A 57,671-nucleotide genomic window follows, 5' to 3' on the forward strand; every position below is an offset into this window, starting at 1 on the left:
TCTGATTTTGTAAGCAAACCTTATGATCTTGAAGATATTTTAACATCCATCAATCGAGCTCTCGGAAGGTAAATTAAAAGCTTAAAGTGAACTGATGAGCCGATCTCATCTTGGGCAAAATACCAAGTGAGATCGGTTTTTTGTTTAGAATCAAAGTTTAGTTTTGAAAATGATCTCAGAAAAATTAGGAATATCAAATGTTATCGGCTCAATTGAGATCTGTGGTATACCTGAGAAAAGAACGATCGTCTCAGCTTTTATAGTATTTTGATTCTCATCAGCTGTTGTAGCTGTTATAACTGCGTAACCAGGCCCAAGGATTGGATGAACAGGCCTTGGTTCAGCTGAAATCAAATTAACACTTCCCTGTCCCCTATCATCTGTTAAAACCGAACCCTCAATTATTCCACCCGTGGTTGTAAAATAAACAGCCGTGCCGGGCTTTACGGGATTTCCATATTTATCTCCAACATATGCAGTTATTTTATTTGTAAGACCAAAAATGTTATATCCCGGAAAGTTTAATTTTTCAGGTGCGATACTAAAATGCGCTGAGTCAGGCAGTCCTCCATGAATTACTATCACGACAGGAAGAGATCTTATAACTTTCGTTCCAATGAAAGACTCAGCAACAATTTGAACGACACCAGCTTTCGTCCCACTTACAATGTTAACAGTTACTCTACCCTTACTATCCGTCCTCGCCTTTGGCGGATATACAAATTCCCCACCGCCTGGACCCGAGCCTATTTTGAAATTAACCTCGACGGAATGCGCTAAATCAACCGGTTTACCACTTGAATCTTGAACTTCAAAAACCATTTGTGCTGTTTCAACGGAACCACTACCTTTGACACCTATATTTTTAGAGCTTTGTGATACAAGAACTATGCTCGCCGGCTCACCGCTTGTTGGTACCTCAGATACAACTCGCTGTAACATGAAAGCTGGAACTTCAACAACTCGTCCTGGAACAACCAAAACATTGATAGTATCCGGATCGTAGCCCTCTTTAAATGCCACCAATTGAACTTCTATTTCACTCTCAATTTCAAATTGAAACTCATATTTACCCAATGAATCAGTATAAGCTATTAATGTCGGCGTTATCCCAAGAACTCGTACAACTGCATTTTGTAAAGGGGCATTTGTTGCCGACTCAAGCACTTGCCCTTTTAATGTAACGGTCTTCAATTGCTTTTCCGCCTCTGGTTCCACTGCTTTTTTGCAGCCAACCATAATTAATGAAAGTAAAGCAATAAAAATAAAAACTTTTTTCAACATTTAAATTCAAAATTTATTTTTTTAGCTGTTTCTTATAATTCTCAAGAGCTTTCAAAAATTTCTCTCTACCTTCTTTTAAAGTTGGTACTTCTCCAACCTTTAAGCTCATTTCCTTTAACCTTTCAGCAAGGCTTGGTAAAATCTCGGCTTTCAAAAGTATTATCAATTCCTTTTTTGCCACAGTTTTAACATCAAACCCAAACAGATACCTTAAACCAAAAAACCACCATGGCAAATCTTTCAAAAGCGGAACCCCTTCACGAGTCGTTCTTTCTTCATTTATGTAAAGACCTCCGATTATGGTTTCTTCTCCATCAAGAAGTAAAATCTTAGTTTGGGCTGACGATTTATTTATTGTTATCTGCGGAGCTACACCCGCCACATTGCTTCTTTCAATGTTAAGTTCAAGCGAAATAAAGTAAATTGTATCAAACTTTATAACTTCAGGTTTAACTCTAATTATTGAACCAGTTGATATGAACTGCGTGATTGCATTTCCAGCGAAATCCCTTACAGTAGTTGAAACGTCGCTCCCAACCTGAATTTGGCCCTGCTCTCCAGATCTGACTACAATTCTGGGGTTAGCAACGACCTCACCTATTTGTTGTGATTCAAGCGTTTTAAAAACAGCCACTAGACTTCCAAAGTCAAGATCCGGAGTGACATCAATCGTAAATAAACCCGTTTTACCCTCACCTGCTGACATAGTCACACCAACATTTACTCCCTTCCCACGGAAGAAATCCCAGCTAAAACCGTATTGCTTTAACTTAGCTGCGTCAGCCTCAAAAAATACAGCCGAAATCATAACCTCACGGGTCTCAAACTGAACCTTTGCTTTTTCTTCTTCCGTTGGAGCAGTTGGGGTTGGTATCCCCGTTACCTCAGTAAGGGGGACAATCTTTATATAATCAGCGTATTCCTCATACCAAAGCTTATTTACCCTTAAAATTAACTCAAGAGCATCAAGCCAATGCATCCTATCAATGTCAACCCCAATCGGTATTGTCCTTGCCTCTGGGTCAATTATAACCTTACCAAGAAACTTTTTACTTATGTCATTAAAAATTTGAAGAGCTTGATTAAATGGCATCGTCCTTGACATTGAAACTATCTCCTCGGGAGCAACATAAGCTCTTCTCAACTCTCGGGGGCGACCTCCGATTTGTGAAAGAGCCAAACCTGTTAAAAGTTCAAAAAGAAGTAAAAAAACAAAAATCTTTAGTTTCATATCACCTCTCTATTATTTTTGTTGCTCAAACCTGAGTTTCAACACAAACTTTTCCACTATGCCTGCTTTGTTAAGCGTAAATTCAACTTGATTTTTATCAATATCAATTTTCGTCACATAACCAAGGTAAACTTCATCCCCCTCTCTTAAAACATGAATCTTTCCGGTGTGATCAGCAATAAATGCCCTCCCGGGTATCACTGCTTTCAAATCAGCTCTTTCAACTTCAAGTAAACCCCTTGTATTAGGTGGCAGTTCTCTGTAAATATACGGTGCAAAGGGATTTTTGACTTCCTCAACAACTACATCCCCAAGAGTTCTTTTTATTGGGGGCAAATCTTTAACCTCAGCATAAAGGGCGTGAACTTCCATCTGAAACGGAACCACAATTTTAAATCTTTTCGTCTCCTCATCCCTTGTTTCAACGCCACGAAGATCAAGCCGTGCAATCCTGTAAATCTGTGGACCTCGCTCAAGATACCAAATGAATTTATAAATATTTTCAAATGAGGCTTCACCCTTTATATTGTAAATATTGTACGCATACTTCTGCGCCTTTTTACTGCCCATATATAGCATATCAAATTTAACAAAGCCAGCATAATTTAAAATTGAATTCAGATATGAATAAGTCATCGCGGGTGTGACATCCGGAACTATCTGTTTATCAAGCTGTGCTAATTTTTCCTGCTCTTCTTTAATCTGCTTTTGCAAATTGTAAAGTTCAACCTGCAATCCAGCAAGAGTATTTATCTGTTGTTCAGTGTTTCGAATTTCAGCCTTAGCTTCATTTATCTTTTTCGGATAAGAATAAACAATAAAATACGCTCCAACCGCAATAATTATAACAAGAAATGCAAGGAGTATGAGTGTATTTCTAGTTTTATATGGCAATTTTCACCTCAAACTTTTATTTTTTAATCTCCTTGCTTTGTTCAGGCACTACAGATGCTTTTATTTCAAATTGATAAACTGTTCTTCCCCTTATTTCCTGCACCTGAACTTGCATTAATGTTGCATTTCCAAGGGCGTTTGAAAATCTTGGAATCCTGTTCCTATAAAGCGAATAACCCCTAATTGTGACCGTCTTCGGATCAGATGCCCCTATATCAGTGATCCAAATCCTTCCAACCCTTTGAGCTTCCATTGCAATCTTGTTCAAGAACTTACTCCATATATCGGTATTAACTCGCATTGAATCGAGAACCCCAAAGGTTGCTTTATAATAAGCTAACTTTTGCCTTGCGAAATCCACTTGCTGCTGCAATGTCTGAAGCTCTGCAAGTTCAGATTTTTTCCTTTGAAGCTCGGTTCGAGTTTCCAAAAGCGTTCGATTAAGTTGTGCTATTTTTGTTGTCACTTGAAAAGTAAGAATAGGAATTAAAAGTAAAAATAACCACCCAAGAATTCCAAGTTTAAAAACCTTCTGTCCTTCCCTGATTTCAAACGGGGTTAAATCAATCGCATAAAGTTCTTTATTTTTTATCTCAAGTGCTCTCCAAGCTGAACCAATCGCAACCGCGACTCTGGGTAAATTTTCCAAAAGTAAAGGATCTGAACCATTCGGAGATAAATTGGGCAATTTTATATACTCAATTTTAACATCCTCTGGAAACATTTGCTCTAGAACTTCTTTAACGCCAGCAGATTGCGCCTCGCCAGCAAGAATTATATTGTTTATCAACGGTAACCCAAGATTATCTTGCTCAAGTATTAACCTGCTATAAATTGTGTTTGCAATATTGTATGAATCAATTCCTTCACCAATAAGAGGCGATATGTGATAAAGTTCGTCACCCTTCATAAAAATTAATCTGCTAAATTCATGCCCAATGTAAACTATAACAGTAATTGAATTTGGTGGGAATTTATAGTTTAACTTGACAAGGTTCGCAAGGGATATCTCGGGACTTTCAATAAACGAGATTTTAGGAATTCTTCCTCCAATTGATTTCTTAATGTTATCAAGCAGATCAAGCAAAACAATTCTTAAATCTCGAACAATCGCAAGGACAGAGCCATCGGGAAATTCAATGTAATTTACCGCATCTGGTTTAAAGGGTTCACCAGATCTCCCCTTTGATATCTCCTCAATTATCTTCGCTTTAAGTTTATCCTTCTTCAAGCCCCAATTTGATTCAAAAGCTGCATAATAGACATAGGGTTCAGGGACTGAAATGCCGAGCTTATATTTTCGTTTTGGATATTTACTCAAAACCCCAATAAGAATTGATGCGTTGTCCCCTTGACCCGTTTCAGTTAAAAGTAAATCTGGGGTTGATGCTTCCGATGTTATATCTATCGGCGTTAACTCAGAGATAGATCTCGGCTCAATTTGTTCAACTATTCGCGCTCCGGCTGACGCTGTTTCCAACTTTGAGGCAAGATTAACTATCTGGGCATCAACAAATCTCACCTTTTTCCCCGATTTCGCAAGACAAGCAACTTGCAAAGATAAACCGTCAACAAAAATCCCAACAGCAAGTTTTCCTGAAAACTTTTTGTCTCTCGCCATTTTAATTTAATGTTAATTTTTTAAGCTGCCTGCAAAAGTTGCTGCATTCTTCGTTTATTATTTGCAAAATTCATGGCCGTTTCAAGTGAAATTTTCCGCTCAAGATAAAGCCGTCTTAAATCCTGCTCCATCGTAATCATACCGTATTCAGCTCCTTCTGCTATCATTTGGTAAATCTCACCAGTGTTGTTATTCTTTATCGCAGCCCTTATTGATGGCGTCATGACCATAACCTCTTTAGCAAGAACTCTCTTCCCGTCCAGGCTCGGAACAAGTTTCTGTGAAATTACACACCTTAAAATATCAGCCAACCTGTTTCTTACCCTCTCCTGTTCGATCGGTGGGACCTCCCCAATTATTCTATCAATGCTTTCAACAGCCGAAGATGTGTGAAGCGTCGATAGAACTTTATGTCCACTGTCAGCAACCTCAAGCGCAGCCATTATCGTATCTGGATCCCTCATCTCACCAATTATAATTATGTCCGGGTCCTGACGCAATGCTTCTATTGTTCCCTGCTTAAAAGACATCGTATCCCTTCCAACTTCCCTATGCCGAATTATACAACGCTTTGACTCGTGAACATACTCAATGGGGGATGCAATTATAATTATATGCGCATCAACCGTTCTATTGTTAAGATCAACTATCGCATCGAGCGTTGTGCTTTTTCCTGACCCTGTTATCCCTGTGACGAGAATTAAACCCTCCTTGGTATATTGCAAACTTAACATTCTTGTCACATTTGGATGGAAACCATAACTTTCATACGGTCTTATCTGGGTATTGATCGCTCTCATATTCAAAGCAAGATCATCTAAATCAAAATAAGCATCTGCACGATAGCGATATATGACACCATTTTCATCTTTAAGCGTATACGAAAAATCAAGGTTCCTATTTTCATAAAGATATTCTCTTTGTCTTTCCATCAACAAACTTTGAATTAAAATGTTAAATTCATCCAATTCATAAACCCCAAACTCCGGGATTGGCTTCTTCACACCATGAATTCTAAGCCAAACCATTTTTTTCGAACCCCATCCTCCAAGATCTATATCCGAGGCTTCAACCTCTCTCATTCTAATGAGAAACATATTGATCAAATTTCTCAAAAGAAGCTTTTGTTCCTCGGGCATTTTCTTTATTATTTCATTGCCAATATACATTTGCTTCTCGATACTAAAAAGCGTAACCGGAATTTTCTTTGCAAGCGAACTCAACAATTCTTTTGCTTCCTTCACTAACTGCGGATTTACAGGCATAAAATAAAATCAAAATTTTGTTTTTACTATTCCCACCATGAAACCAACCTTAACTGTCTTATGCCGGGAAAGCTCACAAGAGGATAATATGGCGGTGCTTTATCTCTGAAGCGGGGATCATATCTGTATCTCTTATTAAATCCATTTTGAATTATTCCACTACCACCTGAAAACTGTCCCACCGGTCCTCTTTCTTCCTGAACTATACCTCCAGTTAAATAAATTGTCCCTGATGGTGGTCTTTTATCCCAGTTTTCAGCAATGAAACTTTTATCATTTGAACCCCCATCATAAGCCATAATAGCAGCTTGAATAACTACATCATTTTGATTCGGGTCGCTATCAGCTATGATAACATTTTTATAAGAGACAAGCCCAAGAAAATCATCAGAGTTTGGATTTACATTTGGATCATCAGCATATTTTAAATCATCCCAAATTCTTATGTTTCCATCAGCAAGGATGGTAAGTTGACCGTTCAATGTACCTTCAACAACAACTTCATTTTTAACCCAAATAACACCAGTTGAACTTAAGCTTGAAATATTAGCTACTGTATCAGGCGGTGACAACTGAGGAACTCGGCGTTGCCTTAAGTATTGTCCACTCCCTATTGTCTCAACCGTCCACCCAACTATATCTCTTTTCACAACTTTACCATTGGACAGGAATTTAAGATAAACTGGGTTATTAAAAACTCCTCCACCGTTTACTGCAGCTGTCTTAGTTCTCGTCATATCAACCGGTATTTCAGCCTGTATTCCAACTTCCCATCCACCATAAAACTTTGCTTTGTTTCTATTTGAAGTTGGCTGCGGGTTGATCCCAGCATAAGCAGTAACTTTATCATAAAACACGGGCGAGCCATATGTGTGCAAAACTCCATTTGTATGAACAGGACCCCAAACGGTATCACCGGTTATCCAGTAAACTGGCGCACCATTGTAAAATTCGGTTCCAGTAAGCCAAAAATATCTTGAAGCAGGTGTATTAGGACCGCTCGAATATATAAAGTAAGCAAAAGCAGAATCTTCTATTTTATAAGGTTTTTTATATCTGGCATAATAAGTATCAACAAAAGCATAACCCCATGCTTTAACGCTTAACCTTACAAGCGAATCTGGAACAACTGGATATATGCGAACAGTTGCAGTGCAATTATTCATTACGACATTGAAAGTTGCATTAGTTAATGTATCTTTCCAAACTTTACTTGCACCAATATTCATTGCACTTACAGCCGTTTCATGAACAAGCGTCTTTGAATAGTAATAGTTAAAACTGTCCGTTGCCGAAATCACAGCCCGAGTTAAGCGAAGCTGATAAACTGAAAATATCGAAATAAAGCCTATTAATATCAACAAAGATGTTTTACCAAACATAATCTTTTTATCTTCTTAGATTTTTAGATACTAATCTCGTCTGTCTCCAGAAAGAAGTCCTCAACAACCGCCTTAATTCTCTTTTTCTAAACTCCTGATCTTGAATACTTGAAACTTCCTTTTTGACAAGTTCAGGTGATAAAACAACCCTTGGGTTAAACATAGTAAGAGTTACCTCAACCATTTTTGTAGCAATTAATTCCATTCCCGGATCAACTGGATTTCCTATTTGATCAAGGTACCTAAAAACTCGTGCATTCCCTATTCTACCTACATCTGTCATGCGAACACCTTCACCCGTGATTTTCAAAATCCTCGTAACTTTATACATCCGCAAAATTGTGTCCCCGTAATCAATAGTTTCTGCAAGCGATATTACATATTCAATTGTATCTGGTACATTATCTTTATGGGGTATTACATGATCAAAATAGTCAAACTCACGATTTAAGTGCGCTATAAACTTAATATGACCTGGTTCAGCTTTAAAAAGAATTTGAGAGCCCTCCGGAATACCATAACCCATTTTTCTCAGGTCATATTCAATTACTCCAGATGTATTTGCAAGATTTATTTGAGTGATGGCATCTGAATTATAATTAAGAAATTCACGCGTTCCAGTATCAGTGACAGTTATAGTAATAAGTAGAATAGCTCCTCCTATAATTGTAGCCATTATGTAGTCAAGCAGTGAACTCATCAAAATTAGCTAAATTTAATTATAAAACCAGTAACTATAAACGAAACTTATTTTAATCGTATCTCTAACTTTGCCAGATGCTGTCTCCTTGTAAATTAAAGGTGGGTCATATATATCCGATATAAATACCGTCATCCTTTTATGAAATGTCTTATACGAAACTGGAATAACCCTGTTACCCGAGAGATCAACATACTCAACCTTAAAACTAACTTTATATATAACGCTGCTTCTCCCTGTGTCAATTTTGGATATACTATTATAATCATCAAAATCATCTATCTCCATGGCGCCAACCATTGTTGTATCATCTGGGTCAAGCCCAAGCGTTGAAGAGAAAGTATTTGGATCAGTTTTAGCGGTGTTGTTCGTATCAGCAACCGCTTCATCAAAATAATATTGTGATGCTTGTTCAATATAAGATGTAGCAATGGAGAGCGCTTCAAGTCTATATCTATTTTGAGCAAGTGAAACATCGTGACTTGAGAGACCACGATTTACATTTAAGACAGCAAGCGAGAGAAGCGCCAACGCTAAAATAGTTATGAGTGTTTGTCCAGTCGTCATAAAACTTTTTCCATTTTGTTAATCTTCGGTTGTGGCATGTGCAACCTCTTCAAGCGTTGTAAGCCCTTGTTTTATCCTCTCTCTCCCAGCTGCTCTCAAAGTTAGCATTCCATCCTTTATAGCCTGCTCCCTTATTGCTTCCTCGTCAATATCTTTCCCAGTTTTGAAAATTAATCTGCGAATTTCTCTCGTGAAATAAAGCGCTTCATGTATGGCGATCCTTCCCTTATATCCACCATGGCATTGATCACATCCGACCGCTTCGTAGAAAACAGTATTTTTAATTTCTTCCTCCGTAAATCCCAAACTCAAAGGAATCGCCGGGTCAAGATCCTCTATTGGACGCTTACATTTATCACACAACTTACGGATCAATCTTTGTGCGATTATAATGTTTATCGCATATGCGATAAGAAATGTCTCAATTCCCATTTTATATAATCTCGATATGGCACTTGGGGCATCATTTGTATGCAGGGTTGAAAATGTTAAGTGGCCTGTATTTGCAAGTTTAATTGCTATCTCCGCTGTTTCCTTATCTCTTATCTCACCAACCATAACAACATCCGGATCATGACGCAAAATCGCCCTCAATGCTTGTTCAAAATTCATCTTCGGACCAATCTTCAACTGCCTCGCTCCTGGAATTATATACTCAACTGGATCTTCAACTGTCAAGACGTTTATCTCCGGCTTTATAATATAATGTAAAGCAGCCATCAATGTTGTTGATTTACCGCTTCCCGTAGGACCCGTAACAATAACCATCCCTTGTGGTTTTGAAATCGCTTTAATGAAGAATTCTTTTGCCTTACCTTGGAAACCAAGTTTATCGAGATCAGTTATAACCTTTCTATCATCAAGGACACGAATGACAATGCTCTCAAACTTATATTGAAATTCCCTCCCAACTATTGGAAGGATCGAAACCCTATATCTTATCATATGCCCATCAACTTTTCTCTGGATAAATCCATCTTGTGCCATCTCCCGCTCGAATCTATCAACATTCTTTGACCTATCTTTTACAACTGCTGCAATTGCTTCAGGTCTTATACCCTCCTGAACATGCCAAAGTCTGAGCTTTCCATCTATTCTAAAGTGAATTTCAGTTGTCCTTGAATCCCTAGGAATTATGTGAATATCGCTCGCCCCTTTTCTCACCGCTTCAACCAACATTCCCTCGACAAGATTAACCAACATACTCTTGTTTATCTCCGCTTCAAGTGCAGCTTCATCAAGTGTTTCCTCTTCAAGTTCCTCCTCAGTTATTTCAAGTTTTGATTCCTCAAGAACTTTTAAAAACTCATTTTCAGGAGGAAAAACTTTATCAAAAAGATTTTGCATATCCTTCAACCTCACATAGCACACCTCATATCTCTTCGCACCAAGCGCCCTTGCAATTAAAGGGATAGCTCTACTCGTGGGATCAGCTGAAATTAAAATAAGTTTATCAGGCCTTTGCTCATCATATTTCAAAGGTAAAATCTTCTCCGATCGCATCTGTTCTTTAAGTGCTTGAGGAAGCGGCTCAACAAGTTTCTTTATAAAATCAATTCTATTCTTGTCAATGTTCTCATCCGCAAGATAAATCTCCCTGAACCCATAAAGATTCGCAACTTCTTTAAATACACTGTCGTGATCAATCCCAAAATCAGACACAAGTATCTGCGCCAAGCTTCGCCTTGTCTTTGAATCCTCTTGTTCTTTAATCTTTAAAGCTCTGTCAAGTGTTTCATAATCTACCACACCCTTTTTCAAAAGCGTATATCCCAATTTATCCGTAATATCCACTCCAACAGTCATTTCGTATCACCTCAAAGTTTTAAAAAATTTGAAATGGAAGTATAATCGTATATGGCGTCTTAGGTTTAACCATTGCCGTCTCAGACGATACAAGTGTAAGAAGTGTCATCACAATCATTATTATCATCGCAATCATAAGCTGAATAAAGTCAACGGCATTCTTAAGTTTATAAACTGTTTCCTTTTCGTAATAATTTGCGATTTGAAGTGCTGTTTGCTTAACTGTTCCAGTTTCAGCACCAGAGTGAAACCTTGCAAGTGCTGTCTTTGTGAAAACCCCCGTCGCTTCAAATGCTTCCGTAAGCCCCTTACCTTGACTTAACATCATCGGAATGGCTATAGTTTTTATCTGATGCTCCATATACTTATTCCCGCACGCCTCTGCTGCCAAGCGAATTGCATCAATGTTCTCCCCCGAACCCGTATATAAAGCATAAAAAACCCTACAAAAAATTTCAATGGTTGTCTTGTGAATCAATGGTCCAAGAACAGGAAGTTTTATAATATATTTGTCGCGCAAAAATTGACCCTTTGGAGTTCTAATAAAGTAAATAAAAGCAACCGAAATTAAAACTGAGCCAAGGAGTATGAAACTTATATTCTCAGTTAAGAAATAACTCAACTTCAAAGTTGCTGCTGTCATCGGCGGAAGTTCAGTTCCAAGCTTGAGAAAAAGTTCAGCAGTCTCAGGAAAAATATAAGCAACATAAAACACAACAGCGATAAACAAAACAATTAATGTAAAAACAGGCATTATCAAAGCACTTTTAAGATTTTTCTTAAATTCAGCATTTCTTTCAAGAAATTTAGCCGTGCTCTCGTAAATATCAGCCATATTTCCACTCTTTGACGCAAGCCCAAGCATTCGAGCTGTAAATTTACCAAGCACTCTCTCCTGCTTTACAAACGCCTCTTCACTATCTTTACCCTGGCGTAAATCATTATTTATTTCACGCAACGCCTCTCTTAAAGTTGGATGTTGAACATCATTTATCAAAAGCTGAAGAATCTCATTATAAGGAAGCTTTTCCCTTAACAAATCAGCGCTGACGCGAACAAATGTTACAATTTCCGTATCTGGCGGTTTAAACTTAAAATCCAAAACTTTGGGTTGTATGCTTACAACCTTATAACCAAGCTTTTCAAGCGCCTGTCTTACCTCTTCTTTCGTAAATGCTTTCTGTTCACCTGTTATAGGCTTTTCACTATCACGCTGAACTTTGTAAATAAAAGTCTTACGCTTTTGAATTTTAGTTACCTTAATCTTCCTTTGATCAGCTAAAGCTTTAATCTTTTTCTTCGCCTCGGAAAGATTATCAGCGGTGATAACACCCTGGATAGGACGCCCCGTTAATGTTAACCCTTCAAAACGATAATCAGGCAACCTGAACCACCTCCCAAAAAATAAATTAAAAAATCAACGGGGATGCACCAAGGCATCCCCGTATGGATAAATTAATTATTGAGGTTGAAAATCTGGTAATTTCCCATAACCCTTAGTATCATCGTCCGTCTGAATACTAGTTGCAGTACCCTGATAAATTCTGCTTTTATCAGCATCTACACAATCAACCGCCGCGACAAATCTTCCATCCGGAAGTTTTTCTTTACCAAGCGCATGAATAACAATTTTCTGATCACCCGTCAAAATTTCAACTCTATAACTTCCATTCGCATTACCGGTATCAAGCGGGCTTAGAGCGAAGTTAGCGAAGCTATTTCCACCACCTCCGAGCTCAACCGGTGTTCTGTAATATCTTTGCGCCTTTGCTGCGAGATTAGAAAGATCGGTTGAGATAGCACTTCTGTTGGCGTCAACTGCGCTGCTCTTGAACATTGAAATACCAACAGCAATTGCAATTCCAACTATGATGACGCCAAGGACGATGAGTAAAAGTTGCTGCTGACCCATATTAATTACCTCCCGAATTTAATTTTAGTTTTTAATTTTATTTTAAAGCACAAGATACTTAAAAGAACGACCTCTCTAACCCAAAGATAACCTTATATTTTGTAAAAGTCAAGTCTTTTCGTCTACACTTATAATAGAATACAAACTTTTGTGCCACAAATCACAATTTCAAAATTGATTAAAAATCAAAGCAAATAACACTGCCAATTTGCCTTTTTCTACACACCCTTGAAATTTTTACAAATACTCTCTGCTACACTTCATTACACTAAAACGGCTTAAACACAGCAAGAAAAACAATCACGATAAACACACCAAGATTCACATATGCATAAGTCTCAATCGCCTTATTTATCTTTAAGAGCTCCTCGGATGGAATTGCCTTGGATTCTAAAATACTTTCCCGTTTTGAAATATATTTCACCCCAACAAAAATTCCAGATATAACAAACCACAAGAACAAAATCAGTTTAACAATTAACCATCTTGGAGCGCCACCAATTGATATCCAGTTGTAAATTCCAGTAATTATAGCCAAAATTCCACCGACACGAGCAAGCCTTGAAAAATTTAATGATAATTTATGCAAACTAAAACTATTCTCTTTTCTCAGTGCTGACTCAACCACTGGAAAACCAAAAGCAGAAACTGCTATGAGCATAGCTGATAAGATGTGAAAGAAAAGCGAAATTTTCAGGGCAAGATACATAAGATTTAAGCCTAATTATATTTTTAGCCTGGTTAATCTTTCAACGACGCGATGTATATTTCAACATCGCGAATCTTTGCGAAATTTGGATAATCTTTTTTTATCCTCTCGTATAATCTAAGTGCTTTTTCTCTTTCGCCAGCAAGTTTATAATTTCTTGCAGCATTATAAAGATATTCGGGAACAAGTATATTTTCCCTGAACCTTTGTGCTGCCTTTTCGAAATACTCTCCAGCCTTTTTATATTCCCCCTTTATCTCATAGATAGACGCAATCCCAGCAAGTGAAGCCGAGAACAAAAGTTTATCATTTCCATCGTACTTTTTGAAATACTTTAAAGCGTTATCGTAATCACCAAGCATAAAATATGCACTTGCAAGATAATAAGTTGCTATTTCTCCAGCATCCGTTCCACCGTAATTTTCGACAATATACTTCAATCCCTGTATATTCCGCTGTGGAATCCCATCAATTGCAGTTTTATAATCACCGTTGTCATAATAGCCTATAATTTTTGAAAGGAGTGCTTCTGCTCTCTCATTTTCAGCCTTAACATTGTTTCTGTAAATAATTATCCCAGCAACTATAATAATTACACCAGTTAAGATATAGCTTAAAATTTTTTTGTTTTTCTCAACGAACTCACGAGCTTTATAATATGTCAACACAAGTTTATCCTCTTTTAACTCTTGCTTTTTCAATTTCTTTCGTGGTTTTAGCATGATGATATGTCTTTGTGTTTTTGTAAATTTATTTAAATATGCAAAATTTTAAGAGATAAATCAAAATTCTCTCATCGAGCTTTTATTACGCCATCAGAATAAATTGGTAAAATTGGTATCGAATCAACAGAAGAAGCAATTTTTAAATCCTCCTCAAAGCCAAGGCTAATTAAAAATTTACCATGTTCACTTTCTCCTAACATTTTCAATAAGTTCTTTTTGTATGTCTTGTAAAGTTTTAACGCAGCAATTGCTGAATCGCTCAAGTTAAGGTTCTTTTTCGATTTGCCCTTTGTAAGCAAAAAGGTTATCATCCCACCACACACTGCATCTTCGATGCAAAAACGGTTTAGTTTGCCCGAACAGAGAATCAAAACATCGTTGCCATTTTCACTGGCAAACTTTACAGCTTCAGATATATTCACAAATCCAACTATTAGCGAATATTTGGCATATTTTGTTTTTGTTATCGCAATTGAGCCATTTGTGCTCGCGTAAATCAAAGTTTTACCTTTAACTTTTTCTTCGGTGTATTCAAGTGGAGAGTTGCCAAGATGAAAGCCATCAATTATTTCCCCACCTCTTTCCCCACATAAAAGAAACGAACCTTCTTCAAGCGTTGATGCATACTTAACTGCACTTTCAACGGATGCTGCTGGAATTATAACCCTTGCCCCATTTTTTAATGCGGTTGCAATTGTTGTAGAGGCTCTCAAAACATCGACCACCAAGACAGTTTTATTTTGCAGGCTTAACTCATCTTGAACTTGCAAGGGTGTGAAAAATACATCTATATTCATCCCGAAGCCAAATTTTGTTTTACCTTGCTCTATTTGGAACAAATGGAAGATTTACAATTACAGCTGTTAACTCTTTTCCACGAGCATTGACTGATATTCTTTCGCCTGGATTTGAGAATTTAATATCAACATACCCCATCCCTATCCCCTTTTCAAGAATTGGGGAAAAAGTTCCGCTCGTGACATAACCAACTTTCTCACCATCTTTAAAGATTTCATACCCATGCCTCGGTGGAATTCTTTCATCAACGACCGTAAAGCCGACGAGTTTTCTCTTGAGCCCTTCATTTTTAATGCGAAGCAAACTTTCACGACCGATGAAATCACCTTTATCTAACTTTACAATCCAGTCAAGCCCTGCTTCAAGTGGGTTTGTGGTTTGATCAATATCGTTTCCATAAAGCATATAACCCATTTCAGTTCTAAGGGTGTCCCGTGCACCAAGTCCTGCAGGACCTATGCCAAACTCTTTACCAGCTTCCATAACGGCAGTCCACACCTTTTTGCAAATCTCGGGATCTGCTTCAAAATAAAGTTCAAACCCAAGTTCACCCGTATATCCAGTCCTTGAAATTATCATATCAACCCCTGCAAGTTTTCCCTTGACGAAATGATAATATTTAATCTGGCTCAGATCAACACCCGTTAATTTCTGTAAAGTTAAAAGAGACTTTGGACCTTGGACAGCGAGCAGAGCAACTTCATCACTTATGTTTTCAAAATTGACATCACCATCAAGATGTTTTTTCATCCATTCAAAGTCCTTTTCTATGTTTGCTGCGTTTACAACAACCATATACGAATCGCCAAGATTATAAATTAAAAGGTCATCAACTATTCCACCATCTTCATAGCACATCGCTGAATATTGAGCTCTCCCTGGGGTAAGTTTTGAGACATCATTAACCGTCAATTTTTGCAGGAAACCCAATGCGTCTTTTCCGCTTACCCTAAATTCTCCCATATGAGAGACATCAAACACACCAACCGATTCGCGCACGCGTTTATGCTCGACTATTATTCCATCATATTGAATCGGCATTTCATAGCCAGCAAAAGGTGCTATTTTTGCGCCAAGTTCCAAATGAATTTCATAAAATGGGGTGCGTTTCATAACCTTTGCTCCTTTTATTTAACTTTTTCAAATTTTTTCTCAAGCTCCAACTGCGCCTTTCTCCAGTCCTCAAGAAATCTTTCAAGGCCAATATCAGTAAGCGGATGTTTTATCATTTGTTCAAGAACTTTAAATGGCATTGTGACAACATCCGCACCTATCAAACCAGCCTCAACAACATGCATCGGATGTCTAACGCTTGCGACAAGAACCTTCGTCTCAAAATTATAATTCTTGTAAATTTGAACGATCTGTTTGACCAGGTTCATTCCATCACTTGATATATCATCGAGACGACCAATGAACGGACTTATGTAATAAGCTCCAGCTTTTGCAGCAAGGATCGCTTGGGTAGGCGAAAAACAAAGTGTGACATTTGTCCTTATTCCCTCAGATTTTAAGAACTTAACAGCTTTTAAACCATCCTTTATCAAGGGAATTTTCACAACGATGTTATCAGCAAGCCTCGCAAGCTCTCTTGCTTCCTTAACCATTCCATCAAAGTCGGTTGATATAACCTCAGCGCTAACATCACCATCAACAATAGCACATATCTCCTGGATAAGCTCTTTAAAATCTCTTTTCTCCTTCGCAATCAAACTCGGATTAGTTGTGACGCCATCAAGTATCCCCCAGCTGGCGGCTTCTTTTATTTCTTCCAAATTCGCTGTGTCAAGAAAAATTTTCATTTTAAAATTCCTCTTTTTTATTTTGGTTTTCCTTTGGAATAGGAGTTGGGGCAACGCTTGTCTCAGTAAATTCTTTTCCAGTTTTAGCAGAAATGACTTTAAATTCCTCTACTGAAAGAGTTGGATCGGGCTCAACCTTAATCAAAACAAAATATTTAGCCATAAGTTTTAAAATTTTAAACTTGCCTTTTAAGCTCGATTTCACATAGCTTGCAACAGTGGGATGCAGTTTTAAAATAAGCTTTCTTTCACTTGAATCACTTGAAATTGCCTTGAACTTAGCAAACCATCTTTCAACTCTCTTAAAGATTAAATTTCTAAGGAAAATTGTTCCAGTCCCTGCACAGGTTGGGCATGGCTCGCTAAACTTCTCAAACACGCTCGGCCTTACCCTCTGCCTTGTAATTTGAATCAACCCAAACTCGGTCATTGGTAAAACAGTGACTTTTGCTCTATCTTTTTTGAACTCCTTGCGGAGTTCATCAAATAAGCGCTTTTTACTTTTTTCATCTTCCATATCAATAAAATCAACAACAATCAATCCACCTATATCTCTTAACCTTAATTGTCTCACAATCTCCCTCGCAGCATCAAGATTAATTCTTAACGAAACTTGCTCCTGATTTTGCCTTGGGGCATATCTACCTGTATTCACATCGATAACGGTCATTGCCTCTGTTTGCTCAATTAAAATATAAGCTCCACCACGAAGGTAAATTTTCCTGCCAAGCGAATTTTCGATCTCTCTATTTATTCCATATTTCTCAAAAATGTCCTCAGTTTCATCAAGTTCAATTTTATCAACTATGTCAGGTGCTGCCCATCTTGCGTATGCAACAACTTCACGGAAGAGAGATTTTGAATCGATGACAACTTTTTCAACATCTTTAGTTAAAAGGTCGCGCATCACACTTGATGTGACACTGAGATCTTTATAAAGCAAAGCTGGGGGTTTTTCATTAGGTAACATCTTTTCTATCTTTTCCCATGTTAGTATCAATTGCTCAAGCTCGCCTCGCAATGTCTTGGTATCCTTCCCCTCAGCTGCAGTTCTAACTATGACACCATATCCATTGGGAAGAAGTGCTTTGATTATATTTCTTAATCTTCGCCTTTCCCTTTGATTTAAAATTTTTCTTGATATCCCAATTTTGTTCTCCATAAAAGGCATTAAAACAAGAAATCGTCCTGGCAAAGTTATTCGTGTTGTAACACGCGCCCCCTTTCTACCGAGCGGTTCTTTTATTACCTGAACGAGAATTGGTTGTCCCTTCTTAAGAAGATGAGATTTGCTGGGTGCGTAGGTTTCAGCGGTTCCCAATCTCTGCGTTGTAGAAACTGGTTGTAATAATTTTAACTCCCCCTCTTCGGTGGATTCTTTTACCGTTTCAGTGCCAGCCTCAGCAACTTCATCAATGCTGGTATCATCCCCAAGGAGATCCGCGTACTCTTCAATAGATGTTTTATCGATATCAGCAAAGTGAAGAAACGCATCTTGCTTCTGCCCAATATCTATAAAAGCCGCTTTTATCCCAGGTAAAACTCTCGCAACCCTGCCAAGGTAAATATCACCAACCATTCTCCCCTGCTTAGGATTTTCAAAGAACAGTTCAGCGAGTTGGCCATCTTCAAGAACTGCTATACGCGTTTCTTTTTTCCGCGTGCTGATATAAATTTCCTTCCTCATGATAATAAACCCCTATTTTGTTTTCTTCTACATTATCTTCGATCGGGTCAATAATAACACCATTTTCCCAAATGAATTGACCCGTTCGTTCAATTTTTAGTTCTCTGATTTCATTTTCATTTAAACCCAAAAGAATTTTAAGAATCGAATCAACCCGTGGCATAACCCCGTTCTCATCGCGAACAATCTTTAATCTAAAACCATCATCCTCGACATAAATTCCAGCGATATATTTGCGAACATTGATAGTTTTCACCTTTCCATCTTGAGTGACTTTATCGATTAAAACTTCATCCTTGGAAAGTAAAAGTTCAACCTGAGTTTGAAGATTTTCAGAAGTGTAATAAACTTTGTACTCAAAAAGATTGATTTGTTTATCGAGCGATTTCTTTTGTTTGGGTATCCTTTTTATCGCAAGGATTCGCATCCCGTTGGGGAGATTAAAAGCAAGTCGTTCTTTAATCTCATCTGGATCGAGAAATTCTTCAAGCTCAAAATCAAGAAATTCACATAAACTTGAATAACCAATTGGAAGTGGTGCTGAAAATGAGAACTTTGGATGAGGATGAAAGCCTTGGGTATACGCAACTTTTAAATTCGCTTTTCTAAAAATACGATTGAAAAGACGAATCAAATCAAGGTGCGAGATGTATCTTAAATCCCCTTCCTTTGTATATTTCATCCTGTAGACAAAAGTTTGAACTTTAACATTACTTCTTTGATATGATTTATCAATCCAAATAGTCTCCTCACCGATGCTTAAGACTTCCCCATCCCGTGCACCCTTCACATCTTTATCAATTTGCTCTCTTATTAACATCTTTATCGTTTTAAAATCACAAGCTCCACAAGCATGGCATATATCTTCAGGTCTACAATCAGGTATCATCGCCTCTTTGTAAGCTTTTTGCCTGTCCCTCCATAAAAATTTTTTCAAAACACCCATAAAAATATGATCCCATGGGAAGACCTCATCTTTATCATATTCACGAGTGTAATCTTCAACCCTTAGCCCATTTTCATTCAATGCTTCAAGCCACAAATCAAAGTTCATTTTATCAGTCCAAGCATCAAACTTCGCACCTTTTCTCCAAGCAGAATAAATCACATCAGATATTCTTCTATCACCCCGCCCAAGAATTGTTTCAAGCGTTGTCACTCGTGGATCTCGAATGTCAAGTCTTATATTTTTACATTTATTCTTCGATCTCAAATATCTTGTTTTATCAATGAGCTCTTCGATCGAATTTTGTCTTTCCCACTGAAATGGGGTATGCGGCTTGGAGAAAACGGGGAAACGGAAACATGAACTTCCATATTATAGACTTTTTTCCTTTGGGCAATCTTCACAACATTTTCAGCAATTCTTAAAATTCCATCGAGATCCTCATAAGTTTCGGTCGGAAGTCCCATCATAAAGTAAAGTTTCACAAGGCGCCATCCATAGTCAATAGCTATTTCAACCGCTCGATAGAAATCGTCCTCGGAACTTTGTTTATTTATAACTCTACGCAACCTTTCCGTTCCAGCCTCAGGAGCAAAAGTAAGACCGCTTGCGCCACCCTCACGGGCAAATTTTGCAATCCCCTTTGTATATGTCTGCGGGCGAAGCGATGGGAAACTCGGCGAAACCTTCTTTTCAGTGATAAGTTCGTAACTTCTACTCATAAGCTCAGGCAACAGAGAATAATCAGAGGTTGAAAGCGAAACAAACGACATCTCTTCATAGCCAGTATTTTCAATCACAGTTTTCGTCTCGTTGATTAAATCGTCAACAGCTCTTTCTCGTACAGGTCTATAAATCATTCCAGCATTACAAAACCTACAACCCTGCGTGCATCCCCTCATTATCTCAAGTTGAAACCTATCATGCACAATCTCAACTAAAGGGACAACAGGTTTATCAGGGTAATATTCAGGTTTTAACTCAGGAACAACATTCCTTTTAATAGGAAGAGGGAGTTCATCAAAAAGTTTTTTAACACCTTTTAATTTCCCGTTTTCGTAAATCGGTTCATAAAACTTGGGAACATAAACACCTTGCAAAGTTTTTGCAGATTCAAATAAAATTTCATCTCTCTTTCTTCTCTCTTTTTTCATTCTATATACAATTTCAAGAAACGCAGGCAGAAGATTTTCCCCATCCCCAAGAAGAAAGACATCAATGAACGCAGACATCGGCTCCGGATTACAAGCAACTGGACCACCGGCAATAACTATGGGATCTTCTTCAGATCTATCTTTTGAAAAAATTGGTATTCCCCCAAGTTCAAGCATATTCAAAATGTTCGTATAGTGAAGCTCATATTGTAAAGTGAAACCAACGACATCAAAAAGCTTAAGAGGTCTTTTGGTCTCAAGGGAATACAGAGGAATCTTTTCCCGTCGCATTATCTCTTCGGCATCCACCCATGGGGCATAAACCCGTTCGGCACTTGCCCACGGTATCTTGTTCACAATATTGTACAAAATTTTAAACCCAATATATGACATTCCTATATCGTAAATATCGGGGAAACACAGGGCAATTTTAACCTGTGCTTCCGGCTTGACGACAATGTTAAACTCATTTCCTATATATCTTCCAGGCTTTTCAACAAATGGCAGAATCTTTCTTTCTACATCCATTTTAACTTTAAACAATCTATCCTCAAACTCCATCATATTCCTTTAAGTTTTTATTCCTGTTCCCTTACTTTACACTCAAAAATACGAAAAAATTATAAGTATTGCAAAAATTTTGTTTTTGGGTTTATTTTTCTGAATTTTGAGACAAGGAACGAAAATTTAAAGAAGGTGAAAAATGGAAAAATTTGTAATCATCGGAGGTCAAAAGCTCTCTGGGACAGTTGAGATCAGTGGAGCCAAAAACTCAGTCCTTGCTTTAATGCCAGCGACAATTCTTGCCAGCGGAACTTACAAAATTTATAACACCCCCGACCTTAGGGATGTAAAAACGATGAGCCAAGTTTTAATGGAAATGGGGGTTGATGTTAAATTTGAAAATCATGTTTTGACAATCAATACGGAAAACATATCAAAGTTTGAAGCTCCTTACGAACTTGTGAAGAAAATGAGAGCATCAATCTATGTCCTTGGTCCGCTTGTTGGAAGGTTTGGTTATGCCCGTGTTTCCCTGCCCGGCGGTTGTGCCTGGGGTCCAAGGCCTGTTGATCTGCATATCGAAGGAATTCGAAAACTTGGCGCTGAAGTTGAACTTGATGCTGGTTATATCGTCGCAAAAGCAAAACAACTAAAAGGCGCAAAAATTCATTTCGATAAACCAAGCGTCGGCGCAACGGGAAACATCATGATGGCTTCCGTGCTTGCAAAAGGGACAACAGTGATTGAAAACGCTGCAAAAGAACCCGAAATCGTCCAACTTGGTGAGTTTTTAATTTCAATGGGTGCAAGAATAAATGGTCTGGGGACAGACAAAATTGAAATCGAAGGCGTTGATGCACTTCATCCTGCGGATATTGTAACCATACCAGATAGAATTGAAGCCGGAACTTTTCTCGTTGCTGGAGCGATAACAGGCGGACGGATCAAGGTTGAAAAATGCAATCCTTCGCACTTTGAGGCGCTTCTTCTTAAACTTGAAGATGCAGGGTGCCATCTAAATATTGGAGCAGACTTTGTTGAAATTGAGGCTCCCGACGAAATTAAACCAGTTGATGTTACAACCGCCGTGTACCCCGGATTCCCAACAGATATGCAGGCACAATGGATTGCACTTATGTCGATTGCAAATGGGACATCAGTTATAACAGAGACAATTTTTTACGACAGATTCAAACATGTGCCAGAGCTTGTTCGTCTTGGGGCAGATATTGAGGTAAATGAAAATGTAGCGATTGTAAGAGGTGTCAAAAAACTTAAGGGGACGAAGGTGATGTCGACAGATTTGAGGGCAAGCGCATCGTTAATTTTGGCGGGGCTTGTCGCAGAGGGACGAACTGAGGTTCTAAGGATTTATCACATAGACAGAGGCTACGAGCATATTGAGAAAAAACTTCAGCAGCTTGGAGCCCAGATATGGAGAGAAAAAACGGATGAATTTTAAAGGAACTTTATTCAAATTTAATCCGTCATAATTTCGGAATATGAACAAACAATTTGAGACACTTGATGAAGTTGAAATCGTACAGTTGGCAAAGGACGGCGATGAAAAGGCATTTGAGTTCATAGTTAAAAAATATCAAAACAAGGTTGCGAATTTAATCTTTAAAATAATTGGCGATGCAAGTATTGTTGAAGATCTAACGCAGGAGGTGTTTTTAAGAGTGATCGAATCGCTAAAAGAATATAAATTTGGCTCTGCCCTTTATACATGGATTTACAGGATTACGGTCAACATCTGCATTGATGAAATCCGGAGAAGGCAACGTTCAAGAGCTTATTCCCTATCAGATGTATTAAGCCAGAATCCAAAAGCGGAGCCATCGCATTCACATGTGGAAAAAACAGTTGAACAAAAAGAGATGAGAGAAATAATCGAAGAAGCGATTTCAAAGCTTCCGCCTGAGTATAAAACAGCTTTAATTCTGCGTGAGTTTGAAGATTTACCCTATGAAGAAATAGCAAGGGTTCTTAAAATTAGAGTTGGCACTGTAAAATCAAGGATTTTCAGAGCAAGAAAGCTTTTAGCTGAACATTTAAAAGAATATAAGGACCTTTTAAAATGAGGCACGCAAAAATCAAAAAACTCGTTTCAGAATACATCGACGGCGAACTAAAAAATAATATCGAACTGGTCAAAGAACACATAAAAACTTGTGAAGAATGCGCACAACTTTTTAGGCTTCACTCTCTTGTCAGAGAAACTCTGAAAGAGAACACAATTGAAGTTTCGCCGTATTTATTTACAAGGATACAAGCAAAGCTTAAAGAGCGGAAATCTCAACAGCCCTTGTGGGATTATATAATTGGCTTCTCAAAAGAGCTTGCTGTCGTCTTGATTTTGATTTTTATGCTTTTGTTGGGCATTGAATTAATTTCAAGTCGATCTTCAGTTAAAATCGAAGAAGCCATTTTAAGCGAATCACCGTCAATTCAAAAGGTTATTTCATCTGGTGGAGATCTAACAAAAGATGATGTTCTTGAACTAACACTATCAAATGGGAAAAGAAAATGAGCAACAAAACCAAAGCAATAATAGTTATACTTGGATGCATTATAATAGGCTTCATCCTTGGAGTCTTAGCGGATAGATTACTTTTTCTCAAATATCATCCCAGAAAACCTGGATTGAAGGAGTATCGAAAGGAACTCATCAAAAAATTGAACTTGAATCAAACTCAACAAGTTCGGCTTGATTCAATTTTAAGTTGGTCTCAAATAGAATTTAAAAATTTAAGCAAAGAATTTCGCCCGAAATATGATTCCCTAAAAAACGCACTTCGTGATTCAATCAAATCTATTTTGAACCCAGATCAAATTGAAAAGTTTGAAAAGATGATGAAAGAAATAGAAAAAAATGGTCGGAGGTAAACAGCAATGAGACGAAAAATAACTCGCATTTTCATAATTGTAGCCGTTTTAATAGCCGCTGGACTTGCGGTGGCTTTTTATTTCAACAATAGAAAATCAGGAACGCTACCGCTCAAGACATCGAAAGTAGACACAGGAAATATTGAGGTATATGTCACAACAACTGGGACATTAAATCCTGTCACGCTTGTTCAAGTTGGGACACAGGTATCTGGAACGATTGCAAAGATATATGTTGATTTCAATGATGTTGTAAAAAAAGGTCAAATAATAGCCCAAATTGATTCTACTTTTCTTGCGGCACAGGTTAAAGACGCGGAGGCTCAAGTTGAAAGAGCAAAGGCTCAAGTAAACCAGGCGCAACGAGACTTAAATAGAATAAAAGAACTTTACGCCAAAAATCTTGTTTCCCAAGCTGATTATGATCAAGCGTTAACAAATTATGAAACTGCACTTGCGCAGTTGAAGTCAGCCGAGGCTCAGCTTGAAAGAGCCCGGGTAAACTTGAAGTATTCAACAATTTACTCACCGATAGATGGAATTGTTATTTCTAGAAATGTCGATGTCGGTCAAACCGTCGCCGCAAGTTTACAAGCCCCAACCCTTTTCACAATAGCAAACGATTTGAGAAAGATGAGAGTTGAGGCAAATGTAGATGAAGCAGATATAGGGAAAGTTAAACCGGGTCAAATCGTATATTTCACAGTTGATGCATATCCTGAAGAAACATTCACCGGAAAAGTTTCGCAAGTTCGACTTCAGCCGATAAATGTTCAAAATGTGATAAATTACACCGTGATCATAGATGTTGACAACAAGGATTTGAAATTAAAGCCAGGTATGACTGCAAATGTTAAAATTTTAATTGAAAAGCGCGAGAATGTGTTGAGACTTCCAAATCTTGCATTAAGGTTTAAACCTGATCCTGCGGATAAACGCTTTGCAAAAGCGATGGAAGAGATGCAGAAAAGAAGAGAAGAATTTATGAGACGAAGGCAACAAGAAGGTGGACCAGGATTTCCAAATCAAGCGCCACAGGGTCAAGGTGAACAAAGATTTGGTGGTTTCCCTGGTGGGGGTTCACCAGGAGGCGGAAATAGAGCAATAATCTGGATTCTTGATGAAAACAAAAATCCCAAACCAGTCTTCGTAAGAACTGGAATAACTGATGGAAACTATACTGAGGTTGTGGGTGGAAATCTTAAAGAAGGTGACGAAGTAATAACTGGCTATGTTTTCCAAACTGCGGCAGGAAATAATCCATCAACCCCACAACCATTCCAGTTCAGAGGAAGAACGCCATTTTAATTTCGGATAAAAAAGCAAATAATTTTTGGGGAAAATTGAGGTTTTTAAAATTTCGCTTTTTTGCGATCCTTTTTCTTGCCTTTAATTTGTGTTTTGTTTATATTTAAGTGCGAAAAATTAATAATTCAACATAAGGAGATAAAGAATGAAGAAAGGAATTCATCCGCCTTATAAGAAGACGGTAATTGCGTGCGTTTGTGGAAATACTTTTGAGACAAGGTCGACCGTAGGTGGAGTTATTAAAGTTGAGATTTGTTCCAATTGTCATCCTTTTTTCACCGGAAAGCAGAAGTTCGTCGACACTGCAGGAAGAGTTGAACGTTTCATGAAGCGCTATGGAAAAGATTATCAAAAGGTCAAAGGTGAGTAATCATAATTTTAACTTTAACTTTTGGAAAATTTCAAAGGGAAGGATATAAGCCTTCCCTTTTTTGTTTTTCTAGGAAAACTTTAACCTAAAAAATAAAAAATAAAACAAAAACTAAATTGGAGGAATCAAATGCTTGTAATTGTCAAGGAAGATTACGATGCAATGAGCAAAGAAGCAGCCAAAATTGTGGCTGATAGGATTCGCAGAAAACCAAATTTAGTTCTTGGTCTTGCAACTGGTAGCACACCGCTTGGACTTTACAAAGAACTTATAAGGATGCACAAGGAGGAAGGTCTTGACTTTTCAAAAGTTGTAACATTTAACCTTGATGAGTACATCGGACTTCCGCCAACCCATGATCAAAGCTATCATTATTTTATGTGGGAAAATTTCTTCAAACATATCAACATTAACCCAGCAAATGTGCATATACCACAGGGAATGTTTGGAGATCTCAAAATAAGCCCATATGAAACGGATCCAAAGGTTGAAGCTTATTGTCAATGGTATGAGGAGCAGATTAAAAAATTCGGTGGAATTGATTTGCAAATCCTTGGCATAGGTGCCAATGGGCACATCGCCTTCAATGAACCAGGTTCATCGCTTGGCTCAAGAACGAGAATTAAAACATTGACTGAAAAAACAAGGCAAGATAATTCAAGATTTTTCAAAAGCATTGACGAAGTTCCTAAGTATGCGATAACCATGGGAATTGGAACAATTATGGAAGCAAAGGAAGTCATTTTGCTGGCAAGCGGTGAAAACAAAGCAGATGCTGTAAAAGCAGCCGTTGAAGGTCCAATAACTGCTATGTGTCCAGCTTCAATGTTGCAAATGCACAGGAAAGCAATTATAATTGTTGATAAAAAAGCTGCTTCTAAACTTTCGGCAGAATTCGTCTATTATGGGTAAAAACAATTCCCCCTGGATTTTATCAATCCAGGGGTGTTCTTTAACAACAAAAACAAATTCAAATTAAAACTATGAACATCTGTATATTTGAAGATGAAAAATACAGAAAACTTTTGCCACTTGTTTATTTCAGGCCTGTTTACGAACTGCGATGTGGAATCAGTTTATTGATGGATAAAATCATACGAAGTTTCTCTAACCCAACCGTAATACTTCATGCGAGGGATTACTTAACAGATGTCTTGAAACGAAGCTATCCAAGTTTTTATGTCAATGAACTTCCAAACGCCGTAAAACAAGTCCTTTTCATCAACGGAAGAGTTTTAGCGGATCCACACTTTGCTGACAAGTTTAAATATAACGGCAAGGATGTTGCTTATGTCAAGGGTGATGATGTAGTTGCATTCTGGGCCACTGGCGAAAATATTCAAAAGTTTAAGGAAAAATTTGGTAAACCATTTTCAAAGAAAGATTTCGATGACTTCGAAAAAATTGAAGTTAATGTAAAATTAATAACTTATCCGTGGGAACTTGTAAACAACAACGGTGAACAGATAGCGGTTGACTTTAACATTTTAACAGAAGGAAAACCTAAAAAATTGGGGAAAATCTACGACGGAGTTCACCTTTTAAATGAACATTTCATTCATATTGATGAAGGGGCGAAGATAAAACCTGGTGTTGTTCTTGATGCTGAAAACGGTCCAATCTACATAGGTAAAAACGCAAAAATACTGCCAAATGCGGTAATTGAAGGACCTGCATATATTGGTGATGATAGCCTTATAAAAGTTTCAGCAAAAATTTATGAGAACACAAGTATAGGTCCTGTGTGCAAAGTTGGGGGCGAGGTTGAGGCATCGATAATTCATGCATATTCAAACAAACAGCACGAGGGATTTATAGGGCACTCATACCTTGGGACTTGGGTTAACATTGGAGCTGATACAAATAACAGTGATTTAAAGAACGATTATGGAAATGTCAAAGTTTACATTGATGGTGAATTGATTGATAGCGGTTCTATGTTTGTTGGCTTAACGATGGGTGATCATTCAAAAAGCGGAATAAATTTGATGTTCAACACCGGAACTGTTGTTGGGGTTAGCTGTAACATCTACGGAGCTGGGTTACCTCCAAAGTTTATCCCTTCATTTTCATGGGGTGGTGCTGAAGATGGATTTGTCACATATAGAATTGACAAAGCGATAGAGGTTGCTAAAAGAGTAATGGCAAGAAGAAAAGTTCAGTTTACAGAAATTGATGAGAAACTTTTTAGGAAAATTTTTGAACTGACCCAGGACGAAAGAGAAAGGAACGGGGTAAAAGACTAACTAACTTCCGCCCCCGGTATGGGGGCTTTTTTTATTTCTACCCTCATTTTGCTATATTATTAAAAACAAATTCAATCAAACTCTCACACCATGGAAATAAACATTCTTTTTATAGGCGATGTCGTCGGAGAGCCCGGTTTAAGAATAGTTGAAATGCTTCTCCCAAACTTCAAAAGGGAATATAAGATAGATTTTTGCATTGCGAATGGTGAAAATCTCGCGGATGGCAAGGGTATAACACCTGAAACGGCGCAACGACTTTTTAATGCAGGTGTTAATGTTATAACAACGGGAAATCACGTTTGGGATAAATTACAACAAGTAAAAGATTATCTTATAGCTGAGCCAAATATCTTGCGACCACTAAATTATCCGAAGGGAACTTACGGTAAAGGTTATGTCATTTATAACCTTCAAAATGGTAAAGGAAAGGTTGCTGTAGTAAATTTACAGGGTAGAATTTTTCTCTACCCCATCGATTGCCCATTTAGAACGATGGAAATGGCTCTCGCTAAAATTGCAAAGGAGACGAAAGTTATAATTGTCGATATGCATGCCGAGACAACAGCTGAAAAGATGGCTATGGGATGGTATCTTGATGGAAGGGTAAGCGCAGTAATTGGAACACATACGCACATTCCAACAATAGATGCAAGGATTTTACCAAACGGAACTGGATATATAACAGATGTTGGGATGACAGGACCTTATGACTCCGTGATTGGAATGGAAAAGCGTACATCAATTTTGAGATTTTTGTATCAAACACCGCACAAATACGAAGTTGCTCAAAATGATGTAAAATTCTCTGCGGTATTTCTCTGCGTCGATTCCAAAACTGGAAAAGCTTTGAAAATTGAAAATATCATCTATCCAGAATTCAATAGAACAATAAATGAAGGAGCACTTCAAAATGCCAGCACAAATAATCGATGGGAAGAAAATCTCTGAAGAAATTAAACAAGAAATAAAACTACAAGCTGAAGCACTTTACAACGAGACCGGAGTAATTCCGGGACTTGCCTTTATACTTGTTGGAGATAACCCAGCTTCTCAAGTTTATGTAAAAATGAAAGGAAAAGCCTGTGAAGAACTTGGTTTTTACTCCATAACCTTAAAATTGCCAGCTGAAACAACAGAAAACGAGTTAATTGAAAAAATTAACGCGTTTAATTCCGATCCAAAAATACATGGAATTCTCGTGCAGCTTCCACTTCCATCTCACATAGACGAGCAGAAAATTTTGCAAGCGATCAACCCTGTGAAAGATGTTGACGGCTTTCATCCGATAAATGTTGGCAAACTTGTAATTGGGCTTGATACCTATCCACCTTGCACGCCAGCAGGAATTCAGGAGCTCTTGAAGAGAAGTGGTATTAATCCAGCTGGAAAGCACGTTGTTATAGTTGGAAGAAGTAATATTGTTGGCAAACCTATCGCAAATATACTACTTCAAAAAAAGGAATGGGCAAACGCAACTGTAACAATATGTCATACCGGAACAAAAGATATTTCTTATTTTACGAAACAAGCTGACATTCTTATAGCTGCAATGGGAAAACCTGAATTTATAAAAGGTGATATGATCAAACCTGGAGCCATCGTAATAGATGTTGGTGTTAATCGCGTTGAAGATCCAAGTTCAGAAAAAGGTTATAAACTTGTCGGCGATGTTCATTTCGAATCGGCATATGAAGTCGCAGGAGCTATAACGCCTGTTCCAGGCGGCGTTGGTCCAATGACAATCGCCATGCTAATGAAAAACACATTAAAAGCTGCATTGGTTCAAGTTAAAGCAAAGCATTTTTCAAATTAAATTAGTTATCCCTTGGAAAAAGCATTTTTCATATCTGATGTTCACCTTGGATATGGCGGAAAGGAAATTAATCGTGCAAAAGAGATAGAGCTTGTTCGCTTTCTTGACCATGTTGGTGAAAACTCGAAAAAACTTTTCATCCTTGGTGACTTTTTTGATGTTTGGTTTGAATACAAACTTGCCATTCCGAAGGGTTTCACGCGCGTTTTAGGGAAACTTGCAGAGCTTTCAGATAACGGAGTTGAAATTTTTTATGTGCTTGGCAATCATGATTTTTGGGTTAGGGATTATTTTGAAACAGAGTTTGGGGCAAAGGTTTTCAAAGATGAGTTAGAGATCGAAATCAACGGAAAGAAATTTTACATTGTACACGGCGATGGACTTTCAAAAAATGATAAAGGTTATCAAATCTTGAGAAAAATTTTGAGAAACAAGGTAAATATCGCTCTTTTCTCCTTGATTCATCCCGACCTTGGGCTTTGGCTTGCGGGAACATCTTCAAGGAAAAGCCGAGAGCACTCGATGAACAGGGATTCGCGCAATGATGAAAAGGAAGCGATTGAATTTGCAAAGATGAAAATTGAAGAAGGTTTTGATTATGTTGTTATGGGACATCTTCATATGCCAGCGACTTTAAAAAATTGGAAATGGTTTTTATATCAATACTGGCGATTGGCTTTGGAACTTTACCTATGGCGTCTTTTCTGATGAATTTGAAATAAAAAAATGGAAGTTTACAGATGAAAAGGCTCAGAGACTACTTCAAAAGTGAAATTGACAGAGAAAGATACTTCAATGATCCTGAATATAGGAGACAAATTTTAAAAAAGTTAAAACAGAGCGAAAAAATAAGAACAATAATTTTAATTTCGTTGGCACTTTCGTTTACCGCATATCTTATTTATCTTGTCATCGGACTCCCTTCGCTTCAACAACTTGAAAATCCAACACCGGAGCTTGCTACAAAAGTTTATTCCTATGATGGTGAACTCCTTGGGCAGTTTTACATTAAGCAAAGAGCGTATACCCCTATTGATAGCATTCCCAAAAATCTAATCAACGCTTTAATTGCAACCGAAGACAGAAAATTTTACAGGCATTGGGGAATTGATTTTGATAGAGTTTTAAAAGCTATGGTTAAAAATATTTTAAGTTTTAAAATTCGCGAAGGAGCAAGCACAATAACTCAACAACTCGCGAGAAATCTTTACCTATCTCAAGAGCTTTCTCTCACAAGAAAAATCAGAGAAGCGATAACCGCAATTCAAATAGAGCGGAACTATACGAAGGAAGAAATTCTCGAGATGTATTTGAACATCGCTTACTTCGGCATGAGCGCTTATGGGGTTGAATCCGCATCTTTTGTTTACTTTGGAAAAAGTCCAAGGGAGTTAACACTTGCGGAATGTGCGCTTTTAGTTGGGATGCTAAGATCACCGGCAAGATATAATCCGTTTGAATATCCAGACAGAGCTATAAAGATCCGTGATGTTGTTCTAAAAAATATGCTCATCACTGGTTTCATAACCGAAGAAGAATATGAAAAGGCACGAAAGGAGCCGTTAAATCTAAACCGCGGTCGCGAATATATTTACTCCGGCATCGCTCCTCATTTTCTTGAATATGTCAGACTTCAACTTTTGAAAAAAGCGGAAAAATATGGATTTAACATCTACAAAGACGGACTCATTGTATATACCACACTCGATGCGAGGATGCAAAGGCACGCGATAAAAGCTGTAAAGGAACAACTTGATGAACTCCAAAAAGAATTTGATAAGGTGTGGAAATGGAACAGAGAACTTTTAAACGCGGTGCTTGATAAGGCAATAAAACAAAGTCCTAAATACCTTGAAGCAGATCCACTCGAAAAGGATAAAGTTTACCGCGAACTGCTTAACGATAAAGCATTTGTTGATTCCGTAAAAAGAGAAGCGACCCGGATTCAAGTCGGCTTCGTTGCAATTGAGCCGCAAACTGGGTATATCAAAGCAATGGTTGGAAGCTCAAACTTTGAAATTTTCAAGTATGGATTAAACCATGCAACACAAATAAAAAGACAGCCCGGTTCAGCCTTCAAACCCTTCGTTTATACAGTCGCCATTGATAACGGCTATTCACCAGCTTACCAACTTTTAAATCAACCGATCACGGTGATAATGGCAAATGGAGAAAAATGGACGCCTTCAAACTTTGATGGAACTTTCGGTGGAAAAGTTACACTAAGAGAAGCCCTTAAAATGTCAATAAATGTTGTCGCTGTAAGAGTTCTTCAAGAACTTGCTCCAATAAATCAAGTTATTGATTATGCCCACAGGATGGGAATAAAAACAGAGATTCCACCTTTTGAATCGATCGCTCTTGGCACTGCTGAGGTTGTCCCCTTAGAAATTACATCAGCCTATGGTGTATTTGCAAATGAAGGTGTTTATGTTGAGCCGGTTGGAATTTTAAGAATTGAAGATAGATTTGGAAATGTGATTGAAGAAGCAACACCCGAAAAAAGAGAAGTTATAAGCAGAGAAACTGCTTACATCATTACAAATATGCTCGAGGATGCGGTTAATTCAGGAACTGGAACGAGAGTAAGACAATTTTTCCATCTCCCATGCGCTGGCAAGACTGGAACAACACAGGATTTTGCTGACGCCTGGTTTATAGGTTATACTCCAAATCTTGTGGCTGGTGTCTGGCTTGGATTTGATGATAGAAGAATTACATTTGGCACAACATTTGGCCAAGGCGGTAGAGCAGCTGCACCGCTATGGGGTAGGTTTATGAAATATGTTTACGACGATCCCGAGATAAATATGCCAATCCTTGACTTTGAGCAACCTCCAGATGTCGTATCTGCAACAATATGTGCTGAATCTCAAAAACTTGCAACCCCCTATTGCCCTCAAAAGATAACCGACATCTTCATCAGAAAATACCTGCCCGTAAAACAATGCGATATTCATACATCTGAGCAAAAACCAAGAATCATGTTCTGACAATGAAGATAAAGATTATCAAACTTTTTCTCATCACTTTTATAATAAATTTCGCCTTCGCTCAAACTCAAGATGAATTAAATCTTTTACGACTTGCACAATCCTTTGAAAGAGCTGGGGAATATGAAAGGGCGTTAAAAATTTATGAAGAGCTTTACAACAACAATCCTACCAATAGAGTTTATCTTGAAGCAATTGTAAGACTAAACACACAGACAAAAAATTACGACCGAGCGATCAAACTTGCTCAATCATGGCTTTCTTCACACCCAGATGATATCGATATGATGGCAAGGCTTGGGGATGTTAACTTTAAAGCTGGCAACGAAAAAGAAGCAATTGAGATATGGGACAAAATTGTCAAAACTTACCGAAATAATCCCGGCATTTATAGAATGGTTGCCGATTACCTCATTCAGAACCGTTTATATGATAAAGCAATCCAATACCTTACCACAGCCCAGAAAATTGCTGGGGTACCGGAACTTTATTCATTTGAAATAGCGATGCTATACGAGTTTACGATGAGATTCGATAAAGCGGTTGAAGAATACATAAAAATTTTGAGAAGGACGCCAAGCATGATTCCAAGTGTTAAATCTAGAATGTCATCATACATAAATAGATCCGATGTTTTAAAACAAATCCTCCCCATCCTCGAATCCGAAGCGAAAGTATCAAAGTCAAACATTGGCATACTTGATCTTTACACATGGGTTTTAATGGAAGCCAAAGATTACCAAAAAGCACTTGAAATCCAAACTCAACTTGACAAGGTTACATATGCAAACGGTGAAGTGTTGCTAAATTTTGCCCGTGATCTATTTAATCAAGGAATTTATCACATAGCATTGAAAGCTTACGCATCGATAATTGAAAACTATCCAAACTCTAAAATCTTGGCCGAAGCAAAGTTTGGTGCAATTCGATCAAATGAAGAAATGTTAAGATTAAGGTTCAATACTATTGAGAATCCAGATTCTATATTTTATTCAGAATTAAGAAAAGTTGAGAGCGACTACTTGAAAATCTCAAATGAATATCCAGGGACGAAATATGAAGCTGAAGCCCTGTTTCGCTTGGGACTTATAAAACTTGATTTTTACTTTGACCTCGATCAAGCACAAAGATATTTTGAAGAGGTTGAGAAAAAATTTATGCTATCCCACGGGAAAGATGCCGTATTGAAACTCGCCGAGGTATTCACCTTAAAAGGTGATCTTGAATCAGCAAGGGAAAAATATCTTTACCTGATGAAACTCAAAAATTTCCCCGATACCCTCAGAGTAAAATTTTTACTTGCACAACTTGATTACTATGAGGGTAATTTTAACGCAGCAATAAAAACACTTGAAGAGATTTCAAAATTTACGTCCTCTGATTTTTCGAATGATGCAATTGAACTGATTTTGAAAATTCAGTCAAATCGTTTCCCCTCAGAAGAAAATCTTAAAAAGATGGCCCTTGCAGAGTTAAAGATAAAGCAAAAAAGATTTACCGAAGCGATTTCACTTCTTGAAACTATAATCTCAACATGTTCAAACTGCCCAATAACTGATGACGCAATTTTTACAGTTTCAAAAACATATGAGATGTTAAAGAAGTTTGATAAAGCAATTGAATACCTTGAAATTCTCTTGAATGGGCACCCGGAAAGCATTTACGCAGACGATGCACTTATGGAGAAAGGGAAAATTTACCAAAAACTTGGCAAGAATGAACTTGCGATTGATGCATATACGAAACTTATTTCGCAATTTCCGAATTCTATATTTGTGAATGAAGCCAGAAAAAGAATCAGAGAATTGAGAGGCGAACTGCAATGATAAAAAAATTTTTTCTTATTCTAATCATTTTTCTTTTTCAAACTTTGATCGCGCAAAACAAGATTTTGATATACATGGATTTAAAGCAGACCGATCATCTGAAAGCTTATGGCATTGCTTATTTTGCGCTAAAACACGGAGTTGACGTTGATTGGCTTTTGAATTATCGGGGTGGTTCCTTTATGATGGATTACCATGATGAGATCGCAAATGAATGCAGGGTTCGCGGAGTTGCGTTTGATGTGATTTCAAGCTCCGATGCCCTTAAAATCTACGCACAGATTCAAGATGAAAACAACAATATGGATGTTGTGCGACTTGAAAAAGCCCCAAAAATTGCTGTTTATGTTCCACCAAATTTCAGACCTTGGGATGATGCTGTCACGCTTGCACTTGAATACGCCGAAATCCCGTATGATAAAATTTGGGATGAGGAAATTTTAAATGGCAAAGTTTACGAATACGATTGGCTTCATCTTCACCATGAGGATTTCACGGGGCAATATGGAAAGTTTTACGCTTCATTTGGAAGGACGCAATGGTATATTGAAGAGCAAATGATGTATGAAAGAGAGGCAAAACGGCTTGGCTTTAAAAAGGTTTCCGAGCTTAAGAAGGCAGTTGCCCGCGGGATAAAAGAATACATCGCTTCCGGTGGTTTCGTCTTCGCCATGTGCTCTGCAACTGATGCATTTGATATAGCTTTAGCTGCTGAAAACACTGACATATGCGATGTAATGTATGATGGCGATCCCCCGGATCCAAATTGCCAAGAAAAACTTGATTTCTCAAAGACGCTCGCTTTTGAAAATTTCAAACTTGAAATGAATCCGTATAGATATGAATATTCTGACATAGACCTTCCGCCAAGTGATCCCCCACCAATACGTGATCCGTCAACTGATTACTTTACGCTCTTTGAATTCTCAGCCAAATATGACCCGGTTCCAACTATGTTAACCCAAAATCACGTTAATGTAATCCGAAACTTCTTGGGACAAACGACATCATTTAACAGAAAAGTTATAAAAAAGTCCGTTGTCATCCTTGCTGAAAAAGAAGGCACCGATGAAGTAAAATATATTCACGGTAATTACGGTCGCGGGACATTTACATTTCTTGGTGGTCATGACCCCGAAGATTATCAACACGCGGTTGGCGATCCCCCAACAGATCTTTCACTTCACAAAAATTCCCCCGGTTACAGGTTGATCCTGAACAATGTTTTGTTCCCAGCGGCGAAAAAGAAAAATTGAAAACTTAAAAACTTCAACTGGGAGCATCAAATGAGGTTAACACGAAGAGAATTCATTAAGAAAACTGGAGCGACGATAATTGGGGCAAGTTTGATCGGATTTGAAAATACACTTGAAAAAAGAAAACTTGGTAAGACAGGGCTTAATATCACAATACTTGGCTTAGGATGTGCCCAGATTGGCTCAATAAGAAGTTTCAAACAAGCTGTAAAAATTGTTGAAACAGCCATTGATTTAGGAATAAATTACATCGATACAGCAAGCACATATGGCAATAGCGAGGAAAAGGTCGGCGAGGTTATGAAGTCAAGAAGGAAAGAAGTTATACTTGCAACAAAAACGCTTCAACGAGATAAAGAATCATCTTGGCGAGAGATAAATACAAGTCTTGAAAGATTAAAAACCGACTATGTTGACATCCTTCAGATTCACTCAGTTAACACAATGTATGAGCTTGATAAAATTACATCAAAAAATGGTTCTCTTTACGCTGTTATAAGAGCAAAAGAAGAAGGGCTTTGCAAACATATCGGGATCACAGGGCATAAAAACCCTGAGGTTATAAAAGAGGCATTAAATAGATTTGACTTCGAAACAGTTCTTATCCCCCTAAGCCCGGTTGATAAACTTTTAAATGACTTTGGCGATGTAATTTTCCCGATCGCCCAAAAGAAAAACATCGGTGTAATTGCAATGAAAGTTTTAGCGGATGGCAGATATATAAAATTTGTCTCGGAAAGTTTACGCCATGTTTTCTCGCTTCCTATAAGCACTGCGATCGTCGGAATGCAAACGCTCGATGAACTAAAGCAGAATGTTGAAATAGCCAAAAATTTTGTGCCAATGAGTCTATCCGAAATGCAAAACTTTATCGAGAAAACTAAAAAGTACGCCTCAACATCAATACTTTGGTGGAAACAGGGCTAATCAGATTCGCCTTCCTGACCACTTGAAGAGAGAGCAACAATTGAATAAAACATCGAAATTCCCATCGAAAGAGCAAATAAAGCGAAGATCTTATTCATCAACGAAAGATATGTTGACACCAATGTCAACACAAAAAATATTATGATAAGACCTATGTTAAGTTTTTTAATCATTGCAGCGAAATTTTAATTTTAAAAATAAAAGAGCGGGCAAACGCCCGCCCGGTGAAAGTTTACTTAATAAGCAACATCTTCTTAACGGATGAATAGCCGCCAGCCGTTAACTTGTAGAAATAAACCCCGCTCGGCAAGTGCCCCCCGTTAAATTTAACTCTATATGAACCGCTCGAAAGATATTCATCAACAAGCTTCTCGACCACCTGACCAAGCGAATTATAGACGATCAATTTCACATTTGAAGATTTAGGCAAATCAAATTCTATAACCGTCTCTGGGTTAAATGGATTTGGATAGTTTTGTCTCAACTCAAATTTAGCGGGGGTTTCCGAGATCCTATCATAAACTTTGACAAACTTTGAGTAATCTGTATTCTGCGGGTCATAATTCGTCCAGCCAAGATCCCATCTTTGAGTTGAATCCGGACCAAAAGCACCAACCCAATTTACGGGTGTTAAATCTTGCAATCTTGGATTTGTGAAGTCAGCCATACCAATTAAAGGAGAACCCGACAATGGAATTGGTTTAGGATTAGAGTTAAATGGATCTGCAAGTTTAAGCTCACTTACAGTTGCGTATATTTTGTTTCCATATTGTGACCTCAAAAACCATCCCTTCGCATCAAAACCGGAGACATTTGTTTGCACTTGATTTGCGGATTTAATTCCAGCCAATACAACATTTCTTATTTGAAGCGTATCATTTTGAGCGTCGTTTGCAACATTTGAACCATCAAGATAAATCCCGGTTGGCCAACCTAAAAACACACTATTGTAAGTACTAAGCCTTGTCGAACGTCTTAAGTGAGCAGCTCTTCTATAATTCGGATTGTAACCGGTGAAAGTTGTATCTGGCATTGGACCAATTGAGGTCAGATTACAGAAAATTCCACTTGTTCTCGGTTGATTTGTCGAGCCAGTTCCATCGTTATCAGATTCAAATCCATTGCTACCGCTTATATCAGCTATATTTGGGTCTCTCACCGCAAGAGCAAATTGAACCTTTCCAGACCAACCAAAATCTGTATCAAAATCGTCATCAAGCCCTTTGTAAGCAACGAGATATCGTGCGTTCACATTTCCACCAAACCATTCAAATGAGTCGTCCCCTGAATAACTCACCTGAACATATTCAATCAAAGTTTTTCTCCCAACACCTCCAAGCGTTAAGCCATTGATTTCATTATCGGGTTGATATGGGATACCGGGGAATTCAATTCTAACATATCTGAAAACTCCACTGCTATCATCCGGATTGTTCCCACCGTAAATTCCATCATCTCCAAGTCCACCTTCTATGACCGCAGTTCCACCTGGAACATTGATCGGCGCTTCACCAAGAATTATCACTCCACCCCAATCACCGGCTGCCCTTTGACCAACGGGCTGCGCACTTGTGAAGACTATAGGTCTATCCTTTGTCCCATTAGCATATATTTTCCCGCCACGCTTTATGATCAAACTACCCTTCGTCTCCTTTTCGCCATAAATTATCGTTCCGGGTTCAATAGTCAATGTCGCTCCCCTCTCAACTGTGACAAATCCTCTCAAAAGATACTGCTTATCAGCGGTAAGCGTTGAATCCTGAGTAATCCTTCCCTGAAGAACCACTACATTTGCCGGCGGTTGAGCAAATGAACCAGCCCAGACCAGAATTAATTGAATCAAGGCAAAGATAAGGAATTTGATTGAACTGTTTCGAGTTTTAACTGAGCCCTTTAACTGATCTCTCATGTTTGTCTCCTGTGTTTGTTTTTGTTTGAAATAAGATGGATTAGAATTTAACATTCATGCCAAAGGATATGCTTGCAATTGTTGAGATTTTCTGATACAGATACCCACCTTGCTTTAGAACGATCGGTCTTGCGGTGATATTTTTCCCAGTTATGTTTAAATTCAAACTTTTGCTCAATCTATAACCAAGTTTGAAATCAATCTGATATCTCGCCTGTTCAACTATATCGTCGTTATATTGCGTTGCAACATCGTAGACCCTTGGTCCAGTAAGATTATAAGATAGGCTTAGGTTAAATCTTGAATGTGGCTTTTCATATACAAGTAAAATATTTGCAAGATATGGTGCTTGCCCCTGTAAACTTCTTCCCTTCCTTGCTATTGTTCCTTCTGTTCTTTCAACATCAACTTGTGATTTGCTAAAGGTCAAGTTGCCGATAAGTTTTATGCCGAATACATCTTTTACAAATTCAACCTCAAGTCCAGATACATTTGCAAACTTTGCGTTTTTAAAGGTTCTTTCAGAACCAAGGGCGCTTCCTGAAACGATGACCTTTTCAATAGGTGAATTTATGTGCTTATGAAATATCCCAACCGAAATCATATCCTCACCCAAACTGAAAAGCTCAAATCTCAAATCGTAATTAAAAACTAACGCCCGCCTCAACGATGAATCACCCCTTACGCTCGTCTGCGTGTAAAAATCAAAATAAGCAAAGGGTGAAATCTCCCTCAGTTCAGGCTTGTTAATCGTCTGGCTATACGATAACTTGATGTTCATCGTATAAGTTGGAGAGTATTTAAATTCAACGGCTGGTAAAACATCAAAGTAAGTCTTCGAAATCAAAACCTCGTTTATACCTGCGAAATCTTTCGTGTAGATATTTTGCTTAACCATTTCCACTCTAAAACCTGTGGCAAGATTGAAAATTTGAGACCTTAATCTGAATGGTATTCCAAGCGAAAGATAAGATGCCATGTTCTTATCATAAGCCCTGTACTTATTCGTTCCCGCTTTATATTCATCAAGTGAGAAACCATTTCTCTTGAAATTTTCTGGGATAAAAATTGAATCGGCGGGCAAGTAAAACATCCTCCAATCGGTTATACCATTCAAATTCACAACGACACCGATCAAACGAAACTCAAAATTACGCTTCGTCTCCCAAAAGTCAAATCCCGTTTTAACATCCATCCCAAAGAGTGGAAACTTAACGCTGGTTCTCAACTCCCTGACGTCGTCCCTCAAATTTGATGAAAGGATCCCGCCGTTTTTAAAATTTGCCTGCGGTCCAAGTATTACTGCAAACTTCGCATTTGGGTCATTCATATCTCTGCCATATACAAGCCGTCTTGTATCAGGTTCTATATTTAAAATCGAAGATATAGAACCCTGCCATTTAAGATTAACACTGCCAAAATTATTCTCCCCATAGACCTGCCCGAAATAAAGATTCCTTTGATTAAATCTTATCGCCATATGAATTTGCTCCGCCCCTTGATCGGTATATTGAAATCCCCTCATCTGTGCCGATTCATCCTCAAACATTCCAACCGCAAAGCCACGAAAACCTATCATCTGATTTAAAAATCTTGACTTAAGATCAACTAATCCCGCAAATCTCATTTCTCTCGAAACCCTACTTCCCCCAAATTCAAATCTTTTTGACCAATCTCCTTCATACTCATAAACCTCAAAGTCCCTTTTATGCGAAAAACCTTCATAAATAAGCCCAAGCGAATAGTTAAATCCATTAAAAATCAATTTTCCAGAGCTCAAAAAACTTGTTTTAAAATTCGGCAAGTTATAAAATGAATTTTTACTCCAAAGATTTTTTATGCTCCTTGCATAAACATTCCTTTCTTCAACGGGAACTTTTGTAATATCCTCAGGAAAATCGGAAGGCAAACCATTAATTTGTTTCGCCGATGTTCCAAAAAGATTTAATCTATCCATCCCATAAACAAAGAACTTCTTAAAGGTCACATCTGGAATCGTGGACACAGATAAATCGGTCGAATTTATCATTGAGTCTGAAAATTCAATCGTTTTTATATCGATGAATCCCCCTGAGAAATTCCCGGGCAAATCCGGAGAAAATGTTTTGACAACTTTTATGCTTTGAACAAGACCCGATGGGATAAGGTCAAATGTGAAAGCTTTCTTATCCGGTTCAGGGCTTGGAAGGAACGAACCGTTAAGCGTAGCTATGCTATATCTTTCCTCGACCCCACGAACATTTACAAATTTGCCCTGCTTAACAGAAACGCCGACAATTTTTGCCATAAGATCAGAAGAAGTTGACGCAGTTGTTAACTTTATCTGCTCATAACTCAGACCATCAAATATACCCATGCTCATCTGCTTAGTTGCAATGAAACTTTTCAAGGAGATATTGTCTTGCTTTACAGATCCGGTGACTTCGACTTTGCCAAGCTCGATAACATCTGGTTTCATCCTGAAATTGATTACACTTTCTTTATCAACGGCGACCACAGTATCGATCGTTTTATAGCCGACATAACTTACTTTTACTCTGACTTTTGATTTGCTCACATTGATTTTGAATGCGCCTTCAAAATCTGTAGTCGTTCCCCTGTTTAACTCCGGGATAAAAACATTGGCACCAATTAATGGTTCACCTGTCGTTGAATCAATAACCTTCCCCGAAATTTGAAATTGGGCAAGTGAAAAATTTAAAAGCAAGAAGGAAAAACACGCAACAAGCAATAAAATCTTTCTCATAGAAACACACTGAATTAATTTTTTTCACCTCTAAATTAGACCACTTGCTTAAAGCAAAAATAAAGGAAGGGTTAAGAAACGGTTAATCATCATGCGTTAAAAATCATAAAAATGGCAGGATTTTTAACTGAAACTTAACAATTCATGATTTGGGAATTAAATTTGGTCGGTTAGATATTTTATTATCGTGGGGGTTATGTCAAGAATTGATCTTATGCTCATTGCGACTTTTTCCTTCCCTTTCCCCCATATTATGGTTGGAACTTTATTTAATGTGTGGGTCTTTATTGAAAGGTCTTCAATATTTCCATGATCACTCGTTAAAATTATCAAATGCTCGTTCAAATCGGTATTAGTAAGCAACGAATCAAGAAAACGCTCAATTCTATCAATATACTTCAAAGCTAACTCAAAATCTTGATTATGCCCCGCCTCATCTGTGAATGGAAATTCATACATAACAAAATCATATTCACTGAGCAAATCAGCTATGATTTTACCTGATTCCTCAGGAGTAATGATTTTAACATCAGGATAAAATCTCTTCAAAAACTCACCAGTCAAATCGGCAGGCACCGCCTTACCATCTTGCAGTTCTTTATCGTACCATCTGAATGGAACTTGCGAAGCCATTACAGCATAAGTTGTAGCAGAAAGTTTTTCACCACGGAGCTCAAAATAATGTTTCGAATAAGCGTTTGCAAATGTTGCTTTTTTGCCAAGCTTTTTTAACTTCAAAAATATACTTTCAGAGAGAAGAACCTTCCTCAATGTAGGTGTTGGAAGCCCATTTATATGTCCTTGCATTATCTCAGCAGCGTTGACCCCTGTAAAAATAGCGGTCTGACCCGTAGCACTTTGTGGATAACCCGGAACATCTAAAGTTGCATCCGTTGGAACTATGATACCATCATATTCCGCCCTGAAATTATTTCCATCGATAAACGCACGAAAAAATTTTGATCTATACCTTGCAAACGGATTTTTCTCCGGGTCATCCTCACCTATCCCAATGCCATCAAAAAATAAAAGAGCAGCCGACATTTTTAAAATTCAACCTTTAATTTTACCTTCGCGTTTAAACCAGTTATCAAATCGTAACTTAAATTTGTCTCAGTTTTTAATTTGCGATTATTAAGCATAGCAGTTACCACCGCATCGATGGCACTTAAAGCATGATTTGCAACTAAAATAAAAGTAGCAGTGCTCGCAATAGAATAAAAATCATTCGCTTTTCCTCTTTCAAGCGAATAAAATTTAAACTTTGGCGTCGGTTTTAATTCCGAAACATTTTCGGGAACGAAATTTCTATCGAAATCATTCCAACCCGGAGCATATTGATGATATTTCCCAATTAATTCGTAGTATTGCTGTTCCCCGTAAAACGGAAGTGTATGAGAGAATCCACCAGAGAGCCGACTTATATATCTTTCAGCTTCATTTAACCTTGACCAATCAACCCTTTGCCAAGGTTTTAAGTTTGGATCAGGCGTTATACGAATTATCGGTGCATCTGAAGTGCCATATTTCGTCATCCACTGGTTCATCCACTCTGCATAGTCAACAACGCTCCAGTTTTCATCGGCATATTGTTTAAACCATCTTGTTTGTTCATCACCTTTTTTAGTATATGAGAAATAAGTAATCCACAGAACGACCTCGGCGGTAAAAAACAGCGCGGACTTCAAATAACTTTTTGTGTAAAATTGTCCACCCCCAGGAATTATAGCCGATAATAAACCAGCTTTTAGCGGTGAGTATTTATTAAACTTATTCGCATCGCTTTCAGATGAAACTACCACCCCAGAAAAATCAAGGTCAAGTTGACCTGTTGAAAATTTTAATTCCTGCGCTCGTAAAGTTGAAATCAAAACCAAAATTATAAAAAAAGCTTTTTTCATCTTCACACCGCATATTAGTTTTATTCAATTGAATCAAATTCAAAAACAACACCGAAATAAAACCTCACATCTCGCCCAAAACTATATTTTACCTTGTTTATAACCTTATCAAATTTATCAAATCCGTAAGCAACGCTTGCAAATATCTTCATTGGGAAAACATAAAATGAAGTCCCATCAATTCTCAACTCAACTCCAACATCTTTTTTAAAATCCTTCAACCTCGTTACATCATTCCATGCATTCCCATAGTCAAAAAACAAACCCAAGTAAATTCTCTGAAATCCAAGATTTAAAATTTGAAGATGAAAATAATCTATCACTGGGAATCTATAGATTGTTCTCAACGTCAAAATTTCGTTCCCACCAAATGAATAAAACGAATATCCACGCATTCCAATTAAACCACCAGAATAAAAGTTAAAGAATTCATCAACAGGTTTACCAAGTATGCTTCCATATTTAAAGATAAAACCAAGCGTATGGTTCTTCAAGGGCAACCTTACATACTCATTCCAATTCAGTTCAAACCTCCAGAAGTTAAATTTTCTATAAACAGGGACTAAAATCCCATCCTTGAGCTCGTATGTCCCGTCTGGATTTAACTTGTTAAATTCATAATTCAAACGCAGATTAATCTTTCTACCAACAGGGTTTATGTCAGAGTTACTTTTAGGCTGTATCCCTCTAAATGCAAAATCAAAATAAAAAGTTCGCCCGATGAAGTAAACATCATCGGATGATCTAACAAGGGTATTCGTTTCAGGAATGATGAAACTTTTTACCTCGGCTGAATACCTTGAAAATGTGAAGCCAGTTTTTAAATCCAAACTTGGCAAGAAAATTTTCCATTTAAACGAAAGGTCAACCTCGGTCAAGTGATACACAACATCAACGGGTATTAAATTCAATCCAAGTGTGATGGGATATTTTACGACACGAGTGACATTGTATGCTTCAACTGTAAACCTCGGCTTTAGCCCAATTTGATAAAGCAACGGAAATCGATCGTTAAATTCAAATATGAGAAATAAATCGCGCTCAAACTTTTTATTCATCAACGCGCCAGCAAATAAACTATACTTCCCAACGACATCGGTTGAGTAAGTGTAAAACCCAAATTTTATAAGGTCAATGCCACGATCATGTTTGTTATAATTGTCAAACCGAAAAACAGGATAAAACGAAAGGGATGTGTAAACATTTTTATACTCTTTAACCTCAAACTCTGGAAGATTTGAATCGTCGTAATCGTTCGAGCGAGCCAAATGAAAATTCGGCATAAAATTATTTTCATAAGCAAGTAAATCCACAGCCTCAGGTTGCTTGAATCTTTTAACTTGCTCCATGTATGCTATTTTAAACCCATCCGAAGTATAGGTTGAATAAACCATTTTATCATCAATGACATCCGGCATGAATGCTCCACCGTAAACATTCGTAAGTTGTGAAATTTCCCCCGTCAATGTGTCAAGCTCGTAGATATTGAAAATTCCACTTCTATCTGAAGAAAAATAAATTTTTCGCCCATCTTTAGAAAAAGTTGGGTTTCGTTCATCGCTCGCAGTAGCCAAAACAGGTTTAAATTCCAAAGTTTCTATATCAATGATCCCGATATCTCTGTTATTTTTCAAAGAGTAATCAAACAAAATTTTTCTTCCATCGGGTGAGAAACAAAGTCCATAAATTTGTTCACCGTTGTTAAAATTAGTTATCATTTTCACACTTATCTCATTCGAATTTAACACATCGTTAAGTTTTATAATCCCAATGTTTGAAGTCCCATCTTTGTAAGTTACAAAGGCAAGTAATTTTCCGTCCGAAGACACCGCAGGATTATTGGCTCTTAAACCATAGGTTAACCTTTTCTCCTTTCTCGACTCAAGATCATAAACGAAGACATCGTATAGGCTTCGCCAGTTTTTGTTTTTTCTGGTTTTCTTTGAGTAAAAAATTTTCTTTCCATCAGGCGACCACGCTATGGATGAAGTAACGCCAGAGACAAGTTTATTCTCCTTTCCATTTTTAAGATCATACAAATAAATTGCGGATGGAGCAAAGTAATCGCTTTCTTTATTTGAAATGTAAGCTACCTTCTCCCCATCTGGAGAAAATTTCGGATAAAAATTTCCAAAGCCATCCCGTGCAATCAAATTCCCCTCAACTTTTTCGCCGATCGCTTTAATTTGTTTTTCATATTTTTCGCTAAGATATGCCCTCCACAAATTGTAAAGTTCTTTTCCATCAATGCCAAGGGATTTTTTTATCGCCTGATCTATAGTTAGATAAAAAGGTGACCTAAGGCTTTTTGATATCTCCTCAAGCTTCCCCACGCCATAATTTTTTGCGATAAATTCCACAAGTGAAAAGCCCGAATTATAAACCGATTCATTGCCCAAACTTGTCTTCCCAAAAGCTGTCAATTCCTCCCAAGAAAGAACCTTGTTGTCAATAACCTGCATTCTTAAGATCATATCTCTATGCGTATCCCAGTAGTCATAATTTAAATCTGGGTGATTGAACTGTGCCACACCTTCCGCAAACCATGCTGGAACATTTACACCTGCAAATGGATAAGATACAATAACATTCGGGAAACCATAAAGCACATCAGGTCTGCTTTCCTTTTCATAGCCGAGCCATTGAAAATAAACAGCGGGAACTCTTCTACCAAACTTCATCGCAACTTGCATTTGAACATTGTGCGTAAACTCATGCGTGACGACATCCCTCAACCAGTTATGCACCCCACGAAGCTCAAAATCAAGTGCGCTTGCCCATATCTCAATCCTGTTATCATAAAAATAGGTCACCCCGTTTGAATAATCGTCATAATCTTTTATGATTATGCTAACCTTTTGATCTATCTTATGCCCGTAAATTGAAGTTATAGGTTCATATATTTCCTCAGCAATTTTAGCAACAACCTTTGCAGTTCTCTCAGCTCCATCGTGGAAGTGGATAAGAAAATGCTTCGTCTCAATGGTATACCATTGAAGCTCCGGATGAATAAATTCATCATCCTGTGCAAGGGAGATAGATGAAACAAAGCAAAGCAAAATAAACAAAACTATTTTGGGAGAAATTTTCATTTCACAACAGCAATCTTTATTATCTTAACATCACTTCTACCTTGGGCGATGGCTTCAACTCTTGCATAATAAATTCCACTTTGAACATTTCTTACATCCCATTTTATATCCGCATCAAAGTTTGCGCTTACGTTCGTGTTCATCTCGTCAACCTTAAATCCAGCGAGATCAAAAATTTTGATGTTAATTTTAGCATCGTAAAATGTTCTAACACGAATATAAGTTGCATCATCATAGACTGGATTTGGCCAGTTGTAAACCTCTTTTTTATCGAGTATCTCCACAGCCGGCGGTGGAACTACTTCTTGCGATTTCGAGGAATAATTTGAATGTCTTTCATCCCGCAAATAACTTGACCAAAGAACAGACGCAGGTACCGAACTCGGTTTTATCGTCCATGCATAAAGATAACCATCACTGCTTGGAACAAAAAGATAAACAAGGTTGCTTTCATAATAGACCGCAGGAGATGTAACACAAGATCCACTGATAGACACAGGAAAACCCGGAATGATTCTACCTTGAACATCAAAAGCATAAATTTGTCCATTGTCCGTTCCAACAACTATCTCAGGCAAGCTATCACCGTAAAAATTTACAATGACTGGAGAAGACAACTCGCTTGCATTTCTAACCTCTATCGGAAAATTTAAAAGCACGGAGCCAAGATAGTTAAAAGCCCAAATTTTATTTCCCGATGTTATAACCATATCCGGAAAACCGTCAAGATTTAAATCAGCAACTGCCGGCGATGTGCGAATCTTTTGAATGTTCTGAATTTTAACTTGCTTACTTGCCCCAGTTTTAGTGTTAAGTATAACAATTCTCCCATCATCCTCAATTCCGACGACTATCTCAATCTCACCTTCGCCTTTCAAATCAATCCCAGCCGAAGATACGAAATTAACATCAAAGTTCCACTCACCTTTTTCCGTTTTAATTTTACTTTTTGAAACCGCAACCCACATCGAATCGCTCGCAATTAAAGCAACAACTGGCTCATCAGCAATTTTAATTTTTCTGTTCAATGTTCCATCTTTATTCAAAATGACAATGTTTCCGAGGCTATCCCCAAAAATAATCTTATCCTTAAATATCGCCGGCGGAGTTGAAACAAAATTTTCATTTTTAAAAACCCACAGGCTATCTACAAAACCATCGAGATCTGTATCCCATGTTTTAAAAGCATAAATTTTTTTACCGTCGACCCCGACAACATCACCTATCCCATCACCATCGATATCAAACACAGCGCAAGCGAAATCACTTTTCACATTTGAATAATAACCTTGATCATTCAATGTCAAACTTGTTCCAGATGGATTAAAGGCGAAAATTCCGGACGATGCGTTTAAAATTATTTCGTTTTTCGGATCGTTATCTATGCTTGCAATTGTGACAAAGGATTTTTCTGTCATTCCGATTATTCGCTTTGGGAAAGCAGGCGCTGGAAGAACTATAGAATCGGAAAAGCCAATTTTAAAAGTCATAACAGGTGAAGGGATGCTAAAATCATAAATCTTAACATTAAAATTTGATAGGTTATTTGTCGGGTTCCACGGATATGCGTTCACCGAGAATTCGTTTCTATACGTAGGTGCGGAATTACCCAAAAACCACATATCAAATTCCCAACCAATTTCATCACCGTATATTACTTGCGGACCATCAGCCTCAACAAGTTTCACACCAAGTCGTTTCAAATCGTTGTTAATCGAATTCGTTTTCAACTTTTCCTCAATCACATTCTCATCGATATACCATATCAGAACTCCAGACCCAGGCAAAGCCCAATCGGGTTCATCGACATCAATTAAAACTCCATACACCGAATCAATATCAAAATAATTAAATCCATTTTCATCCCTTGTAAAAACTCGCTCAATTATCCTTTCCCCCGTCGAATCACGCCAATAAAATTTCATCCTGACCCCATCGTTAAAAACATCTCGGTTTCTATTTTCAACCAAAAAATATTCCTTCGCATTGATGGATATTTTAAAAACTGCATTGCTTTTGTTAAGTTGGAAGGCATGGATTGAGATGGTCGTATCTTTCAAATTTTTAATTTCAATGGGTTGGCAAATTCCAAGTTTAACTTTTTCCCACGCGGACGGTTCCGGTGGCAAAACTCCACGATATGAAAAAATCCCCGGACCATCCATCAAACCAAATCTACCAATCCTCGATCTCCCAGTCTTTGTATCAAATAAATCTGGTAATCCGAGAAAACTTGCGAAGTTTGACACAAGCAAACCATTTAAACCTATCTGAAGTAATCTTTCCCCGGTTACCGTTTGAACATATCTTGACTCAGTTTCGGGCAATATGATTGAATTCTTAATTTCAAAATTCTCGGAAATTCCGTTTTTTCTTAAAAATGCTTGAATAGAATCACTGTTTACAAACAAAGAAGGAATATCAAATGGAGTTGGATCATATCCATACTCTGCGGTCAAATCTATGTCCCTTCCTACCCCAGCGTGAAAAATGATATAGCAATCATATTCAGAAAGAGGGTAACTCGTTCTAATGGAGGAATTTTTAACAAGTGTCCAAGTCTCATAAACAAGCATTAAAATTCGCTCGAGTCCCGAATCCCGGGGAGGCGAATAATTTTTCATCTGTTTAGATAACGTAAATACAGAATCTATGATCTCATACTCAATTCCTATGGAAAGCTTCGCGAAATAATTTTTCAAAAATTGAAGATGTGCTTCAAAATATTTTTTGTCGTGTGGCGGTGGGTCAATGATTTTTTTAGAGGGAAAACTTAAATTAAACTTCCCATTCCCCGTCGTCAAAGGATCGTTATCTTCCTGAAACTCAACCATTACAGCGATGACCTTATAAAGATGCTGCGCTTGTGAAAAAACATCTATCGCAAAGAACAATAAAATAGCCAAAAATAACCAAATTATCCTCATCTCGCAGGCTTATGACAATTTTTTAGTGAAAGGCGGAAAAGCCCGCCTTAATATGAAAACTTTACTCCTCACCGCCGAAGTTTAACAGAATTGTAAAGCGAAGTGTATTCGCAAGCGGATGATTGGCTTCAAAAGTTGAAATATAACCGAAATCGACCCCAACTATGCTATATCTTACACCAGCGCCAAATGTTGCAAATCTTCTACCGCCAGCCCTCGGGTCCTCATAAAAATAGCCAGCTCTTAAAGCAATGAGTCGTGGACTTCCATACCAATATTCAAATCCGGCGCCTACAGTTACCTTCCTCAAACTTGCATATTCACCCCACGCTGTAATTAATGACTTTGGCAATGGATCTGGTTTGCGACCCTCACCTGGATATCTTCTGACAAGAACTCTGCCAAAGTCAACGGTTGCTGTAAAATTATTGTACTTAGTTTGAATTATGTCAAAGGCAAAACCAACTCTTAAATGTGTCGGAAGAGGATCTGCCTGCTCCTTATCAATGTAATGAATCATTGGACCAAGGTTTGAAAGATTTAAACCAGCACTTACCCTTCTACCAAAAACGTAATCCCTGAAAAGCAGCCCGATATCAAAGCTAATGCCGTTTGCAACCCCCCTTCCTTGCTCTTCCGCTGTTCCAAATGGAGCAAGTTGGCTATGTATGTATCTAAGGTTTACTCCAAACCCAAAACTTTGTGTCAACTTCATTGCATAAGCAAGTGCAACTGCGTATTCGAAAGCTTTAAAAGTTCCAAGATAGGTATTATTTTCATCTCTTCGTTCAAATGAACCGAGATTGAAAAAGGTTATATTAGCTCCTATTGTCGCATCAATTGATGCAACATAATGTTTCGCACTCAGATATTCATAAGACAAGTCGGAGCTGAATTGAGGAAGCCATTTTGCATGTGTGAAGCTTATTTCAGTTCCTTTTTGAAATGCAAGTCCTGCAGGGTTCCAGAAAATAGCATTGGCATTATCTGCAAGGGCAACTCCAGTTTCTCCCATCGCTCCTGCCCTTGAATCAGGAGCGATCAAAAGAAACGGAACCGCTGCATCTCCACCTTGTGAATAAAGTATATTGGAAAAAAGAACAAATATAACAAGTATGCTCAATCCTACCGTCGTTCGCTTCCTTAACAGCATAATTTTGACCTCCTGATTTTTTGTTTTGCAAATTAAATCAAAGCGATAACTCTATCTCATATTCACCTAACTTTTTGTTTGATTAAATATATAAAATTTCTGAAAAAAACAAAGTTTACCTCATCACAACCAACTTTCCCAAAGATTCCGCTCTCTTACCGTCGGCGCTTTTAACAACCACCTTATAAATGTAAACTCCATTTGCTATTTCATCACCATCCATATCTCTACCATCCCATTCAATAGCTATAAAGTTTCCGGTTAAACCATGTCTTTCAATTTTGTTTATCAATTTCCCACTCAAAGTATAAATTCTTATCTCTACATCAACGGGTGCATCCTCAAAGGTTGCAACTTTTTGAAATGTGAAGTGTGTTTTATCAGAGAATGGATTTGGATAGTTAAAAACATTATAAATTGCAAACTCCCCTTCTTCAGCAACTTTGAACTCAACTTCACGAATGGAAGAGTTATTAAAAACATCCCAAGCCTTAACTTTGACCATATGTCTTCCTGGTGAAAGTTTTGGGAGTTTATAGATAACTTCACCACGTCTGTAATCGTCAAGCTTCGTTTGATAAAATTCAGAAAGATCAATTCCCGATGGATTATCATCGAGAAATGCTTCAATTCTATGACCGATCGCAGATGTTGATACATTAACACCACTTTCATCGAAAATTTCAACCATCAAAATTGGTTCATTTGAAACAATATCACCGCTCTTAAAGTAGACATTATTCAAATAAATGTAAATCTCCGGACCTCTTAAATCCCCAACGAAGCTCGAATCAATCCCGTTAATTATAATGTCTGTTGTATAACCAACGCCATCAACTTGATTGCCATAAAAATAAGCAATTGCCTTGGCTCTTTCATTTGAAAAAGATATATCTTTCGGAAGGACGAATTCGCTTTTGAATTTGCCATTTTTAAGTGAATATATACCCTTGAACAACAAATTCCCTTGATCGATAAAGTTAAATGTCCAACCAAGTTCATCAACAAAGCTTAAATTTCGCTGAGCATCAAAAACAGCTATTTCAACGGTTCCATCTAAATTTAAATTAGCTCCGCTATTTTTCTGTGCCTTACCCAAAAATGTTGTCTTTCCAAGTGCTTTCAAATTAACAATCTGATTTGTAGCTCTACCATTTATGCTATCAATTGTAGCCGAATATCTTGGGATCACAAGATACATCGCAGGATCAGCAAACAAGATAAATTTCCTATCGTTAAGCGACGCATAGTATTGCTTAACCCTAAACATCGCATCACCAAGACGTGAAGTTCTAAATTCATCACTCCCATTAAATAATTCATCAAAAAATTTATAATTAAACGCTGCATTATCACTTGAATAAACCAACCTTCCGGATGAAAGCACACCTATAGCACCTCCATCTTTCAGGGTCAACAAAGCTTCAGTTGAACTTTGGGATTTCGGGTTATCAAATCTAGCAAAATCACATGTAGCTGCCACAACAAATGTTAATCTCCCCGAATTTTTTAAATTTTGTATTGTGTACCCTATCTCAAAAACCCTTTCGTGCGCCCATACATACGGATTTCCGTGTCCTATCCAATTAACAATGACAGAACCACGATTGATAAAATCAACTAAACTCCTTGCCGCATCTGGTTTTCTCCGACCCAAAGATGTGTAAACAGTCGGATACGCAACGAGATAAAGTTTTCTTTTATTGATAAATTCAGGTGTGTGATAATTAGCCAAAAACTCGCTTTGAACTGTATGTATTGTTCCATCCGTGCCACCGCCTGAAGTTAAGCCATCATCAGCAACAAATACAATTGTATTCCGCCACAATCCGAAATCATTGTTGTTCTCATACTGAATTATCTTGTTCACGACAATCTCTGCTTCCTCCTGAGTCCGCACTGGCAAACGCCCTGTCGCCATGTCAATGTAAATATCCGGTGTCAAAAGAACGAAGAAATCATCGGATGTGTATGTCAGTATTTGCTGTAGCCCTTCTTTGCTCTCGTAAGGTGGAACCCAATTTTTATCTAATACCTCAACATTTCTATAATCATAGTCCCCGTCCCCAAAAAACAAAACATAAAAAGGTTTTCTGCTCCATCTATCAAATGCAAATTTTAAAAAGTCCCTTATCGCAACTGGATCGAGTATCCCACACGAAAACTCATTGTAAATATCTTCAACATCAACTACAAATGTTTTCAAAGAGTCTTTTCTTGCTCTATAATCAGCTAATCTCTTCGCCTGTGTTATAAAGTCAGAATGCGTAATTACAACCCAATCCGCACCTTCTACTTCTCCACGCAGATTTGTATTTCGAACCTTCTCAATCTTTGACACTTTTCTATATCCATTGCTTCCCACACCGATAAAACGCTTGACCCCTCCACTTTGCTGCGATATTTGAAATACAAATTCACCAGCATTTATGCTACCTGAAATCATTTTAACATCTTTAAAATCAGTCACATCAAAAACTTTAACATCGTTTGAAGAGAAACCCGAAATTTTATATTCGACAACAGCGGTTGTATCATATGAGTAAAACGCTATATAGTCATTAATCGCCTTGAAACTTCTCGGATAAGTTATCTCAAACCAATCAATATATCCAGCGACAGCTTCCCCGCTCCAATTAAAATAAAATTTTAAATTGCTCCTCGAATCTTTAAGTTCGCCATTATAAACAAACTTTTTTGGTCCTGACTTCACAGCGTAAAAATCAATCAAAGAAGATAATCCACCCAAAGAAACCGTGCCAAGTTGGATGGTTCCAAGCTCATCGTCCCCTTCCTTCACAACAAACCAATTAGGACCACCTGACCTCGATGCAACTTGCACTCTATATTGAATCGGCTTCCCAGGTATAAGCTCATCCAACTTAACTGTATAGCTTACCATATTAAATCCCAACCTTGCCTCAACCGAAGCCATAAACCAATCTCGCCCTGATTCAGTCAAGTTAATCTTTTGATCATCTTTAAAATAGAGCCCAAAGGTATACTCGGGTCTGAATGGAGAGGGAACATTTAAACTTTGCACTGAACTCATCCTTTTGCCCGGTCCCCCGCCGAAAGTAAGAAAGTAATAATTAACATCGGAATAATCATGAATGTAGTGCGAAAATTCCTTGGTTGTAGGATCATAGTTCCACCCACTCGTCCCTTTCCCGTAAAAAATTATATAATCCCCCTGATCAAATTTTCCATCATCCTGCCCATAAACATAGATGGCATTTTCAATTAAACCTGATGGTCTAGGTTCTGAAACATTTTCGGGCAGTTGAAATCCGCCATTGTTAAAAATTTTTATAGTCCTCGGATCAATATTATCAGGATTTATTCCAGCATTCCTTAAGTCGGTGTATGTTATCTTATAAATCCCTTCTTCAGTTATGGGAATTTTGTACCAATCTCCACTGGCAAGTTGACTTACACCTGATTTAGGTAAATTCAAATTTTGAATCCTCCAAAACTTTGCAACATCGTGATTAATAAAACCTTGCGCAACTTTTAAATCAAATTTATCTGGATTTGCAAAGGAAACCGCACCTTGACCATACTTAAGCATAAATCTAATTCGCGTATAAACCCTCGCTTTCCCCAAAGCAGGATTATATTGTATTGGATAAACCTTCAAAGTCGATACAATATAATTTCTGGCTATCCCCACTTCCCCAAGTTCAACAATTTTATCAGGGATATAAGCATTCCTATTGTAGATATCGCCAAAGGTAAATGTTTTAACATAGGAAATTGTGTCTTCACCTGTGAATTTTTCTGGAATTAGATGTGGAAATGGCTTTAACTTAACACTTTCATATTCAATATAGGATGACTCTATAATTTCGACAGAATTTTCAGTTGCAGACTTCAAAGCGACGGGGAAAATCCTGACTGGAATTTGCGGTTCACCTGGCTTAGGCTCATCAAATGTGGTGTTAAGAAATAAAAATGAGAGTAGTAATTCATTTTGATAATTTGTTGAATCTATTTTAACAAGGTAAGGGCTATATTCAATCACTATTTCTTCACCACTTTGAGAAATGATATGGAAGTCAGGGATATTTTGAGATATGACAGTTTGAGCAAAGAAGATAAGCACAAACAAAAAAGGACAGTTGCCAAGCGAACTTGCGTTAAAGGTTGAAGTTTTTAGCATATCGTAAGCATTCGTTTTTGCTTTAATTTAAGGCACCTAATTCAAAGAGTAAAACCTTTAACGAAGCCGCAATAGGCAACTGTCCTTAAGTTTTTAACTATCTCAATATAATCAACTCAAGATCAAAAGTCAAATTAAACAGCATGAAACCGAATTATAAACTTATTTCCACTTGGAAACTCAGAAGGTTCAACAACAACGGTGCCACCATTCATTTCAATGATTCTATGAAATACATTCATTGCAAAAAGGTTATAATTTGGCTTGTACTCGGAAACAGAGACAAGGTATGGGTTAAATAACACCTTGGCAACATCAGATGGTAATTTTTTCGTTTCATCATAAACGGTTATGAATACAAACCTGCCATCACCCCCCGCCCTTGTAACTTGAACGATTTGAATCTTCCCGCCAAGTGACATCGCTTCTGCCATAGCTTCAAAAAGGATTTTAAAACCGATCCCAACCCAGCTTTCATCCCCCTTGATCAACGCTTCCCGCCCAAGATTAAATTCGAAGTCAACCTCCGAAAATTTCTCTTTTACCTTCTCAGAAGTTTCCTTAATTAAAGAATTAACATCAAAGACCTTTGTCTCAATTCTATGTATTTCGGCAGAGATATCATTTAAGTGTGTAAAGTAGTCAATAAGTTCAAACCATTTTTTCATCTTGTTATAATTTTCAAGCAGGAGCACCTTAAGTTCATCTCTAACATCCTCGCTCGATGTTATCATTTCAATCACTCCCTTAACAGATGAAAAAAGCTCTTTTATTTGATTTACAAAAAATCTTTCGGTCATCATTTGAATCTTCTTCATCTCATTCTCAATGGAACGCATTCGTAAAACAGACTTAACTCTGGCTGTAAGTTCCGTAAGCCTTATCGGTTTGTAAAGATACTCAATAGCACCAAGATTAAAACCACGCTCAAGATTTTCCTCATCAACATATTGCCCAGTTAAAATTACCACAGGGATTTCTCTCGTGATGGGATTTTGTTTAAGTTTAAAGAGCACCGTAAATCCATCCATAACTGGCATGCTTATATCGAGAAGTATCAAATCAGGCTTTTTCTCCTGGGCGAGCATCAATCCTACAAAACCATTTTCAGCAGTTATCACATCGTAACCTTCCATTTCAAGTGCATTTTTTAATGTTTCCCTTAATTCCTTTTCATCGTCGATTACAAGAATTGCCATTTTCTAACCTATTTTGTTTGGGAAGAAACGAGCTGCTCTTGCACTGCTTCCGATCCCGCCGTTTCCTCCCCGATTACAAGCTTTTCTTCAAACTCTTTAACTTCCATCAAAAGCTTTTCTATTCTCCTGCAACCCTGCTCAATCGCCCTTACATCTCTCAATGTCTCATTATCATAGGGAAATCTCCTCTCTATCCTTGCAGATGCGCTCATTATCACCGTTAACGGGTTATAAATCAAGTCCCTCAATGAAAAGGTAAAATCTTTCAAAGCTTTTAGCTTTGCAATCTGCGTTTCGTACTGTTTTATCTGCTCCATGCGCAATTTCTCTTCCCTGTGTCTTTGCTCCTGTAAATTTACAAGCTTAACAAATAAATACGACAACCCCCATATCCACAACAAAGAATCAAAATGCGTAAATATATCCGAAACCGACACTATCCCCTCTTTCACCTTTTTAAATAGGTCAAGCGTTGTGAAAAGATAATAAAGATAAATTACCACTGCCGAAAAAAGAGCTGGATGCTTCAAAATAAAACCCTCTACAAAATCACGCCATATTTTCCTCATTTCCTACAACCTCCTTGTTTTTGAGATCGAAAGCTAAAATTTTGATTACAAACTTTCACTTTAACCTCAAATCTTCACCAAGATTGACATAAAAAATGAGCATCAAGAACATCCACTTCTACAAATACCCCAACGAAAGCTATATAAAAATTTTGTAAACTCATCACATTCCTAATTTAATGAAAAGTAAAAGAAACGCAAAGTAAATTTAAAAAAAATCGCACTAATCTTCAACCCCAACCAGTAGGTAAATGCACGTATTAATTCGTCCGTTCTACCCACCCTTTGGATTTAACAACGATTGAGATTAAATTTTTTAAAAACCTTAATTCCCAAAACCAAGATGTCATTTGAGCTTTTTATCACAAAAAGATACATAAAATCAACAAAAATTACGGGTTTCATCTCTTTTATCACACTCATTTCCATCATCGGAGTAATGCTTGGGACATCTGCATTGATAATTGCTCTTTCGATCTCAAAGGGTTTTGAAAAAGAGCTAAAAGAAAAAGTAATTGGTTTTACATCACATATCCAGGTGTCAAAGTTTGATACAAGATATTTCGAAAAGGATGATTGGGAAAGTTTTGAAAAAGTAAAGATGGTTTCAAATGTCAAATCGGTTTCCCCATTCGCAGGTAGAGAAGCAATGATAAGATCAAGCTATGGAATTGAAGGGATTTATCTTAAAGGAATTTTGCCCGAATATGATTTCTCAATAATAAAAAGAAGTATAATTGAAGGCGAATATAACTTTGATGAAAGTGATGGAATCCCAAAAATAATAATTGGGAAAAAACTTGCAAATAAGCTTGGTGTTGAACTTGGAGATAAGGTTATAGTTTTGGCAATCGATCCAGATAGCCCCAACTTTTCTATGCCAAAGATTGAGCAATTTAAAATTTCGGGCATCTATGAAACTGGAATGGCTGAATATGACGATATTTTCGTCTATGTCCACCTTAAGCATGCACAATATTTATTTGATCTTGGCAATAGAGTTAGTGGTTTCGATGTGATGGTTAAAAATGTAGATTTCATCGATGAAACTGCTCTTTTAATTCAAGACAGGCTTGGTTATCCATATTACGCAAGAACCATGTATCAAATGTACCGAAACCTTTTCGCATGGCTTGAACTTCAGAAAAAACCAGTTCCAATAGTTCTTGGATTGATTATAATTGTTGCAGTTTTCAATATAGTCGGGACACTTTTAATGATAGTCCTTGAGAAGACAAAAGAGATAGGGATTTTAAAATCAATGGGGGCAAATTCAAAAAGCATCACAAAAATTTTCATCTATCAAGGAATGTTTATTGGAGTTGTTGGAACAGCGCTCGGAAATGCTCTTGCTTATGCCTTATGCTTCATTCAGTTAAAATATAAGCCCCTCTC

The 57,671-nt window shown here is 37.6% G+C and carries 46 protein-coding genes (1 of these 46 running past the window's edge); 16 read left to right on the forward strand and 30 right to left on the reverse strand.

From position 1 onward, the window contains the following. Nucleotides 1-150 precede the first annotated feature (150 nt). The 19 genes from AWW78_RS08700 to AWW78_RS08790 form a co-directional block, all read right to left on the reverse strand. On the reverse strand, nt 151-1,218 hold the full coding sequence (locus AWW78_RS08700) for an Ig-like domain-containing protein (protein WP_176696244.1): 1,068 nt from the start codon (nt 1,216-1,218) through the stop codon (nt 151-153). Between the two features lie 79 nt (nt 1,219-1,297). Then, complete coding sequence (locus AWW78_RS08705) at nt 1,298-2,515, reverse strand: type II secretion system protein GspD (RefSeq protein WP_075426231.1); 1,218 nt, start codon at nt 2,513-2,515, stop codon at nt 1,298-1,300. Between the two features lie 12 nt (nt 2,516-2,527). Continuing rightward, entirely contained in the window at nt 2,528-3,409 is an 882-nt protein-coding gene (locus AWW78_RS08710; RefSeq protein WP_047133467.1) for a hypothetical protein, read from the reverse strand. A 16-nt stretch (nt 3,410-3,425) separates the two neighbouring features. Next, nucleotides 3,426-5,030, reverse strand: coding sequence for a hypothetical protein (locus AWW78_RS08715; protein ID WP_047133468.1), 1,605 nt, complete (start codon nt 5,028-5,030; stop codon nt 3,426-3,428). 20 nt (nt 5,031-5,050) lie between these two features. After that, a complete protein-coding gene (locus AWW78_RS08720; protein WP_047133469.1) occupies nt 5,051-6,295 on the reverse strand; it encodes a type IV pilus twitching motility protein PilT in 1,245 nt (414 codons plus the stop codon). A gap of 26 nt (nt 6,296-6,321) precedes the next feature. Beyond that, complete coding sequence (locus AWW78_RS08725; RefSeq protein WP_047133470.1) at nt 6,322-7,677, reverse strand: hypothetical protein; 1,356 nt, start codon at nt 7,675-7,677, stop codon at nt 6,322-6,324. A 7-nt stretch (nt 7,678-7,684) separates the two neighbouring features. Then, nucleotides 7,685-8,377, reverse strand: a complete 693-nt coding sequence (locus AWW78_RS08730; RefSeq protein WP_047133471.1) for a hypothetical protein — start codon at nt 8,375-8,377, stop codon at nt 7,685-7,687. Nucleotides 8,378-8,392: 15 nt separating this feature from the next. After that, a complete protein-coding gene (locus AWW78_RS08735) occupies nt 8,393-8,944 on the reverse strand; it encodes a hypothetical protein (protein ID WP_047133472.1) in 552 nt (183 codons plus the stop codon). Nucleotides 8,945-8,962: 18 nt separating this feature from the next. Beyond that, complete coding sequence (locus tag AWW78_RS08740; RefSeq protein ID WP_047133473.1) at nt 8,963-10,750, reverse strand: GspE/PulE family protein; 1,788 nt, start codon at nt 10,748-10,750, stop codon at nt 8,963-8,965. Between the two features lie 19 nt (nt 10,751-10,769). Continuing rightward, complete coding sequence (locus tag AWW78_RS08745) at nt 10,770-12,134, reverse strand: type II secretion system F family protein (RefSeq protein WP_047133474.1); 1,365 nt, start codon at nt 12,132-12,134, stop codon at nt 10,770-10,772. Between the two features lie 75 nt (nt 12,135-12,209). Then, nucleotides 12,210-12,662, reverse strand: a complete 453-nt coding sequence (locus tag AWW78_RS08750; protein ID WP_075426232.1) for a type IV pilin protein — start codon at nt 12,660-12,662, stop codon at nt 12,210-12,212. A gap of 268 nt (nt 12,663-12,930) precedes the next feature. Next, the gene (locus AWW78_RS08755; RefSeq protein ID WP_047133475.1) at nt 12,931-13,371 is read right to left on the reverse strand and encodes a DUF2269 family protein; all 441 of its coding nucleotides are present in this window, start codon (nt 13,369-13,371) and stop codon (nt 12,931-12,933) included. Between the two features lie 32 nt (nt 13,372-13,403). Next, entirely contained in the window at nt 13,404-14,093 is a 690-nt protein-coding gene (locus AWW78_RS08760; protein ID WP_047133476.1) for a tetratricopeptide repeat protein, read from the reverse strand. Nucleotides 14,094-14,164: 71 nt separating this feature from the next. Then, nucleotides 14,165-14,893 carry a 2-phosphosulfolactate phosphatase gene (locus tag AWW78_RS08765; protein ID WP_047133477.1) on the reverse strand — a complete coding sequence of 243 codons (729 nt, stop codon included), beginning with the start codon at nt 14,891-14,893 and terminating at the stop codon, nt 14,165-14,167. Between the two features lie 19 nt (nt 14,894-14,912). After that, complete coding sequence (gene gcvT, locus AWW78_RS08770; protein WP_047133478.1) at nt 14,913-16,007, reverse strand: glycine cleavage system aminomethyltransferase GcvT; 1,095 nt, start codon at nt 16,005-16,007, stop codon at nt 14,913-14,915. Between the two features lie 14 nt (nt 16,008-16,021). Beyond that, entirely contained in the window at nt 16,022-16,696 is a 675-nt protein-coding gene (fsa, locus tag AWW78_RS08775) for a fructose-6-phosphate aldolase (protein WP_047133479.1), read from the reverse strand. A 1-nt stretch (nt 16,697) separates the two neighbouring features. Then, nucleotides 16,698-18,383, reverse strand: coding sequence for an Rne/Rng family ribonuclease (locus AWW78_RS08780; protein ID WP_047133480.1), 1,686 nt, complete (start codon nt 18,381-18,383; stop codon nt 16,698-16,700). Continuing rightward, entirely contained in the window at nt 18,325-19,596 is a 1,272-nt protein-coding gene (locus tag AWW78_RS08785; protein WP_075426233.1) for a TIGR03936 family radical SAM-associated protein, read from the reverse strand. The genes AWW78_RS08780 and AWW78_RS08785 overlap by 59 nt, the downstream gene beginning before the upstream one ends. Further along, a complete protein-coding gene (locus AWW78_RS08790) occupies nt 19,593-21,047 on the reverse strand; it encodes a TIGR03960 family B12-binding radical SAM protein (protein ID WP_082359570.1) in 1,455 nt (484 codons plus the stop codon). The genes AWW78_RS08785 and AWW78_RS08790 overlap by 4 nt, the downstream gene beginning before the upstream one ends. 139 nt (nt 21,048-21,186) lie before the next feature. On the opposite strand from AWW78_RS08790, the gene murA reads away from it, so the two are divergent. From murA to AWW78_RS08865, 15 genes are all read left to right on the forward strand, one after another. Then, nucleotides 21,187-22,449 (forward strand): UDP-N-acetylglucosamine 1-carboxyvinyltransferase, encoded by a 1,263-nt coding sequence (gene murA / locus AWW78_RS08795; protein WP_047133481.1) that lies wholly within the window; start codon nt 21,187-21,189, stop codon nt 22,447-22,449. A gap of 40 nt (nt 22,450-22,489) precedes the next feature. Further along, nucleotides 22,490-23,071, forward strand: coding sequence for an RNA polymerase sigma factor (locus AWW78_RS08800; RefSeq protein WP_047133482.1), 582 nt, complete (start codon nt 22,490-22,492; stop codon nt 23,069-23,071). After that, nucleotides 23,068-23,520 carry an anti-sigma factor family protein gene (locus AWW78_RS08805; RefSeq protein WP_047133483.1) on the forward strand — a complete coding sequence of 151 codons (453 nt, stop codon included), beginning with the start codon at nt 23,068-23,070 and terminating at the stop codon, nt 23,518-23,520. Before AWW78_RS08800 ends, AWW78_RS08805 begins: the two co-directional genes overlap by 4 nt. Next, nucleotides 23,517-23,876 (forward strand): hypothetical protein, encoded by a 360-nt coding sequence (locus tag AWW78_RS08810; RefSeq protein ID WP_047133484.1) that lies wholly within the window; start codon nt 23,517-23,519, stop codon nt 23,874-23,876. Before AWW78_RS08805 ends, AWW78_RS08810 begins: the two co-directional genes overlap by 4 nt. Nucleotides 23,877-23,882: 6 nt before the next feature. Continuing rightward, nucleotides 23,883-25,184: an efflux RND transporter periplasmic adaptor subunit gene (locus AWW78_RS08815; RefSeq protein ID WP_102134812.1), complete on the forward strand. Its 1,302-nt coding sequence runs from the start codon at nt 23,883-23,885 to the stop codon at nt 25,182-25,184. A gap of 145 nt (nt 25,185-25,329) precedes the next feature. After that, nucleotides 25,330-25,554 (forward strand): 50S ribosomal protein L31, encoded by a 225-nt coding sequence (gene rpmE / locus AWW78_RS08820; protein WP_047133485.1) that lies wholly within the window; start codon nt 25,330-25,332, stop codon nt 25,552-25,554. Between the two features lie 129 nt (nt 25,555-25,683). Continuing rightward, the gene (nagB, locus tag AWW78_RS08825) at nt 25,684-26,466 is read left to right on the forward strand and encodes a glucosamine-6-phosphate deaminase (protein ID WP_047133486.1); all 783 of its coding nucleotides are present in this window, start codon (nt 25,684-25,686) and stop codon (nt 26,464-26,466) included. A gap of 71 nt (nt 26,467-26,537) precedes the next feature. Beyond that, complete coding sequence (locus AWW78_RS08830; protein ID WP_047133487.1) at nt 26,538-27,800, forward strand: GlmU family protein; 1,263 nt, start codon at nt 26,538-26,540, stop codon at nt 27,798-27,800. 90 nt (nt 27,801-27,890) lie between these two features. After that, entirely contained in the window at nt 27,891-28,751 is an 861-nt protein-coding gene (locus tag AWW78_RS08835; RefSeq protein ID WP_047133488.1) for a TIGR00282 family metallophosphoesterase, read from the forward strand. Then, a complete protein-coding gene (gene folD / locus AWW78_RS08840; protein WP_047133505.1) occupies nt 28,714-29,616 on the forward strand; it encodes a bifunctional methylenetetrahydrofolate dehydrogenase/methenyltetrahydrofolate cyclohydrolase FolD in 903 nt (300 codons plus the stop codon). Before AWW78_RS08835 ends, folD begins: the two co-directional genes overlap by 38 nt. Before the next feature lie 12 nt (nt 29,617-29,628). Continuing rightward, the gene (locus AWW78_RS08845) at nt 29,629-30,324 is read left to right on the forward strand and encodes a UDP-2,3-diacylglucosamine diphosphatase (RefSeq protein ID WP_176696245.1); all 696 of its coding nucleotides are present in this window, start codon (nt 29,629-29,631) and stop codon (nt 30,322-30,324) included. A 32-nt stretch (nt 30,325-30,356) separates the two neighbouring features. Further along, nucleotides 30,357-32,609, forward strand: coding sequence for a penicillin-binding protein 1A (locus AWW78_RS08850; protein WP_082349289.1), 2,253 nt, complete (start codon nt 30,357-30,359; stop codon nt 32,607-32,609). 2 nt (nt 32,610-32,611) lie between these two features. Beyond that, nucleotides 32,612-34,435, forward strand: a complete 1,824-nt coding sequence (locus tag AWW78_RS08855) for a tetratricopeptide repeat protein (protein ID WP_047133489.1) — start codon at nt 32,612-32,614, stop codon at nt 34,433-34,435. Beyond that, nucleotides 34,432-35,691, forward strand: coding sequence for a hypothetical protein (locus AWW78_RS08860; RefSeq protein WP_047133490.1), 1,260 nt, complete (start codon nt 34,432-34,434; stop codon nt 35,689-35,691). The genes AWW78_RS08855 and AWW78_RS08860 overlap by 4 nt, the downstream gene beginning before the upstream one ends. Before the next feature lie 30 nt (nt 35,692-35,721). Continuing rightward, a complete protein-coding gene (locus tag AWW78_RS08865) occupies nt 35,722-36,618 on the forward strand; it encodes an aldo/keto reductase (RefSeq protein ID WP_082349290.1) in 897 nt (298 codons plus the stop codon). Here the strand turns inward: AWW78_RS08865 and AWW78_RS10605 are convergent. The 11 genes from AWW78_RS10605 to AWW78_RS08915 form a co-directional block, all read right to left on the reverse strand. Further along, nucleotides 36,615-36,791, reverse strand: coding sequence for a hypothetical protein (locus AWW78_RS10605; protein WP_159421258.1), 177 nt, complete (start codon nt 36,789-36,791; stop codon nt 36,615-36,617). The genes AWW78_RS08865 and AWW78_RS10605 overlap by 4 nt on opposite strands. A 59-nt stretch (nt 36,792-36,850) precedes the next feature. Continuing rightward, nucleotides 36,851-38,527: a T9SS type A sorting domain-containing protein gene (locus AWW78_RS08870; RefSeq protein ID WP_082357574.1), complete on the reverse strand. Its 1,677-nt coding sequence runs from the start codon at nt 38,525-38,527 to the stop codon at nt 36,851-36,853. A 40-nt stretch (nt 38,528-38,567) separates the two neighbouring features. After that, nucleotides 38,568-41,273 (reverse strand): TonB-dependent receptor, encoded by a 2,706-nt coding sequence (locus tag AWW78_RS08875; protein ID WP_047133491.1) that lies wholly within the window; start codon nt 41,271-41,273, stop codon nt 38,568-38,570. A 156-nt stretch (nt 41,274-41,429) separates the two neighbouring features. Next, nucleotides 41,430-42,317: an alkaline phosphatase family protein gene (locus tag AWW78_RS08880; RefSeq protein ID WP_047133492.1), complete on the reverse strand. Its 888-nt coding sequence runs from the start codon at nt 42,315-42,317 to the stop codon at nt 41,430-41,432. 2 nt (nt 42,318-42,319) lie between these two features. After that, nucleotides 42,320-43,174, reverse strand: a complete 855-nt coding sequence (locus AWW78_RS08885) for a DUF5683 domain-containing protein (RefSeq protein ID WP_047133493.1) — start codon at nt 43,172-43,174, stop codon at nt 42,320-42,322. Between the two features lie 20 nt (nt 43,175-43,194). Then, nucleotides 43,195-46,266 carry a PD40 domain-containing protein gene (locus tag AWW78_RS08890; protein WP_047133494.1) on the reverse strand — a complete coding sequence of 1,024 codons (3,072 nt, stop codon included), beginning with the start codon at nt 46,264-46,266 and terminating at the stop codon, nt 43,195-43,197. Then, complete coding sequence (locus tag AWW78_RS08895) at nt 46,263-49,193, reverse strand: T9SS-dependent M6-like inactivated metalloprotease (protein ID WP_047133495.1); 2,931 nt, start codon at nt 49,191-49,193, stop codon at nt 46,263-46,265. The genes AWW78_RS08890 and AWW78_RS08895 overlap by 4 nt, the downstream gene beginning before the upstream one ends. A gap of 61 nt (nt 49,194-49,254) precedes the next feature. Beyond that, the gene (gene porV / locus AWW78_RS08900) at nt 49,255-50,346 is read right to left on the reverse strand and encodes a type IX secretion system outer membrane channel protein PorV (protein WP_047133496.1); all 1,092 of its coding nucleotides are present in this window, start codon (nt 50,344-50,346) and stop codon (nt 49,255-49,257) included. Between the two features lie 115 nt (nt 50,347-50,461). Continuing rightward, a complete protein-coding gene (gene porU / locus AWW78_RS08905; protein ID WP_047133497.1) occupies nt 50,462-54,508 on the reverse strand; it encodes a type IX secretion system sortase PorU in 4,047 nt (1,348 codons plus the stop codon). Nucleotides 54,509-54,642: 134 nt separating this feature from the next. Then, a complete protein-coding gene (locus AWW78_RS08910) occupies nt 54,643-55,707 on the reverse strand; it encodes a response regulator (protein WP_075426235.1) in 1,065 nt (354 codons plus the stop codon). Nucleotides 55,708-55,715: 8 nt separating this feature from the next. Then, nucleotides 55,716-56,276 (reverse strand): nitrogen regulation protein NR(II), encoded by a 561-nt coding sequence (locus AWW78_RS08915; RefSeq protein ID WP_047133498.1) that lies wholly within the window; start codon nt 56,274-56,276, stop codon nt 55,716-55,718. 343 nt (nt 56,277-56,619) lie between these two features. On the opposite strand from AWW78_RS08915, the gene AWW78_RS08920 reads away from it, so the two are divergent. Beyond that, a protein-coding gene (locus tag AWW78_RS08920) for an ABC transporter permease (protein WP_047133499.1) crosses the window boundary here: on the forward strand, nt 56,620-57,671 show its 5' portion. 166 nt of this gene lie beyond the right edge of the window; only the first 1,052 of its 1,218 coding nucleotides appear in the window; the start codon lies at nt 56,620-56,622; its stop codon lies off the right edge, out of view.

Source organism: Candidatus Kryptonium thompsonii, assembly GCF_001535985.1.
Classification (GTDB): Bacteria; Bacteroidota; Ignavibacteria; order Kryptoniales; family Kryptoniaceae; genus Kryptonium; species Kryptonium thompsonii.

Coding starts and splice junctions, on each gene's coding strand:
- AWW78_RS08705 (WP_075426231.1), bottom strand. CDS start 2,515: ATGAAACTAAAGATTTTTGTTTTTTTACTTCTTTTTGAACTTTTAACA.
- AWW78_RS08715 (WP_047133468.1), bottom strand. CDS start 5,030: ATGGCGAGAGACAAAAAGTTTTCAGGAAAACTTGCTGTTGGGATTTTT.
- AWW78_RS08720 (WP_047133469.1), bottom strand. CDS start 6,295: ATGCCTGTAAATCCGCAGTTAGTGAAGGAAGCAAAAGAATTGTTGAGT.
- AWW78_RS08725 (WP_047133470.1), bottom strand. CDS start 7,677: ATGTTTGGTAAAACATCTTTGTTGATATTAATAGGCTTTATTTCGATA.
- AWW78_RS08730 (WP_047133471.1), bottom strand. CDS start 8,377: ATGAGTTCACTGCTTGACTACATAATGGCTACAATTATAGGAGGAGCT.
- AWW78_RS08735 (WP_047133472.1), bottom strand. CDS start 8,944: ATGACGACTGGACAAACACTCATAACTATTTTAGCGTTGGCGCTTCTC.
- AWW78_RS08740 (WP_047133473.1), bottom strand. CDS start 10,750: ATGACTGTTGGAGTGGATATTACGGATAAATTGGGATATACGCTTTTG.
- AWW78_RS08750 (WP_075426232.1), bottom strand. CDS start 12,662: ATGGGTCAGCAGCAACTTTTACTCATCGTCCTTGGCGTCATCATAGTT.
- AWW78_RS08755 (WP_047133475.1), bottom strand. CDS start 13,371: ATGTATCTTGCCCTGAAAATTTCGCTTTTCTTTCACATCTTATCAGCT.
- AWW78_RS08760 (WP_047133476.1), bottom strand. CDS start 14,093: ATGCTAAAACCACGAAAGAAATTGAAAAAGCAAGAGTTAAAAGAGGAT.
- AWW78_RS08765 (WP_047133477.1), bottom strand. CDS start 14,893: ATGAATATAGATGTATTTTTCACACCCTTGCAAGTTCAAGATGAGTTA.
- gcvT (WP_047133478.1), bottom strand. CDS start 16,007: ATGAAACGCACCCCATTTTATGAAATTCATTTGGAACTTGGCGCAAAA.
- fsa (WP_047133479.1), bottom strand. CDS start 16,696: ATGAAAATTTTTCTTGACACAGCGAATTTGGAAGAAATAAAAGAAGCC.
- AWW78_RS08780 (WP_047133480.1), bottom strand. CDS start 18,383: ATGAGGAAGGAAATTTATATCAGCACGCGGAAAAAAGAAACGCGTATA.
- AWW78_RS08790 (WP_082359570.1), bottom strand. CDS start 21,047: ATGATGGAGTTTGAGGATAGATTGTTTAAAGTTAAAATGGATGTAGAA.
- murA (WP_047133481.1), top strand. CDS start 21,187: ATGGAAAAATTTGTAATCATCGGAGGTCAAAAGCTCTCTGGGACAGTT.
- AWW78_RS08800 (WP_047133482.1), top strand. CDS start 22,490: ATGAACAAACAATTTGAGACACTTGATGAAGTTGAAATCGTACAGTTG.
- AWW78_RS08805 (WP_047133483.1), top strand. CDS start 23,068: ATGAGGCACGCAAAAATCAAAAAACTCGTTTCAGAATACATCGACGGC.
- AWW78_RS08810 (WP_047133484.1), top strand. CDS start 23,517: ATGAGCAACAAAACCAAAGCAATAATAGTTATACTTGGATGCATTATA.
- AWW78_RS08815 (WP_102134812.1), top strand. CDS start 23,883: ATGAGACGAAAAATAACTCGCATTTTCATAATTGTAGCCGTTTTAATA.
- rpmE (WP_047133485.1), top strand. CDS start 25,330: ATGAAGAAAGGAATTCATCCGCCTTATAAGAAGACGGTAATTGCGTGC.
- nagB (WP_047133486.1), top strand. CDS start 25,684: ATGCTTGTAATTGTCAAGGAAGATTACGATGCAATGAGCAAAGAAGCA.
- AWW78_RS08830 (WP_047133487.1), top strand. CDS start 26,538: ATGAACATCTGTATATTTGAAGATGAAAAATACAGAAAACTTTTGCCA.
- AWW78_RS08835 (WP_047133488.1), top strand. CDS start 27,891: ATGGAAATAAACATTCTTTTTATAGGCGATGTCGTCGGAGAGCCCGGT.
- folD (WP_047133505.1), top strand. CDS start 28,714: ATGCCAGCACAAATAATCGATGGGAAGAAAATCTCTGAAGAAATTAAA.
- AWW78_RS08850 (WP_082349289.1), top strand. CDS start 30,357: ATGAAAAGGCTCAGAGACTACTTCAAAAGTGAAATTGACAGAGAAAGA.
- AWW78_RS08855 (WP_047133489.1), top strand. CDS start 32,612: ATGAAGATAAAGATTATCAAACTTTTTCTCATCACTTTTATAATAAAT.
- AWW78_RS08860 (WP_047133490.1), top strand. CDS start 34,432: ATGATAAAAAAATTTTTTCTTATTCTAATCATTTTTCTTTTTCAAACT.
- AWW78_RS08865 (WP_082349290.1), top strand. CDS start 35,722: ATGAGGTTAACACGAAGAGAATTCATTAAGAAAACTGGAGCGACGATA.
- AWW78_RS10605 (WP_159421258.1), bottom strand. CDS start 36,791: ATGATTAAAAAACTTAACATAGGTCTTATCATAATATTTTTTGTGTTG.
- AWW78_RS08870 (WP_082357574.1), bottom strand. CDS start 38,527: ATGAGAGATCAGTTAAAGGGCTCAGTTAAAACTCGAAACAGTTCAATC.
- AWW78_RS08875 (WP_047133491.1), bottom strand. CDS start 41,273: ATGAGAAAGATTTTATTGCTTGTTGCGTGTTTTTCCTTCTTGCTTTTA.
- AWW78_RS08880 (WP_047133492.1), bottom strand. CDS start 42,317: ATGTCGGCTGCTCTTTTATTTTTTGATGGCATTGGGATAGGTGAGGAT.
- AWW78_RS08885 (WP_047133493.1), bottom strand. CDS start 43,174: ATGAAAAAAGCTTTTTTTATAATTTTGGTTTTGATTTCAACTTTACGA.
- AWW78_RS08890 (WP_047133494.1), bottom strand. CDS start 46,266: ATGAAAATTTCTCCCAAAATAGTTTTGTTTATTTTGCTTTGCTTTGTT.
- AWW78_RS08895 (WP_047133495.1), bottom strand. CDS start 49,193: ATGAGGATAATTTGGTTATTTTTGGCTATTTTATTGTTCTTTGCGATA.
- porV (WP_047133496.1), bottom strand. CDS start 50,346: ATGCTGTTAAGGAAGCGAACGACGGTAGGATTGAGCATACTTGTTATA.
- porU (WP_047133497.1), bottom strand. CDS start 54,508: ATGCTAAAAACTTCAACCTTTAACGCAAGTTCGCTTGGCAACTGTCCT.
- AWW78_RS08910 (WP_075426235.1), bottom strand. CDS start 55,707: ATGGCAATTCTTGTAATCGACGATGAAAAGGAATTAAGGGAAACATTA.
- AWW78_RS08915 (WP_047133498.1), bottom strand. CDS start 56,276: ATGAGGAAAATATGGCGTGATTTTGTAGAGGGTTTTATTTTGAAGCAT.